Annotated in this window: 51 protein-coding genes and 1 rRNA gene (1 of these 52 running past the window's edge); 25 read left to right on the forward strand and 27 right to left on the reverse strand. The window is 48.4% G+C overall.

The window, feature by feature from the left end; all coding sequences use genetic code 11:
* Positions 1–90: 90 nt before the first annotated feature.
* A 5S ribosomal RNA gene (gene rrf, locus EQP46_RS20495) occupies positions 91–206 on the forward strand.
* 423 nt (positions 207–629) lie between these two features.
* Entirely contained in the window at positions 630–992 is a 363-nt protein-coding gene (locus tag EQP46_RS20500) for a DUF2799 domain-containing protein (RefSeq protein WP_129495404.1), read from the forward strand.
* Between the two features lie 73 nt (positions 993–1,065).
* On the opposite strand, the gene dapD is transcribed toward EQP46_RS20500, so the two are convergent.
* Positions 1,066–2,097, reverse strand: coding sequence for a 2,3,4,5-tetrahydropyridine-2,6-dicarboxylate N-succinyltransferase (dapD, locus tag EQP46_RS20505; protein WP_129495405.1), 1,032 nt, complete (start codon positions 2,095–2,097; stop codon positions 1,066–1,068).
* A 223-nt stretch (positions 2,098–2,320) separates the two neighbouring features.
* On the reverse strand, positions 2,321–2,614 hold the full coding sequence (locus EQP46_RS20510; protein ID WP_129495406.1) for a YebG family protein: 294 nt from the start codon (positions 2,612–2,614) through the stop codon (positions 2,321–2,323).
* Between the two features lie 82 nt (positions 2,615–2,696).
* Here EQP46_RS20510 and EQP46_RS20515 point away from each other — a divergent pair, with 82 nt between their 5' ends.
* The gene (locus EQP46_RS20515) at positions 2,697–3,383 is read left to right on the forward strand and encodes a DNA-3-methyladenine glycosylase I (RefSeq protein WP_129495473.1); all 687 of its coding nucleotides are present in this window, start codon (positions 2,697–2,699) and stop codon (positions 3,381–3,383) included.
* Between the two features lie 2 nt (positions 3,384–3,385).
* On the opposite strand, the gene EQP46_RS20520 is transcribed toward EQP46_RS20515, so the two are convergent.
* A complete protein-coding gene (locus EQP46_RS20520; RefSeq protein WP_129495407.1) occupies positions 3,386–4,294 on the reverse strand; it encodes a LysR substrate-binding domain-containing protein in 909 nt (302 codons plus the stop codon).
* 105 nt (positions 4,295–4,399) lie between these two features.
* On the opposite strand from EQP46_RS20520, the gene EQP46_RS20525 reads away from it, so the two are divergent.
* Both EQP46_RS20525 and recC read left to right on the forward strand, forming a co-directional pair.
* On the forward strand, positions 4,400–5,359 hold the full coding sequence (locus EQP46_RS20525; protein WP_476729643.1) for a TDT family transporter: 960 nt from the start codon (positions 4,400–4,402) through the stop codon (positions 5,357–5,359).
* Positions 5,360–5,517: 158 nt separating this feature from the next.
* Positions 5,518–8,934 carry an exodeoxyribonuclease V subunit gamma gene (gene recC, locus EQP46_RS20530; protein WP_129495408.1) on the forward strand — a complete coding sequence of 1,139 codons (3,417 nt, stop codon included), beginning with the start codon at positions 5,518–5,520 and terminating at the stop codon, positions 8,932–8,934.
* A 95-nt stretch (positions 8,935–9,029) separates the two neighbouring features.
* Here recC and EQP46_RS20535 read toward each other — a convergent pair whose 3' ends face one another.
* Positions 9,030–10,637 carry a methyl-accepting chemotaxis protein gene (locus EQP46_RS20535; protein WP_129495409.1) on the reverse strand — a complete coding sequence of 536 codons (1,608 nt, stop codon included), beginning with the start codon at positions 10,635–10,637 and terminating at the stop codon, positions 9,030–9,032.
* 268 nt (positions 10,638–10,905) lie between these two features.
* Here EQP46_RS20535 and recB point away from each other — a divergent pair, with 268 nt between their 5' ends.
* Together recB and recD are read left to right on the forward strand one after the other, a co-directional pair.
* Positions 10,906–14,460 (forward strand): exodeoxyribonuclease V subunit beta, encoded by a 3,555-nt coding sequence (gene recB, locus EQP46_RS20540; RefSeq protein ID WP_192545535.1) that lies wholly within the window; start codon positions 10,906–10,908, stop codon positions 14,458–14,460.
* A complete protein-coding gene (recD, locus tag EQP46_RS20545) occupies positions 14,447–16,462 on the forward strand; it encodes an exodeoxyribonuclease V subunit alpha (protein WP_129495411.1) in 2,016 nt (671 codons plus the stop codon). The genes recB and recD overlap by 14 nt, the downstream gene beginning before the upstream one ends.
* Here the strand turns inward: recD and argA are convergent.
* Entirely contained in the window at positions 16,428–17,783 is a 1,356-nt protein-coding gene (argA, locus tag EQP46_RS20550) for an amino-acid N-acetyltransferase (RefSeq protein WP_194956886.1), read from the reverse strand. The genes recD and argA overlap by 35 nt on opposite strands.
* A gap of 172 nt (positions 17,784–17,955) precedes the next feature.
* On the opposite strand from argA, the gene EQP46_RS20555 reads away from it, so the two are divergent.
* A complete protein-coding gene (locus tag EQP46_RS20555) occupies positions 17,956–18,303 on the forward strand; it encodes a DUF2850 domain-containing protein (RefSeq protein ID WP_129495413.1) in 348 nt (115 codons plus the stop codon).
* Between the two features lie 14 nt (positions 18,304–18,317).
* Here EQP46_RS20555 and EQP46_RS20560 read toward each other — a convergent pair whose 3' ends face one another.
* The gene (locus EQP46_RS20560; protein ID WP_129495414.1) at positions 18,318–18,539 is read right to left on the reverse strand and encodes a hypothetical protein; all 222 of its coding nucleotides are present in this window, start codon (positions 18,537–18,539) and stop codon (positions 18,318–18,320) included.
* 240 nt (positions 18,540–18,779) lie between these two features.
* Here EQP46_RS20560 and mltA point away from each other — a divergent pair, with 240 nt between their 5' ends.
* Positions 18,780–19,880 (forward strand): murein transglycosylase A, encoded by a 1,101-nt coding sequence (mltA, locus tag EQP46_RS20565; RefSeq protein WP_129495415.1) that lies wholly within the window; start codon positions 18,780–18,782, stop codon positions 19,878–19,880.
* 114 nt (positions 19,881–19,994) lie between these two features.
* Here mltA and EQP46_RS20570 read toward each other — a convergent pair whose 3' ends face one another.
* The 3 genes from EQP46_RS20570 to EQP46_RS20580 all read right to left on the reverse strand — a co-directional run bounded on the left by EQP46_RS20570 (position 19,995) and on the right by EQP46_RS20580 (position 23,256).
* The gene (locus tag EQP46_RS20570; protein WP_129495416.1) at positions 19,995–20,966 is read right to left on the reverse strand and encodes a TAXI family TRAP transporter solute-binding subunit; all 972 of its coding nucleotides are present in this window, start codon (positions 20,964–20,966) and stop codon (positions 19,995–19,997) included.
* Positions 20,967–21,093: 127 nt separating this feature from the next.
* Positions 21,094–21,927, reverse strand: a complete 834-nt coding sequence (locus tag EQP46_RS20575; protein ID WP_129495417.1) for a beta-keto acid cleavage family enzyme — start codon at positions 21,925–21,927, stop codon at positions 21,094–21,096.
* Between the two features lie 9 nt (positions 21,928–21,936).
* A complete protein-coding gene (locus EQP46_RS20580; protein WP_129495418.1) occupies positions 21,937–23,256 on the reverse strand; it encodes an aspartate aminotransferase family protein in 1,320 nt (439 codons plus the stop codon).
* A gap of 134 nt (positions 23,257–23,390) precedes the next feature.
* Between EQP46_RS20580 and EQP46_RS20585 the strand changes: the two genes are divergently transcribed.
* Together EQP46_RS20585 and tcdA are read left to right on the forward strand one after the other, a co-directional pair.
* The gene (locus EQP46_RS20585) at positions 23,391–24,272 is read left to right on the forward strand and encodes a LysR substrate-binding domain-containing protein (protein ID WP_129495419.1); all 882 of its coding nucleotides are present in this window, start codon (positions 23,391–23,393) and stop codon (positions 24,270–24,272) included.
* Between the two features lie 96 nt (positions 24,273–24,368).
* Entirely contained in the window at positions 24,369–25,172 is an 804-nt protein-coding gene (gene tcdA, locus EQP46_RS20590; protein ID WP_129495420.1) for a tRNA cyclic N6-threonylcarbamoyladenosine(37) synthase TcdA, read from the forward strand.
* 93 nt (positions 25,173–25,265) lie between these two features.
* On the opposite strand, the gene phaC is transcribed toward tcdA, so the two are convergent.
* The 6 genes from phaC to EQP46_RS20620 form a co-directional block, all read right to left on the reverse strand.
* Positions 25,266–27,086: a class I poly(R)-hydroxyalkanoic acid synthase gene (phaC, locus tag EQP46_RS20595; RefSeq protein ID WP_129495421.1), complete on the reverse strand. Its 1,821-nt coding sequence runs from the start codon at positions 27,084–27,086 to the stop codon at positions 25,266–25,268.
* A gap of 60 nt (positions 27,087–27,146) precedes the next feature.
* Positions 27,147–27,494, reverse strand: coding sequence for a phasin family protein (locus tag EQP46_RS20600; RefSeq protein ID WP_129495422.1), 348 nt, complete (start codon positions 27,492–27,494; stop codon positions 27,147–27,149).
* A gap of 49 nt (positions 27,495–27,543) precedes the next feature.
* Entirely contained in the window at positions 27,544–28,755 is a 1,212-nt protein-coding gene (locus EQP46_RS20605) for an acetyl-CoA C-acetyltransferase (protein WP_129495423.1), read from the reverse strand.
* A gap of 17 nt (positions 28,756–28,772) precedes the next feature.
* The gene (locus EQP46_RS20610) at positions 28,773–29,513 is read right to left on the reverse strand and encodes an SDR family oxidoreductase (RefSeq protein WP_129495424.1); all 741 of its coding nucleotides are present in this window, start codon (positions 29,511–29,513) and stop codon (positions 28,773–28,775) included.
* Positions 29,514–30,065: 552 nt separating this feature from the next.
* Positions 30,066–30,488, reverse strand: coding sequence for a cysteine desulfurase sulfur acceptor subunit CsdE (gene csdE / locus EQP46_RS20615; protein ID WP_129495425.1), 423 nt, complete (start codon positions 30,486–30,488; stop codon positions 30,066–30,068).
* Positions 30,489–30,504: 16 nt separating this feature from the next.
* Complete coding sequence (locus EQP46_RS20620) at positions 30,505–31,728, reverse strand: aminotransferase class V-fold PLP-dependent enzyme (RefSeq protein ID WP_129495426.1); 1,224 nt, start codon at positions 31,726–31,728, stop codon at positions 30,505–30,507.
* A 408-nt stretch (positions 31,729–32,136) separates the two neighbouring features.
* Here EQP46_RS20620 and EQP46_RS20625 point away from each other — a divergent pair, with 408 nt between their 5' ends.
* From EQP46_RS20625 to rlmM, 4 genes are all read left to right on the forward strand, one after another.
* Positions 32,137–33,042, forward strand: a complete 906-nt coding sequence (locus EQP46_RS20625; protein ID WP_129495427.1) for a transcriptional regulator GcvA — start codon at positions 32,137–32,139, stop codon at positions 33,040–33,042.
* Entirely contained in the window at positions 33,039–33,659 is a 621-nt protein-coding gene (locus tag EQP46_RS20630) for an alpha/beta family hydrolase (RefSeq protein WP_129495428.1), read from the forward strand. The genes EQP46_RS20625 and EQP46_RS20630 overlap by 4 nt, the downstream gene beginning before the upstream one ends.
* Complete coding sequence (locus EQP46_RS20635; protein ID WP_129495429.1) at positions 33,656–34,030, forward strand: DUF423 domain-containing protein; 375 nt, start codon at positions 33,656–33,658, stop codon at positions 34,028–34,030. The genes EQP46_RS20630 and EQP46_RS20635 overlap by 4 nt, the downstream gene beginning before the upstream one ends.
* A gap of 91 nt (positions 34,031–34,121) precedes the next feature.
* Complete coding sequence (gene rlmM, locus EQP46_RS20640; protein ID WP_129495430.1) at positions 34,122–35,189, forward strand: 23S rRNA (cytidine(2498)-2'-O)-methyltransferase RlmM; 1,068 nt, start codon at positions 34,122–34,124, stop codon at positions 35,187–35,189.
* A gap of 75 nt (positions 35,190–35,264) precedes the next feature.
* Here rlmM and xni read toward each other — a convergent pair whose 3' ends face one another.
* The 5 genes from xni to queF form a co-directional block, all read right to left on the reverse strand.
* Positions 35,265–36,035, reverse strand: coding sequence for a flap endonuclease Xni (xni, locus tag EQP46_RS20645; protein ID WP_129495431.1), 771 nt, complete (start codon positions 36,033–36,035; stop codon positions 35,265–35,267).
* A gap of 81 nt (positions 36,036–36,116) precedes the next feature.
* A complete protein-coding gene (ppnN, locus tag EQP46_RS20650; protein ID WP_129495432.1) occupies positions 36,117–37,484 on the reverse strand; it encodes a nucleotide 5'-monophosphate nucleosidase PpnN in 1,368 nt (455 codons plus the stop codon).
* Between the two features lie 231 nt (positions 37,485–37,715).
* Complete coding sequence (locus tag EQP46_RS20655) at positions 37,716–39,272, reverse strand: GGDEF domain-containing protein (RefSeq protein WP_129495433.1); 1,557 nt, start codon at positions 39,270–39,272, stop codon at positions 37,716–37,718.
* 130 nt (positions 39,273–39,402) lie between these two features.
* Complete coding sequence (locus EQP46_RS20660) at positions 39,403–41,673, reverse strand: tetratricopeptide repeat protein (protein ID WP_129495434.1); 2,271 nt, start codon at positions 41,671–41,673, stop codon at positions 39,403–39,405.
* Between the two features lie 104 nt (positions 41,674–41,777).
* The gene (queF, locus tag EQP46_RS20665; RefSeq protein WP_129495435.1) at positions 41,778–42,623 is read right to left on the reverse strand and encodes an NADPH-dependent 7-cyano-7-deazaguanine reductase QueF; all 846 of its coding nucleotides are present in this window, start codon (positions 42,621–42,623) and stop codon (positions 41,778–41,780) included.
* 62 nt (positions 42,624–42,685) lie between these two features.
* Between queF and syd the strand changes: the two genes are divergently transcribed.
* Positions 42,686–43,231 carry a SecY-interacting protein gene (syd, locus tag EQP46_RS20670; protein ID WP_129495436.1) on the forward strand — a complete coding sequence of 182 codons (546 nt, stop codon included), beginning with the start codon at positions 42,686–42,688 and terminating at the stop codon, positions 43,229–43,231.
* Between the two features lie 4 nt (positions 43,232–43,235).
* The gene (locus EQP46_RS20675; RefSeq protein ID WP_129495437.1) at positions 43,236–44,009 is read left to right on the forward strand and encodes a Zn-ribbon-containing protein; all 774 of its coding nucleotides are present in this window, start codon (positions 43,236–43,238) and stop codon (positions 44,007–44,009) included.
* A gap of 11 nt (positions 44,010–44,020) precedes the next feature.
* Here the strand turns inward: EQP46_RS20675 and EQP46_RS20680 are convergent, their stop codons facing one another.
* The 4 genes from EQP46_RS20680 to EQP46_RS20695 form a co-directional block, all read right to left on the reverse strand.
* Complete coding sequence (locus tag EQP46_RS20680) at positions 44,021–44,299, reverse strand: hypothetical protein (RefSeq protein ID WP_129495438.1); 279 nt, start codon at positions 44,297–44,299, stop codon at positions 44,021–44,023.
* Between the two features lie 96 nt (positions 44,300–44,395).
* A complete protein-coding gene (locus tag EQP46_RS20685; protein WP_129495439.1) occupies positions 44,396–44,629 on the reverse strand; it encodes a DUF2789 family protein in 234 nt (77 codons plus the stop codon).
* A gap of 1,668 nt (positions 44,630–46,297) precedes the next feature.
* On the reverse strand, positions 46,298–46,603 hold the full coding sequence (locus EQP46_RS20690) for a DUF3301 domain-containing protein (RefSeq protein WP_129495440.1): 306 nt from the start codon (positions 46,601–46,603) through the stop codon (positions 46,298–46,300).
* Entirely contained in the window at positions 46,600–47,640 is a 1,041-nt protein-coding gene (locus EQP46_RS20695) for a DUF3549 family protein (protein WP_129495441.1), read from the reverse strand. The genes EQP46_RS20690 and EQP46_RS20695 overlap by 4 nt, the downstream gene beginning before the upstream one ends.
* A gap of 180 nt (positions 47,641–47,820) precedes the next feature.
* On the opposite strand from EQP46_RS20695, the gene EQP46_RS20700 reads away from it, so the two are divergent.
* Positions 47,821–48,147 carry a YqcC family protein gene (locus EQP46_RS20700; protein ID WP_129495442.1) on the forward strand — a complete coding sequence of 109 codons (327 nt, stop codon included), beginning with the start codon at positions 47,821–47,823 and terminating at the stop codon, positions 48,145–48,147.
* Between the two features lie 12 nt (positions 48,148–48,159).
* Positions 48,160–48,891, forward strand: a complete 732-nt coding sequence (truC, locus tag EQP46_RS20705) for a tRNA pseudouridine(65) synthase TruC (RefSeq protein ID WP_129495443.1) — start codon at positions 48,160–48,162, stop codon at positions 48,889–48,891.
* Positions 48,892–48,964: 73 nt separating this feature from the next.
* Here truC and EQP46_RS20710 read toward each other — a convergent pair whose 3' ends face one another.
* The 3 genes from EQP46_RS20710 to map form a co-directional block, all read right to left on the reverse strand.
* The gene (locus EQP46_RS20710; protein ID WP_129495444.1) at positions 48,965–49,342 is read right to left on the reverse strand and encodes a DUF3461 family protein; all 378 of its coding nucleotides are present in this window, start codon (positions 49,340–49,342) and stop codon (positions 48,965–48,967) included.
* A 151-nt stretch (positions 49,343–49,493) separates the two neighbouring features.
* Complete coding sequence (gene glnD, locus EQP46_RS20715; protein WP_129495445.1) at positions 49,494–52,115, reverse strand: bifunctional uridylyltransferase/uridylyl-removing protein GlnD; 2,622 nt, start codon at positions 52,113–52,115, stop codon at positions 49,494–49,496.
* Between the two features lie 144 nt (positions 52,116–52,259).
* Positions 52,260–53,057: a type I methionyl aminopeptidase gene (map, locus tag EQP46_RS20720; protein ID WP_129495446.1), complete on the reverse strand. Its 798-nt coding sequence runs from the start codon at positions 53,055–53,057 to the stop codon at positions 52,260–52,262.
* A gap of 317 nt (positions 53,058–53,374) precedes the next feature.
* On the opposite strand from map, the gene rpsB reads away from it, so the two are divergent.
* The 6 genes from rpsB to EQP46_RS20750 all read left to right on the forward strand — a co-directional run.
* Positions 53,375–54,103: a 30S ribosomal protein S2 gene (gene rpsB / locus EQP46_RS20725; RefSeq protein WP_017009877.1), complete on the forward strand. Its 729-nt coding sequence runs from the start codon at positions 53,375–53,377 to the stop codon at positions 54,101–54,103.
* A 128-nt stretch (positions 54,104–54,231) separates the two neighbouring features.
* Positions 54,232–55,074 carry a translation elongation factor Ts gene (gene tsf, locus EQP46_RS20730; protein WP_129495447.1) on the forward strand — a complete coding sequence of 281 codons (843 nt, stop codon included), beginning with the start codon at positions 54,232–54,234 and terminating at the stop codon, positions 55,072–55,074.
* 89 nt (positions 55,075–55,163) lie between these two features.
* Positions 55,164–55,892 carry a UMP kinase gene (gene pyrH, locus EQP46_RS20735; protein ID WP_129495448.1) on the forward strand — a complete coding sequence of 243 codons (729 nt, stop codon included), beginning with the start codon at positions 55,164–55,166 and terminating at the stop codon, positions 55,890–55,892.
* Between the two features lie 56 nt (positions 55,893–55,948).
* Positions 55,949–56,506: a ribosome recycling factor gene (gene frr / locus EQP46_RS20740; RefSeq protein WP_129495449.1), complete on the forward strand. Its 558-nt coding sequence runs from the start codon at positions 55,949–55,951 to the stop codon at positions 56,504–56,506.
* A gap of 75 nt (positions 56,507–56,581) precedes the next feature.
* On the forward strand, positions 56,582–57,352 hold the full coding sequence (locus tag EQP46_RS20745) for an isoprenyl transferase (RefSeq protein WP_129495450.1): 771 nt from the start codon (positions 56,582–56,584) through the stop codon (positions 57,350–57,352).
* Between the two features lie 12 nt (positions 57,353–57,364).
* A protein-coding gene (locus EQP46_RS20750; protein ID WP_129495451.1) for a phosphatidate cytidylyltransferase crosses the window boundary here: on the forward strand, positions 57,365–57,671 show its 5' portion. It continues 542 nt past the right edge of the window; only the first 307 of its 849 coding nucleotides appear in the window; its start codon is at positions 57,365–57,367; the stop codon falls past the right edge of the window.

The following is a 57,671-nucleotide window of genomic DNA, read 5'->3' on the forward strand; positions in this document are numbered from 1 at the left end:
CCCAAGGGGTTTTAGCGGACTCAAGAAGAACATTGAATGTGTGTTGAGACACAAAGCTAGTCAGAATTTTCCCAGATTTTAACAAATTTGCTTGGCGACCATAGCGTTATGGACCCACCTGACTCCATGCCGAACTCAGTAGTGAAACGTAACAGCGCCGATGGTAGTGTGGGGTTTCCCCATGTGAGAGTAGGACATCGCCAGGCTTGAATTTAAGAAAGCCCTGACCTTATGGTCAGGGCTTTTTTGCGTCTGCGGGAAAAGCAGAAACGAGACTTGAGAAGGCGAGGGACGAGAAAGAGCAGGAAGAGCAGAAAGAGCAGAAAGAGCAGAAAGAGCAGAAAGAGCAGAAAGAGCAGAAAGAGCAGAAGGAGCAGAAGGAGCGGGTCCTGTAACCTGGGAAAAGCGAAGAAAAACGTGCACATATATCTTGATCTGAATGCGCCCAAAGACACACTGGATCGCACTCTCGCACTCTCGCACTCTCGCACTCTCGCACTCTCGCACTCTCGCACTCTCGCACTCTCGCACTCTCGCACTCTCGCACTCATTTTATGAAAGATGAAATTGTACGGCGTTTGTTCAGGTTTACTCTATATACTGCATATTAGAAGAAGTAGGAGATCGATATGAGATATCTATTGGTAAGTCTATTGCTAATCATAGGGTTAACCGGGTGTGCGAGTCACCGTATCGCAGAATTATCAGCTGCTCAGGATTGGACTGGGCTAGCGAATTACGATGTGGAAGCGGGAATAAAAGCGCGCTCAGAGCAAGATTTAATGTCGTTAGGTGCTTCAGAAAAAGCGCAGCTAAGTGAATACCAGTCAGCATATGATGCACATGTGAAAGAGTACTGTAAGCCAGACAATGGTTATCATGCTGGCATCTCTGGTAAGCCGAGAAACAGCGTTTGTATCGATGACACACCAAAAGGTTGGCTGTACGAAGATAACTGGGAAACAGGTTTAGAAGCGGGAAAGATTTTCTAGTTGTTGTTAAAAATACATAAAAAAAGACCAGCTTAGGCTGGTCTTTCTCTTATCACTATTAGTTCACGAAAACTTAGTTGTTTGCGTGAAGCTCTGCGTTTAGTTCAACGGCAGATTTGTTCGTCAGACACTCGATCTTGCCGGTCACTGAATTGCGACGGAACAGTAGGTCTGGTTTACCAGCCAGATCACGCGCTTTAACGGTTTCTACTTCAGCGCCGCTTGAATCCAGCATCGTTACTTTGGTGCCCGCTGTAACGTATAGGCCTGACTCGATGGTGCAGCGATCACCCAGAGGGAAACCAAGGCCTGCGTTTGCGCCCAATAAGCTGTTCTCACCAATAGAGATAACAAGCTGACCACCGCCGCTAAGTGTACCCATGATAGACGCACCGCCACCAATGTCGCTGCCATTACCGACCATGACACCTGCAGAAATGCGGCCTTCAACCATGCTAACGCCTTCAGTGCCTGCGTTGAAGTTAATGAAACCTTCGTGCATAACCGTAGTGCCTTCGCCTACATGTGCACCCAAACGAACACGTGATGTATCGGCGATGCGGACACCTGCAGGCACTACGTAATCAACCATTTTAGGGAACTTGTCGACACAATCTACCGTCAGTGTTTCGCCAGCCAAACGCGCTTCGATTTGACGATCAGCAAGCTCAGGAAGATCGATTGGGCCTTTGTTGGTCCATGCGATGTTGTGCAGCAGACCAAAAATGCCATCAAGTACAATGCTGTGCGGCTTAGCAAGACGCTGAGAAATCAGCTGAAGCTTCAAGAAGCCTTCTGATACGCTGCTTGGTTTCTGGTCTGATGCCAAAATCACGAGTACTAAAGGTTGGCTTGAAGACGCAGCTTTTGCTGCGAAAGCGGCAGCAGCTTGTTCGTCAGCGGATGCGAATGCAGAAGCAATGGCTTCGCATTGATTAGCTTGAACGTCGAAAGCGCCATTGCCTTCTTGGTAAGAAACGATATCAGCCAGCGCGGCAACTAAAGATTCTGATGGATTTAGTACTGGAGTCGGAAAGAATGCTTCGATGATTTTTCCGTCTTTGTTCTTAGTGGCGGTGCCAAACGCTAGTGCAAAACTGGCCATGATGAGGAGGTCTCCTTGTCTCTTTTCCGTGTCTACTGGTCGTAGATGTTGGCGTATAAAATGATTGCTTACGGGTATCTTAAAGTGAAGGGCGACAAGATTGAAGTGCGAAGGAAGAGAATCGCTCAGATAAGCGGTGGAAAGATTGAATTAGGAAACTTTATTCGACGAGATGTCATTGCGTGGTAGAAAAAACGCCCCGAACTTGGGGCGTTTTAACATCTTATGCAGCTTCAGCGTCGTCTTGACTCGCTTCAGCCTTTTTCTTGGCTGGCTTTGGTGCTGGCTTGCGTTTAGCACCCAGTGCACAAAGTACATCTTCACGGTTTTGCGCTAAGAACATGGAAAGCTCTTCGCGTTGTGCTTCATCAGCAACAACGTCGCTTTTACCCAGTAGTTCAAACAGTTCATCTGCCATGTCGAGCATTTTGTCGTAGGCATCAGCTTCCGCTTTAGAGGTAAAAGTCATTTTCTCTTCTCCGTTGCGCTCCACCACATATTTGACGATAACGGCCATGGTTAGTCTCTCTTTAATTTGTTCACTGTCTGTTTATACAGTAGAGTGTTAATTAGTGTCTAGTTTAACCTCGATTAGTGTGATGGCATTAGAAAAGTTCTCAGATATCTATTACAGAGCAGCAAACCGTAAAGGGTCGAACAGCGATCTTGAGCAATTGTTGGCTCACCCTCTCTCTTCGCAAGATCTGCAAGCGATCCCTGATGATCGCTGGTTAGCCATGTTTACGATGAAGATCTTTCAATCTGGCATGAACTGGCAAGTCGTCAGAAACAAGTGGCCGGGCTTTGAGGAGGTGTTCTGGGAGTTTGATATTGAGAAGATGTGTTTAACGCCGCCAGAAATGTGGGAAAAGAAAGCCACAAACCCCGCGATTATTCGCCACCTCGGCAAGGTCATGACCATCCCAGCAAATGCACAAATGATTCAGCGCGCCGCGCGAGAACATGGCAGTTTTTCTAATTTCGTGGCTCAGTGGCCAGCAGACGACATTACGGGTCTTTGGGCGTACTTAAAGAAGCATGGAGCACGACTCGGTGGCAATACGGGCGCTTATACGTTGCGTTTAATGGGGAAAGACACCTTTATCCTTTCAGGTGATGTAGAAGGTTACCTACGTGCACAAAAAGTCATTGAAGGTGGTCGTGATACACGAAAATCGTTCAATGCTACGCAAGCGGCGTTTAATCAATGGCAGCAAGAAAGTGGAAGACCGCTTTGCCAGATTAGCCAGATCATTGCCTTTAGCGTTGGAGATAACCGCATCTAGGTTTAGTCGGATACTTGCCAGCGCTGACTAAAAGAGACGAAGCGCGTCAGCAGTGGCGAGAAGTGTTTGTCTTTGTGGTGAACGAGCCAGTATTGTCTGCGCAAATCCAGTGGTAATTCCAATAAACTGAGTCGGTTGTCAGCAACGGCGTGTCGTGCTGCGTGCCTTGATAGGTACGCGAGCCCTAACCCGGCAGATGCACAGTTAATGATGGCTTCTGTGTTTCGCAGTTCAAACGCCATTGTCCATTCTTCAAGCCGAGGGGCAATCCTAGAAAGAAAATGCTCCCTCGTTCCTGAACCTGGTTCGCGCAGCACCCATGTGTGATTTTCTAACGCAAACAGCGTCAGTTGTTCGTGCTTAGTGAGCGGATCATCGACCGCACAGGCAATGCACATTTCATCTGATAGCCAAGGTGTCATGACCAAATCGGTTTTATTGAGCAGGTGCTTGCTTTCACCTTGTCCCTCAATCAATCCTACATCGAGCTCAAACGCTGCCAATTGGTCGATGATAGCTTGGCTGTTCGAAATCACTAATTCCTGATCGGTGTGATGTGTTTCCGCTCTGAAATCTCGCAACAAAAAAGGCACCATTTGATTGCCTATGGTGTCACTCGCCCCAATGCGTAAGTGCCCCGTCAACGTGTCATCGTGATCAAGAACCGTTGAAATCTCATGGCTACGCGTCAGTAACTCATCCGCCAAAGGCAGCAAGCGGCGGCCATGTTCATTGATAATTAATCGATTGTTCACTCGTTCAAAAAGCTTGTGACCTAAGTGTTTCTCGAGCTCCGTCAGCGCCATGCTCACGGCTGGCTTTGAAAGGTACAAAAGCGCAGACGCCGCCGTGATGGTTTTTTCTTGGGCAACGGTAACAAATACGTGTAGCTGGCGGAGTGATACAGACATGCGTTAAGTCAAACTTAAAGTGGGTTTAAAAAGATTCAGATATCCTAAATTATAGTGTCGGCCTATCATATTTATGTGTACCACTTCTCAATACGTGAAAATACGATGCGTAGACGACTGACTCTTCTTCCAACCCCAATGGCAGGTTTAGCACTTGCCATCGCAAGCCTTGGCTGGTGCTGGGAAAATGCTGCGAATTTTAATGGCTCTGCTCAAGCGGCAGGTGCTCTTATTGGTGGTGTTATGCTGCTATTGATTGCGGCTAAATTTACCTTATCGCCTAAAGGCCTTTGGCAAGACCTTCAACACCCTGTCGTGGGCAGTGTGGTGCCAACCTTTGCAATGGGCTTGATGATCGTATCAAACTCATTGGGCGATTTTTCTTCTGTGATGGGGGATGCGTTGTGGCTTGCTGCAGTGGCTGCACATGTTCTGTTCCTTGTGTCTTTCGTCTTTCATCGGGCAAAGTCATTTTCTCTAGATCACATGGTGCCGAGTTGGTTTGTGCCACCTGTTGGCCTCGTGGTGGCAGACGTCGCTTTTTCGGGCAACCCTGCACTTCGCCCGATTGCTGATGCGATTTTGTTTTTTGGCTTGATTGCCTATGCCGTGTTACTTCCCTTGATGGTTTATCGCCTCATTTTTTGTGGTGAAGTGCCCGACGGTGCGAAACCGACCATTGCGATCATGGCTGCGCCTGCGAGCCTCTCGCTGGCGGGTTACCTCACGGTGAGCCAGTCACCATCCCCGCTCATCGTTTCAGTATTGCTAGGCATTGCATTGTTGATGACCGCGGTGATTTACGTGTCTTTCCTACGCTTAATGCGTCTGCCTTTTTCACCAGGCTATGCTGCCTTTACTTTCCCAATGGTTATCGGTGCGACCGCGCTATATAAAACAGCGGCGTGGATGCAATCCATTGGTGTGGCGGCTGAATACGTCAATCAAGTCTCTGTTTTGGCATTCATTGAGTTGATCGTGGCGACAGTGGTGGTGGGCTATGTGGCGATGCACTATCGCCGTTTTATTTCTCTTCAATGGAAAGCGCCATTGCCGAACGCTTAATCGATTGTTTAACGACCACTGTTTCGGGAAAAGGCCTGCATCACGCAGGCTTTTTTGTTTCTGTTATCACGGCAATGACACTTGCTTGAACGCATCAAATTGCACTCTTAAGACCATTCCGCCACAATCTCATCATTATCGCCTTTGAGAGTTTCCCTGTGTTTACTGTTTATCACTCAAATCAGTTGGATCTGCTGAAAAGCCTGTTGGTTGCTTTAGTGCAGCAAAAGCCCCTAGAGAATCCATTACAGAAAGAACTGATCTTGGTTCAAAGCCCTGGTATGGCGCAGTGGCTAAAGCTTGAGATGGCGAAGGAGCAAGGCATTGTTGCGAATGTTGAATTCCCACTTCCCGCTACCTTTATTTGGCAGATGTTTACGCAAGTATTGGCGGATGTACCACAACGAAGCTTCTTCAACAAAGAAGCCATGACGTGGAAATTGATGAAGGTGTTGCCTGAGCAGCTGAATGATCCTGATTTTGCTGAATTGAAACGCTACCTTGAAGGTGATGACGACAAACAAAAGAGCTATCAGCTTGCAGGGAAAATCGCGGATATCTATGACCAATACTTGGTGTATCGCCCTGAGTGGATCAAAGCGTGGGAAAACGAACAAGCGGTACCTGAGCTTGAGGAAGAAAAGCGCTGGCAACCGAAATTGTGGCGCGCACTTTATGACTACACCTTGGAACAGGGACAATCGCCTTTTCACCGCGCCAATCTGTATGAAGAATTTATTGATGCATTGACCGCTCAAGCGAGCAAACCTGAAGGGTTCTCCGGGGTCGAGCGAGTGTTTGTGTTTGGCATTTCAGCCTTGCCGCCGCGCTATCTTGATGCGTTGAAAGCCATTGGTGAGCATGTCGATGTTCATTACATGTTCACCAACCCATGCCGTTATTATTGGGGCGATATTCGCGATAAGCGCTATTTGGCAAGGCGCGCAGCAATGCTGGAAAACCGCATCAGTCGAGCAACCAATGACGACGCTGAGCCGGCGCAGTTTGCATTACCGCTTGCAGGGGAAGATGACAGTGCTGAGGTTGGCAACAGCTTACTGGCGTCAATGGGCAAGCTTGGGCGTGACAACTTGCTGCTGATTTCAGAGCTTCAATGTCAGGAAGTGGATCAGGGCTTTGTGGATGTTGCTCGTGATTCGCTGCTTCATCACATCCAAGCGGATATTCTCGATCTGCTGGAGCCGGGCAACATACTAGAAACGGCGACCAGTGAGAGTAAACGCGAGATCTCTCCAGAAGACAGTTCCCTCATGATTGAGGTTTGCCATAGCCCGATGCGTGAAGTGGAAGTGCTGCATGATCGACTGCTCGAAATGTTGGAGAGCAATCCATCACTGACGCCACGAGATATCATTGTCATGGTGGCAGACATCAATGCATACAGTCCTGCGATTCAAGCTGTTTTCGGTAATGCACCTGGCGAGCGTTATATTCCCTTTTCGATTTCGGACAGAACGGCGGATCAAGAAAGCCCAATCCTGACGACCTTCTTGCGTCTCTTAAGCTTACCTGACAGCCGATGCAGTGCAGCAGAGCTCTTAGAGTTGCTCGAAGTGCCCGCCGTATTGCGTCGATTTGGTTTCGATAATCGTCAATTTGAAAAAGTGAAATTCTGGGTTGAAGAAGCGGGGATTCGATGGGGGTTGGATGACACCACCGCGGCGCAGTTCTCCCTGCCTGATCAGCACCAAAACACCTGGTTGTTTGGCTTGAATCGCATGCTTCTCGGCTATGCAATGCCAAGCCAAAGTGGTTTGTTCAATGACGTTTTGGCCTACGATGAGGTTCAAGGTCTTGAAGCGGATGTCGCCGGTAAGCTGGGCGAGTTTTTCCAAATGCTGCTCAATGCCCAAGCACTCTTGACCAAAGACAAAACCGGGGACGAGTGGGTCAGTGCGCTAACCGCGTTGTTTGACGATATTTTCGCCCTTGATGTCGACGAAGAGCTTGCAGGGAAACTCATTCGAGACCAGCTCGATAGCTGGCTGACTCAACTAACAGATGCAGGTTTTACTGACACGCTTTCTCTCGCCATTGTTCGTGATTACTTGAAAGAAAAGTTGGGTGGTGAGCGCATCAGTCAGCGCTTCCTTGCTGGGCAAGTTAACTTTTGTACCTTGATGCCAATGCGTTCCATTCCTTTTGGCGTGGTGTGTTTACTCGGCATGAACGACGGCGATTACCCAAGAACAATTGCCCCCGTCGGATTTGATCTGATGGCGGGGCGTGCTCGCGCGGGCGACCGCTCACGACGCGATGACGACCGCTACCTGTTCCTAGAAGCACTTCAGTCAGCGCAGCAGCAACTCTATATCAGCTATGTTGGCCGCTCCGTGCAAGACAATTCTCTCAAAGTGCCTTCTGTGTTAGTTACGGAACTGCTTGATTATTGCCGACAAGGGTATTGTGTTGAAGGCGATCAGGGTTTGCCTGAAGTCTCGTCTGGCGAGCAATTGTTGGCGCACCTGATTCATCACAATCCTTTGGTGCCATTCAGTAAAGGCTCATTCCATTCTTCGCGAGCGAGTTATGCGAGTGAATGGTTGCCTGCAGCAAAGGGAGATGGCGAGCAAGCCTCTCCATTCTTTGACGCCCAAACCGCAGTGGATGGCCTGCAAGAGAGGGAAGGGGAGCTGAATACGTCCGTGATTGAATTGGCAGAACTGCAGCGCTTTTGGCGTTTGCCGATACAGTATTTCTTTAATCGTCGATTGAAAGTGTTCTTTGAAGCGCCAGAAGGGGCGATGGAAGATGTCGAGCCTTTCGCGCTTGATAACCTGAACCGTTACCAACTTCGTGATGCCTTGCTCTCACATGTGATTGAGCACGGGCGGGATGAAGACGCATTAGCGCGCTTTTATCAATACCAAAAAGCATCAGGCACCTTGCCACTGAGTCACTTTGGCGAACTCGCGTTAGAAAGCGAACAAGCGGCAACATTGGCGCAATTCGATACATTGAAACCTTTCCTTGCTGATCGCCGACAAGCCCTTGAGGTGAATGTCAGTATTCCTACCTCGCGGGGTACCGTTCAGCTTCAAGGTTGGCTGGATGAGCGATATCGTGCAGGGCGTATTTTGTACCGAAGTGGCAAAGTCAGAGCGACGGACCGATTAGCCACGTGGATTGATCACTTGTGCCAATGTGCCTCGGGTGAGCAAGTCGATACGCGCTTTTTCGGTGTTGATGACGAAGTTGTCTTTGCGCCCATGTCAGCGGATGAGGCGATCAATCACTTGACGTTTTACGTCGAACGTTACTTTGAAGGTGCAGATAGGCCTTACCCGTACTTACCGAAAACTGCGATGGCCGGTTTGCAGGCATGCATCGATAAGAAGGGACAATGGGTAGATGACGAGGCGGCTCGCGAAAAAGCAACGCAGAAAATGCGCAATGCTTTTCAAAGTGGGTATCTGACCATTGGAGAAGGGGAAAATACCTACATCGCCCGAGTATGGCCTGAAGCCTCTGATGCATTGCTAGATGATGTCTTTGCGCTGGGAATGCAGGTTTTGTTGCCGGTGTTAATGGCTGAGAAAAAAGACGAAGAATAATTCGCAAGAACGGCCTTCGTTGAATGGAACAGGGGCGCTTTGCACCCCTGTTTTTCGGTTCAAATACGGGTTAAAAGAACATTATAGGCCAAATGCTAAATACTGAACTTAGCCAGTTGATGCCTTCCTGTATCACTCAGCGTTTTCACTTTGTCGCTCAAGTTCAATGTATCCTCACTGGCATCACGGTTGTGGTGAGAAATGTCACTGACGTTGACCACACTGCGCGCAACCTCTTGCGACGCAGAAGCTTGCTGCGATGTAGATGCTGCGACTGCCGTGTTCATTTGCTCGAGTTCTGTAATCAAGGCAGACAGCGCAACCAATTGAGTTTGCGTCTGTTTGGCTTGATCGAGGCTTTCTGCGGTTTTATCCGTGCCTCTGCTCATGATTCTTGCCGCGACTTGAGCGCGTTCTTGCAGGGTTTCGATAATCGCGTTGATTTGCGTCGTGGACTCTTTTGTCGAATGCGCAAGCTTGCGCACTTCATCGGCAACAACTGCAAACCCCCGACCCGCACTGCCTGCACGCGCCGCTTCGATGGCAGCGTTCAACGCAAGCAAGTTAGTTTGCTCGGAAATGTCATTAATCACGGTCACAACATCGCTGATTTGATCGCTAGACGCCGCAAGCTCCCGAATGTTTTTCTCCGCATCAATCACATCAAGGTTCACTTGCTCAAACTTGTTCAGCGAGGCCGATAAGGCAACTTCCGCCTCTCTTACCAAGCCCTTTGAATGGCGTGTGCCATCTTGCGCTTGTAGCGTGCTGGCTTCTACGTCCTTGATCGCTGAAGACATCTCTTCCATGGCACTGGCGACGGAATCGAGTTCTTGGCTTTGGTTGCGAATACCATCGGTTGAACGGTTGGCAAGATCGGCCATGGTACGACTATCAGCATCAAGCTGGTGGAGTGTCTGATCCACGTTCGTCAGCAGTGATTGAAGTTGGGAACAGGCTTCGTTGAGGTGCTGTGCCATTTGACCCAATTCATCGTTGCTGTTTACGTTAGCGCGCGCCGTCAACTTACCCTGTGCAACATCATTGAGTGCACTCTGAATATCTTTGACGGATTTTACCAACATACGAGACAGCAACGTTGATACCAGAATCAGCAATGCTGTGATGCACAGGGCAAGCAGGGCTGACTTGCTGGCTTCTTGCCAAACCAGAGCTTCCAAGTCGTCAATGTATATCCCTGTGCCGATTAAAAGTTGCCAAGGTGCATGCCGTTTAACCGCACTGACTTTTTCGAGCGCTTCTTTACCGCCGGGTTTTGCAAACCAATAGCTGCTGAAACCACCATTCATTGAGGTGGCAGCGTTGCGCATATCATTCAACACCGCGGAGCCGTGGCTATCACGAAACGTCGAGAAATCTCGGCCAATCCAGCTCTTCGCGCCCGCAAGCATCGTGCCGCTGTCATCGACGACAAAGAAATAGCCATCTTTGCCAAACACCAAGGGTTGTATGGCTGCCATTGCCTTTTTTCGGCCTGTATCAGAGGCATCAGATTGATAGTGCGTGTCGATGACTTTCCACGCAATATCGACGGTTTGTTTGAGGTTGGCTTTTCTTTCTTGGAGTAAGTCTTTGTGAAGACTAGAAATTTGAAAGGCGGTTAACCCAACGATGCTAATCACCGAGACTGCTGCAATGAGCAGTAATTTATATCGAACCGAGAGATCTGCAATAAATTTCATTCTGTGTATTCGCTATCTGGCCGTGGGAAGTAAAAAACGTGACATGCCAGTTTGCGGTTTTTGTGTGTTCTATCAATATAGGAACTGTAGGGGTATAGCTGTTTTTGAGTGATATGAATCGCAGTGCTTTTTGACAGTGTCCATATCGCCAATCACGCGCCTAGGTTTCATAACGTGCGCTGTAGAACTTTTCAGTCTGCCGATTTTCATTACAAACCGTCGCAGCATTGATAAAATAATGCTTATCAACTCTAAAGAGCTCGCGTGCATGCCAACTCAAACTCTTCACCCCATGTCTTTTCCTCTTCACGGACAGCGCTTAATCGAAGCGTCTGCGGGTACAGGGAAAACCTTTACCATTGCTGGCCTCTATTTGCGGTTATTGCTCGGACATGGGTCGAATGAGACCGCGCATCAGACGCCACTCAGCGTCGAAAAAATACTGGTCGTTACTTTTACCGAGGCCGCAACGCAGGAATTGCGAGACCGTATTCGCGCGCGAATTCATGATGCGCGTTTAGCATTTAGTCGCGGCACGAGTGATGCTCCTGTGATCGCCCCTTTGCTTGAAGAAGTGTCAGATCATCACTATGCCGAGCGGGTATTGTTACAGGCTGAGCGACAAATGGATGAAGCCGCCATTTATACCATTCATGGTTTTTGCCAGCGTATGTTGACGCAAAATGCGTTTGAATCGGGCAGCTTGTTTACCAATGAATTCATCACGGATGAAACGGCATTGCGAGAGCGCGCTGTGGCGGACTTCTGGCGTCGTCAGTTTTATCCGCTCGCGAAGTCTTTGGCGGGTGTGGTGAAAAGCTATTGGGCCGCACCTGCTGTGCTTCTCAAAGACATCGGCACGTACCTCTCAGGGCCTTTGGTCAACATTATGGCGCCGCCGATGCCTCAAGATTTGGCAGATTTACATAACGAAAATATCCAACGCATAGATGAGGTCAAAGCGTGTTGGCGTGAGGCTGCGCCGGATTTAGAAGCGCTAATCTCAGGTTCTGGCGTTGATAAGCGCAGCTACAGCAAACGTTCGTTGCCGAATTGGTTAGCGGAAGTGGGGGAGTGGGCAGCTCAGACCACGTCGAATTACGATTTACCGACGAACCTAGAGCGATTTTCCGCAAACACACTGGCAGAGAAAACCAAGAAAGGCGAGGTGCCACAACACGCCGTTTTTGATCATATTGATCGTTTAATCGCTTCCCCGCCAACATTGAAAGATGCACTCACGGCGCATGCTATTCGTGAAGTGAGATTACTGCTGGCGCAAGAAAAGCGTCGATTTGGCTGGTTATCGTTTGATGATTTGCTATCACAACTCGCAGAAGCGTTACGCCAAGACAGCGACGGCATACTCGCCGCGCGGATCCGCAGTTTGTACCCCGTTGCGATGATTGATGAGTTTCAAGATACCGACCCGCAGCAATACCAAATCTTTAACGATATTTATGATGCATCGCCGGATTGCGGCCTGTTTATGATCGGGGATCCGAAGCAGGCAATTTATGCGTTTCGTGGTGCCGATATTTTTACCTACATTCATGCTCGCCGTCAGGTGTCGGAACATTACAACCTTTCCACTAACTGGCGTTCAACGGCGGACATGGTGGCAGCGGTCAACCGGGTCTTTGAGCATGCCAATGCCCCGTTTATTTATGAGAACGACATTCCCTTCCTTGAAGTCAGCCATGCACCAAAGGCAGATACCAAACAATGGGTAATGAATGGCGACAAACAAGCGGCGATGACGTTTTGGTTAGGCGAAGAGACTGAGCTTCAAACTAAAAGTGATTATGAAGCGTCAATGGCGCAAGCGACTGCGGTGAGTATTCACGCCGTTCTTCATGCCGCCATGGACGACCGCGCGCACTTCCAACGTGGTGAGCACAAAACGCCGATTCAAGCCGGTGACATTGCTGTGCTTGTGAGAACAGGAACAGAGGCCGCAAGAGTCAAGCATGCGCTGGCAAGGTTAGGCATCGCATCCGTTTATCTTTCTAATCGCGACAGCGTATTCGTGAGCCCGTTAGCGACAGACTTACAACGACTTCTTGCTGCCGTGCTGACGCCGGACAATGAACGTGCGCTGCGCGCTGCGCTGGCCAGTGGGCTATTTGCCTTAACGGCGACAGACATTGATGCGCTCAATCACGATGAAAAGGCATGGGAACGTGCCGTGATTGAATTCTCGACGTACCAAGATGTTTGGTTCAGTCGCGGTGTGTTGCCTATGCTGCGTCAGGTAATGCAACGCCGTGGGATTGCTGAACGTCTTTTAAAAGAAGATGGCGGTGAGCGATTACTTACCGACTTGTTGCACCTTGGCGAATTGCTGCAGCAAGCGAGCCAAACGTTAGACAGTCACCATGCGTTGCTTCGTTGGTTGGCTGATCATATTGATAACCCCAATGGCAATGCTGAAACACAGCAGGTGCGCTTGGAGTCAGAGCGCGATTTGGTGCAGATAGTCACGATCCACAAATCGAAAGGTTTGGAATATGATCTGGTTTATCTGCCGTTTGCCTGCAACTTCCGTCCGTCTGATCGTCCTTTCTTTCATGGTGATGACCATGAACCTGTGTTAGCACTTACTAACCCCGAACCCGCCATTGAATTGTCAGATAAAGAGCGTCTCGCGGAAGACTTACGACTGATTTACGTGGCGCTGACCCGCGCGGTATACGGGTGTTTTATCGGTCTTTCTCCGCTGAAAGATGGCCGTAAATCGACAGGTGACACCGGATTACACAAATCGGCCTTGGGCTATTTATTACAACGCGGTGAGCCTACAGATATTGATGGGTTGCACGCATCGGTGGATGCACTCATTAAGAATCAGCCATTCATGGACGTGGTGTTACCGCCGAGTGAAGACGTTGAGAAGCTGGTCTTTGACGATGGAGATACGCAGGCGCTAGCCGCCCGCACCTTCACTGGCAATATTCGTCGAAACTGGCGACTCACTAGTTACTCGGGATTGGTAAAACAAGGACACACCTCTTCATTGCCAGAACTACCCGCTTTCGACCTTGATGCCGTGGATGAGAACGTTGAGGATAGCGAAGAGGTGCTCGAATCGTTCGCGTCTATTTTCCAATTTCCGCGAGGCGCGAGACCCGGTACTTTCCTTCATACCTTGTTTGAAAACGTCGAGTTTGGACAAGACATGTATGGCGATGATGTCGCCGGCATGATCCGCCATGCCTTGGCGCTGGAAAACTACGATGAAGCTTGGATCCCAGTGTTGCAAAAACTGCTCACTGATGTGGTGTCACAACCGCTTGATGATGGCTTAACCTTATCTCAAGTGGGCGAGCCTGCAAGGCTGACGGAAATGGAATTTGTGATGCCAGTCGATAGCTTGCAGTGTTACGCGGTGAACCGACATATTCAGCAACATGACCCATTGTCTGCGCGTGCAGGTGAACTGGGTTTCGAGACCGCCAGCGGCATGCTCAAAGGTTTCATCGATTTGGTGTTTTGCTGGAACGGGCGCTATTACGTGCTCGACTGGAAATCGAATTATCTTGGCGATACGCCCGCGGATTACACCGAAGAAGCGCTATCGGAAGCGATGGCGGATCACCGTTATGATTTCCAATATCAAATCTATTCGTTGGCTCTGCACCGTTTCTTGCGTCAGCGGTTGCCTGACTACGATATGGAAAAGCACTTTGGTGGGGTTTACTACTTGTTTGTTCGTGGTATCGAGGCGGGCACGCGGCATGGCATTTTCTATACCCAGCCTTCAAAAGCACTGATTGAAGGGTTGGATGCATTGTTTATGGGAGAAAGCCATGTTGACGAATAATGCGCTGCTTCAATCGCTGTATCAGCGTGGAACACTTCGCGCCATTGATCGCCAGTTCGCGCAGTTTATCGCTCAGCAAATGGGGGATGAAGGTTCTCCCGTGGTCGGTTGGGCGGCTTTGGTGAGCTTCGAGCTTGGAAAGGGTAACGTGTGTGTTGACTTGTCGGCACTTGATCCCAGTAAATTGTTCGATTTACCTGCTGCCGAATCGGCGAAAGCCGCCGCGTTACTGGAACCAGAAAATGCCTTGTCACTGCTTAAAGGCACGCCTGTGGTTGGCGACGGTACGTCACCAACGCCTCTGGTGCTTGAAGGAGCAAGGTTGTATCTACACCGATATTGGCAAGCAGAGCGACGCGTGGCGGATGAGATAAAAAAACGCGCAGTGAGCATCGACTTATCTGGGAACACCAAGGCGTTTCTCGATGAACTCTTCGCACCTGACATGTCAGATTTGACGGCACGGTATGCCGATTGGGTTGGTGCGTCACTCACGCCGGATGTGTTGCAACAAAAGCTCGTGGACACGCTAGATATCGTCTCTCCTGATGCCATTGACTTTGCAGAGCTGCAGCAGCAACTCGCGACAAAAGCAAAAGCCAATACGCTGTTTTCTCTCGTGCCAGAAAGTGCACGATTGAACTGGCAAAAGGTTGCGGCTGCTGCGGCGCTAAGTTATCGCTTCTCGGTGATCTCCGGTGGACCTGGCACGGGGAAAACAACCACGGTTGCCAAACTGCTCGCCGCATTGATTTTTAGCAGCGACAAACCCAATGGCCCTGACATTAAGTTGGTGGCACCCACAGGAAAAGCGGCTAACCGCCTGACGGAATCGATCGGTAAAGCCGTGGCGGCTTTGCCTGTCGACAAATCAGTGCGAGAAAAAATTCCTGTTCAAGCGTCAACGATTCACCGCTTACTCGGGGCGATCCCAAGCCGCGTTGAGTTTCGTCATCATGAAGGAAACCGCCTTCACCTTGATATTTTGGTGGTGGATGAAGCCTCAATGGTGGATTTACCGCTGATGGCGCGTTTGCTATCGGCGCTGCCCGATCATGCGCGTGTGATTTTACTGGGCGATCGCGATCAGCTTTCCTCGGTGGAAGCCGGCGCGGTGCTGGGGGATATCTGCGCGCAAGCAGATAACCATTACAGCAAAGAGCGAGCGGCATTTTTGTCGGCGCTGACGGGGTTTGAGCTATTAACGGCCGATGCCAATCAGTCGGTGGCAGACGGCGTGTGTTTGCTGCGTAAGAGCTACCGTTTTCATGCTAAATCCGGTGTCGGTCAGTTGGCCTTTGCGATTAATGACGGCGATGCAAAGCGACTGCATCACGTGTTGGCGCAAGGCTATGGCGATATTGCACTGCACGATTTGGACGGTGATGTGTATGCCTCGGCCATTCAATTGGCTGTGGATGGCTATCGAGGGTATCTCACGGCATTGTCAGCAGGTGAGTCGCACCTTGCGGTGATCCAACTGTTTACTCAGGTACGTTTGCTGTGTGCGTTGGCGGAAGGGCCTTTTGGTGTAGCGGGGTTGAACCGTGCCATCGAAAAAGCGCTGGTGGCACATCGCTTAATTGCGCCAGGTGAGGAGCTTTTCTATTCGGGAAGACCAATCATGGTAACGCAAAATGATCACGGCTTAGGGCTGTATAACGGTGACATCGGGATTGTGGTTAAACAAGAAGATGGTCTGCGTGTGGTGTTTGAAATGTCAGATGGCAGCTTGAAAGCGTTTTTGCCGAGTCGGCTGCCTGAGCACCAAACCGCGTATGCCATGACAATCCATAAATCCCAAGGATCGGAGTTTTTACATACCATTTTGGTGTTGCCGCCGACACCAACCCCTGTGATGACGCGTGAGCTGGTATACACAGGTGTGACACGAGCGAAAGACAGATTGGACATCTATGCCACCCGCGCCAGTTTGGAGCGGGCGGTAAGACGTAAAACACAACGATTTAGCGGGCTGGCAAACGCGCTGCTTGACCATTAAGGTCGAGTGTCAGCACCTTTGAACGGCGTTGCAGGTTGTAAAGCTGCTGTTTTGCATCCGGCAATGCCGATACATCCGCTTCTTCAAAGCCATGCTCGCGGAACCAGTGAATGCTTCGTGTCGTCAGGACAAAGATGGTTTTTAACCCTCGCTGAGAAGCGCGTTGCTGAATGTGGTGGAGTAAACGTGTACCACGTTCACTGTCACGATATTCAGGGTCGACGGCCACGCAGGCCATTTCTGCACTCAAAGATTCAGGGTAAGGGTAGAGCGCGGCGCACCCAATAATGCGATCGTCCCGTTCGATGACAGTAAACAACGGAATTTCTTGTTCCAACTGTTCCCGAGAACGACGCACTAGGATGCCTTGTTGTTCCAACGGGCGAATTAAATCAAGGATACCGCCAATATCATCAATCGTCGCTTGGCGCACTTTCTCTGCGCTTTCTGTGACGATTTGCGTGCCGATCCCTTCAATTGAGAACAGCTCTTGAATCAAGGAGCCATCAACTTTGTAGCTGAGCAAGTGACTTCGAGTTACGCCTGAACGACATGCAGCCACAGCACCACGCAGAAAACGTACAGTGCCAGAATTAATGTCACCCGCTTGTTCGCGCTGCTGCAAGATAGATTCTGCTTGGTGAGGGAAAAGCTCAGAGATGACATTTCCGTTCGGGCCAATAACCCCTTGCAACGAACAAAAGCCGATCAGCTTGTCGGCTTTTAATCGAATGGCCAGCTGTGTAGCCAGCTCTTCTGACGTTAAATTGAAGCAATCGCCTGTTACTGAACTGGCAACAGGGCCGAGTAACACAATCGCGTGTTGATCTAATTGGCGATGAATACCGTCAATGTCGATACGACGTACTCTTCCACTGTGGCAGTAATCCACACCTTCATCGACGCCAAGGGGCTGCGCAATCACAAAGTTACCGCTTACCACGTTGATTTGCGCACCCGCCATGGGCGTGTTGTTCAAACTCATGGACAGGCGCGCTGTGATATCAAGCTGAAGTTGCCCTGCCGCTTGCTTGACGGCCTCGAGTGCAGCTGAGTCAGTGACACGAATACCGTTGTGGTATGGCGTTTCCATACCCATGCGTTCGAGCTGGTGGCTAATCTGAGGGCGAGCGCCATACACCAGCACCAATCGAATCCCCAAACTATTAAGAAGGGCAATGTCATTGACGATGTTGGCGAAGTTTTCATCCGCGATAGCTTCGCCGCCTAGCATGATCACAATGGTTTTGTTGTGATGCGCATTCACATAAGGGGCTGATTGCCTAAATCCTTTTACAAGTGCTGTACTGCGAAGTTTCAACACCTTACTCCATTTTTATGACTGTTTATGTCCTCATATTGACTAACTATTCCCTGTTTGGCAATAGGCGTGATTCGGGTTCAAACTCTGGATATATGACTTTGAAGGCAATACCAGACTTTTTATAATAGTATTGTTAATAACGCATTTTCTTCTTTTTGAGAGTTGAGCCGTGGGCATCGTTGGACAATCTATCGCGCTATTTGTTGCCCTCGTCGTAAGCGCAATCATTTTTCTTACTTCAAACGGCGTGCATATTTTTACCGAAGTGGACGAATCCGCAATCTATGGAGAGTGGGTGGAACAGGGGGTTGCCCCTTATGCTGCAGATCGTTTCGAAGTGCGAAAAGATGGTATTTATATGAAGGGAGCCCGCACCACGAGTTATTTCGAGTTTACGGGCAGCAAGCTGATTTATACCGTGGGTAACAATACTTACCTTTACACGGTTGAGAACGAAAAAACACTACAAAGAGAAAAGCCATATCATTACAGTACGCCCTTCGAAAAAGTGCGCTGATACTGAAAAAGAGGTTAGTAGTGTGTCGGTAACGAACGGAGAAGCTCAGTCATCGGTGCTATCCCTAGCGCAACACGTCTAATTTTATCTGCAGTGTCTTCATTTCCCCCTAAGCAACGACGAATGCTGTGGTTGATCATTTCATCGGTACTGCCATCGCTGGCCAGTGTTCGTATCCATTGGTATTCAACAGCATCTGGGTCTAATAAGGTTTTCCTACCCACTTTCAAATCCATTTGAAACTCCCTTCTTGTTTTACTTTTGTTTAGTTTTTAAGACATTTTTATGTCGCTCATTTAAACGGAAGAAGGTTACGTTTTTGTGACAACTTGTTTCAGTGCTGAGTCATTCAGCTTTATGGTCGTGTTTGATCGCATTTTTTATCCTCGATATAAGAGGGTGAAACTCGGTTTCCATTGCAGAAGACTCGGGCATCTGTCACCCTTTTATTTCAGTTTTTACGATCAGGATTTAACGTGAATCGCACTCTTTGTGTTGTCGGCTTTTCTCTACTTCTCGCCGCTTGTGCTCGCCCAACAGACCGTGGGCAACAGTATATCGATGGTAATTTTGACGATGTGCTTAACCCTGTTGCTTCGGTAGCCTCAGATAAACCCAAGGATTATTCGCTTTTCCCCGCGCAGTTGGAAAAAGTAGAAACTTTGTCGCCTTCTTTGTCTAAACCGAATCAGCCTCTTTACGAGAGTGTTAAGGCGTGGCTGGCGGAGAGCGGTGAGCCGACGGCATTGACCGATTACGGCATTCAACTGGAGCAAATGGGTGGCGGTGATGGGAATGGCAATGTGTTGTTCACAGGCTACTTCTCTCCTGTGATTGAAATGCGCCATCAACCCGATGCGCTGTTTCGTTATCCGGTATATGGCAAGCCAACGTGCGGCGAGCGATGTCCGACACGCGAAGAAATCTACAACGGTGCGTTGGATAGTTTAGGGCTCGAGTTGGGTTACAGCGCTTCTTTGATTGATAACTTCATCATGGAAGTGCAAGGCAGCGGCTTCATCCATTTTGGTGACGATGACCAACTTGAGTATTTCGCCTACGGTGGGAAAAATGGCCACCCTTATGTCAGTATTGGCAAAGTACTGATTGAGCGTGACGAAGTGCCTCGCGCGAAGATGTCGTTAAAAGCCATCAAAGATTGGGTTGCGGCGCAACAAGACGAAGCCACCGTGGTTGAACTGCTAAACCAAAACCCGTCTTATGTATTCTTCGCGCCGAGAGCTGCTGCACCAGTGACGGGAACAGCCGGCATACCGCTGCTGTCAGGTGCATCTGTGGCAGCAGATCGTGCTTACTTACCCATGGGTACTGTTTTGCTGGCAGAGATTCCCCAGCTTGATGAACAAGGTAACTGGAATGGGCAGCATATCCTCAAGTTGCTGATGGCATTAGACACGGGTGGGGCTGTGAAGAAGAACCATCTCGATTTGTACCATGGCATGGGCGAAAAGGCTGGGATCAAGGCGGGTCATCACAAACACTTTGGTCGTGTGTGGAAGCTAACGAAGCCTGCTGAAGTTGCAGAACCTGAAACGTCAGGCGTAGTGACCAAATAGGCACGGCTGTAAACCAAACAGCGACGCCGCCGTGAGCGATGTTTCAATAGACAAGAAAAAGGCGGGGTTTCGACCCCGCCTTTTTGCGTTTAGCGTTTAAAGCTAGAAAATCAATTACTTGATTAGGCCAGCTTCTTTGTAGTACTTAGCTGCGCCTGGGTGAAGTGGAGCAGACAGGCCGTCAGCAACCATTTCTTCTTTCTTCAGGTTTGCGAAAGCTGGGTGTAGGCGACGGAAATCGTCGAAGTTTTCGAACACAGCTTTAACCACGTTGTAGATCACTTCGTCTGGTACTTCCGTTGAAGAGACGAACGTTGCGCCCACACCGAAGGTGTTTACATCGCCGTCGTTACCACGGTACATGCCACCAGGGATAGTTGCTGAACGGTAGTAATCGTTGTCAGCAACCAGTTTTTGAGCTGCTGCATTGTTTACTTCTACAACGACGCTGTCACACGCAGTGGTCGCTTCTTGAATCGCACCACTTGGGTGACCAACGGTGTATACCATTGCGTCGATTTTGTTATCACACAGTGCTTTAGACTGTTCTGCTGCTTTAAGCTCAGACACTTGCTTAAAGTCATCCATTGTCCAGCCCATGCCGTCCATCAGTACTTCAATCGTACCGCGCTGGCCTGAACCTGGGTTACCAATGTTTACACGCTTGCCTTTTAGATCATCAAACGTTTTGATGCCCGCGTCTGCACGTGCAACAACGGTGAACGGTTCTGGGTGAACAGAGAATACAGCGCGAAGGTTTTTGTATGGGCCTTGTTCAGTGAACTTGCTGCTACCGTTGTATGCATGGAATTGCCAGTCAGACTGAGCAATACCCATGTCTAGCTCGCCTGCACGAATGGTGTTGATGTTGTAGATAGAGCCGCCCGTACTTTCTACAGAACAACGGATACCGTGGTCTTTCTTAGATTTGTTAACCAGACGGCAGATTGCACCACCCGTTGGGTAGTACACACCAGTGACACCGCCAGTACCGATAGTGACAAACTGGTTAGCTTGTGCTGGCACGGCAGTACCTAAAGCAGCTGCAAAGCTCATTGCGACGATCGTAGGTTTTAACGCTTTCATGCTTTATGTTCCTTGTCGATGATGTGATTGCTTTCGCGGTGCGAGTCCGCTATTTGTAAATAAAATGTGAATCCAAGTTGCAACAGGATTATCTAATAGTTGTTTTTCCGATCGCAAGAGATAGGCTTCACGCTTCAAAGCTACGAGAGATATTTTTTCTTAAATCTTCCGCAGTATTGATATTTAAACCCATCTTTTGAGACAAGTTTGTGATTTGATGAACGAGCTCTGCGTTATTTTCCGCATGCTGTCCCTTTAAATTTATTAGGTTATTTTCAAATCCTACTCGGACATCACCACCTAGCGACATCGCTGCGCTTAGACATTGATGTTCATATTGCCCAAAAGCACATGTTGCCCAAGAAATTCCCTCATTCGTTAACCGTTTAATATCGAATTCGAGTAAATCTGTTGGGGTCGACAACATGTCTTTTTTGTATTTCCCCAGTACCAATAGTAGGTGATGACCGTTATAAGGCAATGTCTTGTCATTAACCATCTGAAAATAAAGCGACAAATCTGCTGCATCATACAAAATGTATTGTACATAGATGCGACGCTCAGACAGTTCGTAGAAAAAACGGCTCGCGGCTTTTTCGTAACTGGCGTTGGGGCGAAGTTCTCGCAAAGCGAGGGATACGGCTTCAGGCTCGGTACCTTGAACAAGCGCAATTTGTTCTTCGGGTTGATACATACCAACGGCTTCGGTCGTTAATTGAATCACCAAGTCATTATCGAAGCGAGCACGCATCTCCGTCAGCCACTCTCGGTTAAGCCCAACATCCAATGTGTGCTTTCCTTGAGCGTTTCTTACGTGCATATGCGCCATGGCGGCGCCTGCGTTGGCGACGTCCCGCAAACAGGCACTCATGTCATCCAGCGTCATGGGTAATTGAGCGTGGTCTTCCTTGGTTCGTCGCGCCCCATTGGGCGCGACGATGATGTTTCTTCCTTTTTGCACGGTCAATCCTTAAGCAAATACGTTGTCCATGGTGCGAGAAAGTCGGCGAACCAGTTCATCCATTTCGTTTTCAGAAATGATGAAAGGTGGAGCAAGCAAGATATGATGTCCTTGTTGACCATCAATCGTGCCACCCATTGGGTAGCACATTAGCCCTTGTGACATCGCTGTTTTCTTAATTTCAGTGTGCAACGGGCGTGATGACGCGAACGGGGTTTTCGTGGCTTTGTCTTGCACCATTTCAATTCCAATGAAGAGTCCGCGTCCGCGAATATCACCGACATAGTCATGCGTGTTGAATGTCTCGTTTAAACGTTTGACGAGGTATTGGCCTTTTTCTGTCACTTCGCTCAATGGCCCTGCATCAATAGCATTCAACGTGGCACAAGCTGCCGCGCACGCCAAGGGGTGAGCCATAAAAGTGTGACCGTGCTGAAAGTAGCCCGTACCACCAGAGATCGCGTTGTAGATTTTCTCATGCACCATGACTGCGCCAATAGGCTGATAGCCGGCGGCTAAGCCTTTGGCGAGTGTGACAAGATCAGGCACGATGTCTTCTTGCTCATAAGCAAAATAGGTGCCTGTTCTTCCTGCACCACACATCACCTCATCAAGAATAAGGAGCACCCCATATTTGTCGCAGATTTCGCGGATGCGTTTGAAATAACCTTTCTCGGCAACCAGCGCACCAGCGGTCGCACCCACGACGGGTTCAGCAACAAAGGCAATGACGGTTTCCGGCCCAACGTTCAGTAGGCGCTCTTCAAGTTCATTCGCCACGCGCTGACCGTAATCAAAGTCCGTCTCATCAGCACGTTTATCTCGGTAGGCATAACAAGGGGCAATGAGCTCCCCATTTTGAAGCAAAGGGGCGAACGGTTCTTTGCGCCACATGTTTCCACCGACGCCTAATGCGCCCAGCGTATTGCCGTGGTAGCTCTGTCGTCTGGCGATAAAGCGGGTACGTGACGTTTCGCCTTTTTCTAGGAAATACTGGCGTGCCATTTTTAGCGCAGATTCCACCGCTTCCGAGCCGCCGCTAACGAGGTAAACATGATTCAGAGGGCCTGGCGCTCTGTCGCAAAGGCGCTCTGCCAACTCTTCGGCAGCGGGGGAGGTGAAAAATCCAGTATGAGCATACGGAATAGTATTCAGCTGTGTCTGAATGGCGCTTAACACACCTTGGTGGCTATGGCCTAAACAAGAAACGGCTGCACCACCGCAACCGTCTAAGTATTGACGCCCTTCAGTGTCGAGAAGAAAAACGCCTTCACCGCCTGTCACTGTTGGAAGTTTAGAATGACAATGTCTTTGTAAAATGTGGGTCATGATTTCCCTACGCCGCCCTAAAAATTGAAGTAATCAACAGTTAGTATTAGCGGGTTGGAAAATGAACAGCAAACGATATAAATTCGGAGGGTATGCCAAAAATTCATAGTGTAGTGAGGCTGTAAAGAATGGCGATGCCTATCCCCCCAATGAAAACATTGCGCACCTTTACGATCGTGGCGCAAACGCTCAGTTTTTCGAAGGCGGCAAAGATTCTGAATTTGACCCAAAGTGCTATCAGCAAACAAATTCTCCATTTGGAGGAATTGATGGGGTGCTCATTGTTCGAAAGAAATGGTGGGAAAGTCGAATTGACGGACGCAGGTCGACGTTATTTGCCATCGGTGGTGGAGGCGCTCGAAAACTTACAGCACGCCACATCCACGGTAATGCAAACCTCTGAGACACAAAGTCGAATAGACATTTCCGTGCCGCCATCGTTAGCAAGTATGTGGCTTATTCCTAAATTGAATAGGTTTAAGCAATTGCACCCGAATATCGATCTCGCGATCCGTGCCAGTGTGACGTCAGATACGCAAAACCACTATCAAGGTGACATCGCGATTCATTGCCTGCCGCTTTCCACCCACGAAGAAGATGCGGAGCTGCTTATTCGTGAGCGCTTGATGCTGGTGGCAAGCCCTGAGCAATTTTCACAGCCTGTGCGTGATATCTCCGAGTTGGTCTCTTTGACGTCGATAAGTCACATTACTCGGCCTCAAATCTGGAATCAGTTTTGGCATGAGCAAGGTGTGTCGCCGGATAGCCCAACCTATGGTGGTGGCTTTGAACATTTCTACATGGCGTTCGAAGCACTTCGACGTCGTCAGGGCATTGCCCTTATCCCACAATTTATGATTCAGGAATCCATCACGCAAGGTGTGGTCATAAACCCTTTGTCATTGCGCTTTGATAGTGCGTATGGGTATTTCTTGTTTTGTCATGGCCATAAGCGACGGTTGGCAGCGGTAAAGCAAGTGATCGATTGGCTGAAATGTGAAATCATCAAGCCCTAACAGCGTCGAGAGTGCACTTTATGAGCATGGACATTTTCACGGCAAACGCGTATAAACCGCAGTCCATCAATGCAAACTGAAACAGAGCCATTAACTATGTCTACATCACCTTCACCAGCATCAGAAAGCTACCAACAACGCTTTGGCGGAACACGCCGTTTGTACGGTATGTCTGAGCTGGAGATCCTTCGTCAATCACATGTATGTGTTATCGGCATTGGCGGTGTAGGGTCATGGGCGGCGGAAGCATTAGCGCGAAGCGGTGTGGGTACGTTGACCTTGATTGATATGGACGACATCTGTGTCACCAACATCAATCGTCAGATTCATGCCATGTCGGGCACCATTGGTCAGAGCAAAATTGAAGTGATGGCCGATCGTGTTCGAGCCATTAACCCGGACTGCCAAATCAATTTGATTGATGATTTTATCTCAGAAGACAATATTCCTGAGTACATCACGAAAGAGTTTGATTACGTGTTGGATGCCATTGATAGCATCAAACCGAAAACGGCGTTACTTGCTTACTGTAAGCGCAATAAGATCAAAATCATCACAGTGGGCGGTGCGGGTGGTCAAATCGACCCTACGCAAATTCAAGTCGCTGATCTCACGAAAACCATTCAAGACCCTTTGGCGGCGAAATTGCGTAATAACCTGCGTCGTTTCCATGACTTCACCAAAACTCAAGGGCGTAAGTTTGGTATTGATTGTGTGTTCTCAACGGAGCAATTGAAGTACCCGCAACCTGATGGCAGCGTGTGCGAAACCAAAGCGAGTGCAGAAGGGCCTAAACGCATGGATTGTGCCAGCGGGTTTGGCGCAGCGACCATGGTGACAGCGACGTTTGGTTTTGTCGCAGTATCACGCATTATTGCCAAATTGACGGCGAAAAAATAAAAAGCAAAACGCTGTAAAAGCTGAACATAAAAAAGGCCGCTTCACGATGAAGCGGCCTTTTGCGTTTTGCGTTAAAGCACACCTAATTCAACATTATGCGTCAGCTTTCGCTGGTGCTTTTTTTGGTGCAGGCTTTTCTGTTTTTGGTTCGATAGGCAGTACCTGTTTCACGTAGTTGCCAGGCGCAACGGCGAGTACAGGGAAGTTCTCTGAGCCTTGTGCATATGGTTCGATTTTCTCTTTCGGGCTATATGCTTCAAGCCATTTGTCCCAGTGAAGCCACCATGACCCTGTGTTGTGATCTGCGGATTCAAACCATTCGTCTGCTGATTCACTCAACTCAGAGTTCACCCAGTAACCGTACTTGTTACGGCTTGGGTGGTTAACGATACCGGCGATGTGTCCTGATTCACCCAACACAAAGGTTTTGTTACCACCCACATTTAGCGCGCCACGGTATGTGCCTTGCCAAAGTGCGATATGGTCTTCTTTGGTTGAAATAAAGTAGGTTGGGATTTTGATTTTGTTCAAATCAATCCATACACCACCAATCTTCACGCCTTTATCTTTCACTAGGTTGTTGTTCAGGTAAAGCTCACGCAACATGAAGTTATGGGTTGCACCCGCAACGTTAGTACTGTCACTGTTCCAGTAAAGGAGGTCGAAATCGACAGGGCTGTTCCCCTTGAGGTAGTTGTCGACATAGTAGTTCCAGTACAAGCTGTTTTCACGAAGCAAGCTGAACGTTACGCTCAGTGAGCGGCCATCCATATAACCTTTTGCGGTGTTTTGCGCTTCAATGGCACTGACAACGCTGTCGTTAATGTATGCACCCACTTCGCCTGGCTGAGCAAAATCGAGAATCGTTGTGAAGAACGATGCTGATTTGATACGCGCTTTCATGCGTTTTGCTGCATAGTAAGCAATGGTGCTTGCTAAGACAGTACCACCGATGCAGTAACCTGCAGCATTGATTTGCGATTGACCGGTAATGTCTTCAATCGCAGAAACTGCTTTAACAACGCCCTCGGTGACGTAATCACCAAACTCAACGTTTCGTTGTTGCTCACCAGGGTTGCGCCACGACATCATGAATACGGTGTGGCCTTGCTCGACCAGCCAGCGCATCATCGAGTTCTTCTCGCGAAGATCAAGAATGTAGTATTTGTTGACGAAAGGTGGCACGACCAATAGTGGTGTTGCATTAACCTTTTCTGTCATTGGGCGGTATTGGATCAGTTCAAACAACTCATTTTGATACACCACATCACCAGGGGTGTTCGCAATGTCTTCACCAATGCGGAAAGCATTGTTGTTTGTCATTCTGACCTTCAGGATATCTGAGCTAGATTCAAGGTCTTCTTGAAGTTGCTCTAATCCTTTCACCAAGTTCTCACCATTTTGCTCAAGCGTTAAGCGAAACAACTCAGGGTTTGTCCCAATGAAGTTGCTAGGAGACATCGCATTGATGGCTTGGCGTGAGAAGAAAGTGAGGCGTTCTTTCGCTTTTTCATCTAAGCCTTCGACGGCATTGATGGTGTCAAGGAAAGTACGTCCAAATAGTAGGTAAGATTGCTTGATGAAGCTGTAAAACGCTTCGTCTTGCCAACTCTTATCTTGGAATCGTTTGTCGTCTTTTTCTGGGCTAACAATGTCTTCGCGGTTTGAAGCGAGCGCCACGTTTTGCCAGATTTCGAGTTGCTTTTCCCACCACTGCATCTGAACTTGCAACATTGCAGCAGGTTGATTTGCGGCATTTTCAAGAAGTTGAGTCGTATCGTTGAGACTCATTTCTTGCATTGCTTTGTTCAGGGGGGTGTTTACGGCTGCCTTGCCTTGCTCAAGATCCTTAAACCATTGCTGGTTACTCTCTTGGAGTTTTTCAAGGTAGTCCGAGAAGAAGCTCTGAAACATGTGTAAACCCTCTTGATCGGATACAACACCGCCCTCTAAGGAAGAGGGCGGTGACCTTGATTAAGCTGGAGTTGCCGCTTTAAGGTTTTCTGAAGTCAGTTGATCCAAATCTTCTTTGAATTCTTTCGCAACTGATTGAAGCTTCGCGCTGTCATCCATCATTTGTTGAGAAAGCTTAGTCATTGCAGCAAGCTGTTGGCTGCTGAATGACGTCAAAGAAGTCACGTCAGTTACGCTGCTTGCCGCTTTAACTTGTGCTAGACCCATTTCGCTGTAAGTGCGAACTGCGTTTAGTTGAAGTTCAGTCAACGTTTCAACGTTTTTAGCAACAAGCTTGTTGAATTTAACGTAAGGGGCAAGCGTTTTTTCAGTTTGCTCTGAGAATGCTTTAAACATATCTGTGTACATGGTGTATCTCCTAAGTGTATGAATTAGTTCCAAAGGGGTTTTACGTTCGTTAGTTGCTAGCACGTTTTACGACAACAGCCGTACCCATGCCGCCACCGATACATAGTGAAGCCACACCATAAGTGCCTTCACGCTTTTCCAACTCGTGGATCAGGGAAACCAAAACGCGGTTACCTGATGCACCTAGAGGGTGGCCCAACGCAATTGCGCCACCGTTCACATTCGCCTTTTCTAAGATGGCTTCAGGGCTGACGCTATGTGTGTCAGCAAGCTGGTGAACAACACCAAGCGCCTGTGCCGCAAAGGCTTCATTGAGCTCAAACAGATCCACGTCGGAAATCGAAAGCTCTGCTTTTTTCAGCGCTTCGGTTACTGCACCCACAGGGCCTAAGCCCATAATTTTTGGATCTAACCCAACTTGTGCGTAGCTGGTGATTTCAGCTAACGGCTTCAAGCCAAGGCGTTGCACTGCTGCTTCAGACGCAACGATGATTGCGCTTGCACCATCGTTCAAACCAGAAGCATTACCTGCTGTCACGGTACCTTCACGGTCAAATGCCGGACGTAGTTTGCTCAGGCCTTCTTGTGTGGTGTCCGCTTTCGGGTATTCATCGGTGTCGAATGAAACGGTTTGGCGACGTTGCTTCACTTCCACTGGGACGATTTCATCTTTGAATCGACCAGCTTCAACGGCTGCAACGGCTTTTTGTTGGCTTTGAGCTGCATAGGTGTCTTGCTGCTCGCGGCTTAGGCCAACGAGTTCAGCGACATTTTCTGCAGTAACGCCCATGTGATATTGGTTGTAGACATCAGTGAGACCATCTGTGATCAGAAGGTCTTTCATGCTGATATCCCCCATTTTTTGGCCGCCACGCAGTGAACCTGACGCGGCGAATGGGATTTGAGACATGTTTTCTACACCGGCTGCGACGACAACGTCAGCATCACCACAGCGGATGTGTGTAACTGCATCCATGACAGCTTTCATGCCGCTTCCGCAAACCATGTTGATTGCGTAAGCTGGAACGGTTTGTGGCAAGCCTGCAAAAATCGCAGCCTGACGACCGATCCCCATGCCTTGTCCTGCACTAACGACGTTACCAAGGATAACTTCGTTAACCGCTTCTGGAGCAACATTACCGGCTTCAAGTGCGCCTTTGATGGCAACAGCAGCAAGTTGACCTGCTGGTGTGTCTTTTAGTGAGCCTGTGAATGCGCCAATTGCAGTACGTTTAGCTGCAACGATATACACTTTTTCCATGTGAACTTCTTCCCTACTTAATTCATGTATAGGCCGCCGTTGACCGACAGCGTTTCCCCAGTGATATAAGCACCTGCATCACTTGCAAGATACGCGACTGCTTCTGCGATTTCCTCAGGACGCGCAAGGCGCTTCATTGGAATCTCATTTTTGATAGATTCAAGCACTTCTTCGCGCATCGCTTCTACCATTGGCGTACCTGTGTAACCAGGGGCAACCACATTTGCTGTCACGCCTGAGCGAGCACCTTCAAAAGCCAGTGCTTTAGTGAAACCAATCATGCCCGCTTTCGCTGCTGCATAGTTGGTTTGACCAAATTGACCTTTCAAGCCATTGACTGAAGAAATGTTGATCACTCGGCAGTTGCCTTTTTCACACATGGCGGCAAACAGAGGTTGGGTAACATTGAATAAGCTATTGAGGTTGGTATCGATAACGGCATGCCAGTTATCAGCCACCATTTTCTTGAATTGACCATCACGGGTAATACCGGCGTTGTTAACTAAAACGTCGATAGTGCCTTCTTCGGCAAGAAGTTGAGGTAGACGTTCTGCACACTCTTGTGTGTTGGTTACGTCTAATTCGAAAAGGCGTACTTGATCAGCGTTGAATCCTTTCTCCTCGAACCATTCCTCGGCACAACTTAGGTTCCCGGTGAAATACGTTGCAATCACGCGATAGCCTTGGCTGACCAGCTTTTCTGTGATCGCCGAGCCGATACCACCTTTCGATCCGGTGATGAGCGCGAGTTTTTTCATTGATGACTCCATTCTTTTAACAACAAGCAATTAAAATTGACCCCTGTAACTGCATTTGGTTATCCAAAAATACAGGCACCGATAATTATTTAGTTTTTAGCGCGATAAGGGTTAAGGCTTAGAAACTTGATTAGCCTTCAAATAAATTAAATTATTATTGTGATGGTTTTATGACCACCGCAATCAAAGATATACAATCTGGTGAATAAGGCAAAAAGATAGAGGCGAGAATTGTGGAAACAAGATCTGGCTCGACAAAAAATAACCCAAAGTTAACAGGGTGTTAAAGTAAGGTTTAATTGGTGTTTTTACGGGGTTTGTTTTGTGTTTTCCGTATTTGCTTTTTATGGAAACATGTCTTTTTACGCTGTTTAAGGAAGAAACGAGCCTGCATAAAAATAAAGCAATACTATTTAAGGATTAGGCAGTCATTACTGCAAAAAAAAGAGTGAAATAATTGACTGGCGTCGCATCATAAAAATGAGGGTTGTACGGTAAAATGGTGTCTATATGCGGTGAAATGCGTGTCAAATCACCGCAACAGTCGCAAGATTATATTTTCTTTATTTGGTCGATGATCGCGCGAATCCCATTGCTGCGAGATTGGCTTAAATGGTTAAGCAGATCCATGGCATCAAAGTAAGCATCAAAGTCTAGCTTTCGAAGATCTTCGTGTGTTTTTCCTTCAATTTTCGCCATGATTAACGCAAGTAGCCCTTTCACAATGCGGGCGTCTGAGTCTGCTGAAAAATGATAAATCCCATCAATTTCTTGCCAGACTAACCAAACGTCACTTTCACAACCTGGTATGTCGACACTTTGATTTTTAACTGACTGTTCTAGCGCGGGAAGCTTTTTACCTAGCTGAATAACGAGCCGATATTTATCTTCCCAGCTTCGGCACTTTGCCATATCACTGAGGATGGAGGTGTCGGTGATGTCAGTACCGAATGGATGTGTGGGAAAGTTATTCATGTGTGCTCAATAATGGTTAAAGAATGTCACAGGCTTTTTGTATTGCCGCGATGCAGCGTTCAATGTCTTCTTGGGTATTATACAAAGCGATGGATACGCGCACACAGCCTTTGATACGTAATGCATCCATAAGGGGATGAGCGCAATGATGCCCAGAGCGCACCGCGATGCCCTGCTGATCCAGTAAGGTTGCAATATCAGAATGATGAACGCCCTCAAGCGTAAACGCGACCACGCTTGCTCCAGCTTGTAAACCGACAAGAGAAAGATCATCAATGTCCTTGATGCCTTCAACCAATTGTTTCTGTAAGGCTGCAATATGTGCTTCAGCGGCTTTTTTATCGAGCGTGTTGAGCCAATCAATGGCTGTTGCTAATGCTAGCGCCCCTGCGACATTGGGTGTGCCTGCTTCAAACTTGGCAGGAGACTCTGCAAAATGCGTCCTTTCAAACGTCACTTTTTCGACCATTTTCCCGCCGCCATGCCAAGGTGGCATGGATGCTAACAATTCTGCTTTTCCATAAAGTGCGCCGATTCCCGCAGGCGCAAATAGCTTGTGGCCGGAGAACACATAGAAATCAGCATCAAGTGCTGTGACGTTGACGTCCTCGTGCACCACGGCTTGTGCGCCATCGGCCACCACAATTGCGCCATTTTCATGGGCTTTTTGGATAATGGTTTCGATAGGATTACGCGTGCCTGTCACGTTGCTTATGTGGCCGATGGCGACAATACGTGTTTTTTCATTAAGCAGTGAATCAAAGGCGCTCATGTCGAGTGTGCAAGTCTCTGTGTTAATTGGGGACTTCACGACTTTGGCGCCTGTTTGTTCGGCGACCAATTGCCATGGAACAATGTTCGCATGGTGTTCCATCTCACTCACTAGGATTTCGTCGCCCGGTTTTAACGTTTGTCGCCCGTAACTTTGCGCGATGAGGTTTAACGCTTCAGTCGCGCCACGCGTCCAAACAATGCATTCTTCGCTTGCACCTATAAACGTCGCGACGGTTTTTCTGGCCGCTTCGAAGCGATTGGTGGCATTTGCCGTTAGTGAGTGGCTGCCTCTATGCACATTTGCTGTCGCTCCTGAGTAGTAATCACTGATGCAGTCGATGACTGGCAACGGCTTTTGTGCCGTGGCTGCGCTGTCGAGATACACCAATGGCTGTCCATTGATGGAATGATTCAACGACGGAAAGACGCTTCGAATGCTATCGAGATGAAAGGTACGGCTGCTCATAGTTGGGTTAGTCGCTCGACATGGGCTATTGATGAAGCGAATGATCGCTTTTCTCTGAGGTTAACTCAAGTGTTGGCGCATCGCGTTAGGAAAACACGGTCTAAACGGCGGGTTTGAGGAAGGTAGATGGGAAAAAAAAGCAAAAAAAAGCACCGAGCCATAAGCTCAGTGCGCGATAAATCTTTGTGTAGATAGTATGAAATATACGCAGCGTATATAAAAATGTAGCTAATGCTACCGAGGCTCGGTAAAGCCGAAAAAATGCAAACACAACATCGCAACCAAGAAAAACCGTGCGTAGGGTACGCTTGTTCATTGGTGCCCGCGAACTATAGGTTTTCTCTGGTGACAGAACAATGGACATTTTATAATGTCCTATATTAGAAAATCTTATGAATAGGAAGCAGGATGGCTCGTCGATTACCTCCATTAAATGCGTTGCGTGTGTTTGAAGCGGCTGCACGGCATTTAAGTTTCACTCGCGCGGCGGAAGAGTTGTTCGTGACGCAGGCTGCGGTGAGTCATCAAATTAAAGCCCTCGAAGAGTTTCTTGGCTTGAAGCTGTTTCGTCGTCGCAATCGCTCGTTACTTCTAACTGAAGAAGGGCAGAGCTATTTTCTTGATATTAAAGACATATTCACGTCAGTCGCGGATGCGACAGATCGCGTATTAGAGCGTGGCGCGAAGGGGGCTCTCACCATTAGCTTGCCGCCAAGTTTTGCCATTCAGTGGCTTGTCCCTCGTCTGTCAGATTTTAATCAACAGCATCCCGAAGTGGATGTGCGAATCAAAGCGGTTGATCTAGAAGATGGCTCATTGACCGATGACGTTGATGTCGCCATCTACTATGGGCGTGGCAACTGGCCTGGTCTGAGGTGTGATGAACTTTACCCGGAATTTTTATTGCCTGTGTGCAGCCCTTCTATTTTGAGTGCAGATAAGCCACTGACATCGTTTGACGATTTGAAGCACCACACCTTATTACATGACCGTTCTCGTCGAGACTGGACGGCATATGCAAAGCACTATCAGATTAGTAACATTAATCTAAACTATGGTCCTATTTTTAGTCACTCGGCCATGGTGTTGCAGGCTGCAGCGCTTGGACAAGGGATTGCGCTGAGCAATAACGTGTTGGCACAACCCGAACTTGAGTCGGGACGCTTGGTGTGCCCGTTTGACCATTTCTTGATGAGTAAGAATGCATTTTATTTAGTAAGCCAACAAAAGGACGCAGATTCGGGGCGTATTGCAGCGTTTCGGGATTGGGTGTTGGCGAAAGCCGCCGCAGAACAGGAGAGTATTTCTGCATGAATCAGGTTCTAATCGATGGCCCTTCTGAGGCCGAAACAACGTTTATTTTTGCCCACGGCGCGGGGGCGGGTATGGAGCACGAGTTCATGGAAGTGGTTGCAAAGAAAATCGCTGCCCATGGTATTCGCGTGGTTCGCTTCAATTTTCCCTATATGGTGAAACGATCGGAAGATGGGAAAAAACGGCCACCTGATCGTGCGCCAAAATTGCTAGAACACTACCAAGAGATTATCGCGAACTATGGCAGTAAACACACTGTGATTGGCGGAAAGTCGATGGGGGGAAGGATGGCGAGCCATTTGAGCGAAGAGAAGAGTGTTGCGGGCATCGCGTGTTTGGGTTTTCCCTTCCATCCACCGGGTAAGCCTGAAAAAGACAAAGGGGAGCACCTCGCCCACATCGAAAAGCCGACACTGATTTTGCAAGGTGAGCGCGATACATTCGGAAACCGTGCAGAACTGGCGCAATACCCGTTTTCATCGTCTGTTTCTTTGGTGTTTGTGCCAGATGGCGACCATAGCCTAAAACCGCGCAAAGCATCGGGCCACACTGAAGAAGAAAACCGCCAATTTGCCGCTGATAACATTGCCGCTTTTATCGCTGAGGTATGCCAATGAAAAGTAATCGACTGGCGGCACTAGGGTGTGTGTTTGCAGGTGTTGCGGTGGCTATTGGTGCTTTTGCCGCTCATGGGTTAAAGGCGCATCTTTCGGAATATGAATTGTCGATCATCGAGAAAGGCGTCCACTATCAATTCTGGCATGCACTGGCCCTTATTGCCTTAGCCATGTGGCAGAAACAAACTGATAGCAGATGTATTGCGCTGTCTGGCGTGTTTCTTTCTCTCGGGATTGTGTGCTTTAGCGGCAGTCTTTATGGCCTCGCACTGACGGATTGGACATGGTTGTGGCCAATCACGCCACTCGGGGGATTAAGCTTCCTTGTGGGCTGGTCATTGGCGGCGTGGGGGCTATGGCGCAGCGCTTGATTGTGCTGCATCGGTCACGTAAACCTGCAACTTTGGGCAATTTGGGTATAATGGCGCGTTATTTTTACCACGGCATAGTTAAAGGCATCGTGTGAATCAGATTTTATTGTATTGCCGCCAAGGCTTTGAGAAAGAGTGTGCGGGTGAAATTCAGGACAAAGCGACACAGGTAGAAGTGTATGGCTTCCCACGAGTGATCAAAAACTCTGGGTTTGTAGTGTTTGAGTGTTACCAGCAAGGCGATGCAGAAAAGTTGATTCAGAAGCTTCCATTTAGTTCGCTGATCTTTGCGCGTCAAATGATTGCTGTGGTGGGTCAACTGAGCGATTTGGACCCTGGTGACCGTATTTCTCCTATCCTTGCGATGGGTGGTGAATTGCCAAAGTGTGGTGACGTTCGCGTAGAAACGCCAGACACAAACCAAGCGAAAGAACTGCTGAAGTTCTGCCGGAAGTTTACCGTGCCATTGCGTCAGTCTCTGCGTAAACGCGGTGTATTGCTAGCCAAAGAAAACGCGAAAAAGCCAGTGCTGCATGTGTGCTTTACAGAGCCTGGGTGCTGTTTCGTGGGGTACTCTGCGTCTAACAACAACTCGCCACACTACATGGGTATTCATCGCCTTAAATTCCCTTCAGAGGCGCCAAGCCGCTCAACACTGAAGCTGGAAGAAGCGTTCCACGCCTTTATTCCAAAGGAAGAGTGGGATGAACGTTTGGCACCCGGCATGAAAGCGGTGGATCTAGGTGCTTGTCCGGGCGGTTGGACGTACCAATTGGTGAAACGTTCTATGTTTATCCACGCGGTGGATAACGGCCAGATGGCGGAAAGCTTGATGGAAACGGGGCAGGTTAAATACCACGCTGCGGACGGTTTTAAGTTTGAACCACCAAGAAAGAACATCACTTGGTTGGTGTGTGACATGATTGAAAAGCCTTACCGTGTCGCGCCTTTGATGGGCAAGTGGTTAGTAGAGCGTTGGGCTGTAGAAACCATTTTCAACTTGAAGCTGCCAATGAGCCGCCGTTATGAGCAAGTGACGGAAGACATCGGTAATTTGAAAAAACTACTGATAGAAAACGGCGTGAAATTCGATATTCAGGTTAAGCATCTCTTCCACGATCGTGATGAAGTGACCGTGCATATTCGTCGCACAAATTGATTCCGTTCTGTCGAACAAATAGCAAAAGGGCAAGTATGATACTTGCCCTTTTTCGTGCGGGTTTGATAAGAAAAACTATTTTGCGGTAAAGCGAATATCTTGCAGGTTAAACCCGAGCGTGATGTCTGTTTTCAAGGTGGCGACTTGCTTACAACGGATCGCCAGTTCTTGATTGCCGTCGAGTTTCTTTTGCCATTTCGGCTCTATGTCGTCTGCCGCAAACAGATTATCAAGGGTGCCGAATTGGTTGAGCAAGCTGGAGGCTGATTTAGGGCCGATGCCCGGTACGCCCGTGACACCGCTAGAGCTGATGCCGACCAAGCCCCAGTAATCAGTTAACTGTTGGGGCGCAACTGAAAATTCTTTCTCGATAAACGGGCTGTCTAGCCAACGCTGCTGAAAGTAATCACGAATGCGCAGTGTTGGCTGCAGAAGCTGACAGTAACCTTTGTCAGTCGAGACAATCGTGACTTGGCCGTTATGATTGGCGACTTTTAGCGCGAGCGTTGCAATCATGTCGTCAGCTTCATCGCCCGACGACAACAATGAATCAATGCCCATCTCCCAAAACGCATCTTGGATCTTATCTAACCCTTGTTGCAATGCTTCAGGCATCGGTTTACGGCCTTGTTTGTATTCTGGGACGAGCTCGGCACGCCAACCACGATCTTGTTCTGCATGATCGAACACTGCGACCATATGTGTGGGTTCGGATGAACGAATGATCTTGGTTAATGCACGGCAACAGACTTGAGCGGTAGAGGCAATATCATCAGGGTTGGGCTGAGCGGCGTGAACGCGGCGGATAAGGTTCATTGCATCAATGATGACAAGGTGGATAGACATGATGTGTCCGCTAAATGAAAAAATGGCCCGATAGGGCCATTCTAATTGCTTGAGAGATAAATGAAAGGTCAACAACTGCGATTAGTTGCCATTCCCTTGGACAATCTCATAGCAAGGAACATACGCCGTCCCCGGAAGTTTCATGCGTTGTTGTTCAACGAAACCACGCAGTAGCTTGTCCATCTTTTTCATGAGCACCGCATCGCCATTAATCTTGAATGGGCCGTGGCGCTCTATTTCTCGAATGCCTTCTTCTTTCACATTACCGGCAACAATGCCAGAAAACGCTTGGCGTAGCGCCGATGCGAGAAGCTCAGGACGCTGGTCCATGTGCAAATCGAGGTTCGCCATGTTTTCGTGTGTTGGGGCAAAAGGTAGCTGGAATTCAGGTGCGATTTTTAGCGACCAGTTAAACGAGTAAGCATCGCCGGTTGATTGGCGGTGCGCCTTCACTGCAGGCATCGCTTGCTTGATGATACGCGCAGCTTTCGCTGGGTCACCAATGACGATCTCATAGTACTTGGTGGCATGCTCACCAATCACATCACGAATGAAATCATCAATCACGCGGAAGTAATCAGCGCTTTCTTTCGGCCCTGTGAGTACTACAGGCATCGGCTGATCGGCATTGTCTGGGTGCATCAAAATACCCAGCAGATACAGCAACTCTTCTGCCGTCCCTGCGCCGCCTGGGAAGATGATGATCCCATGGCCACAACGGACAAAAGCTTCCAAACGTTTCTCGATGTCCGGCATGATCACCAGCTCATTGACGATAGGGTTGGGTGGCTCTGCCGCAATAATTGATGGCTCGGTCATACCGAGGAAGCGACTGTTAGGCACACGCTGTTTTGCGTGACCAATGGCCGCCCCTTTCATCGGGCCTTCCATCGCGCCAGGCCCACAGCCCGTACAGACATTCAGCTCACGCAGCCCCAGTTCGTTGCCCACTTCTCGCGTGTATTGGTACTCGATGGCATTGATTGAGTGGCCACCCCAACAAACGACCAAATTCGGATCGCGCCCCGGCACCAGGGCTTTCGCATTACGCAGAATGTCGAAAATCAAATTGGTGATGTGGCTGGAATTGGTCAGGTTGAACACTTTGGCGTGCTCTAACTGCATGTTTAAGTGAATGATGTCTCGAAGCACCGAGAACATGTGTTCTTGAATACCACGAATGATTTTGCCATCAACAAACGCATGTTCTGGTGGGTTGATGAGTTCGAGTTTTACACCGCGTTCGCGGCGCATGACACGAATATCAAAGCTTTTGTATTGTTCCAGTAGCTCTTTGGAGCTGTCGGTGTGGCTGCCAGAGTTGAGCACCGCTAACGAACAGTTACGGTACAGACGGTATAAATCGCTTTTCGCGGTGTCCTTGAGTCTATCGACTTCAAGTTGGGAGAGTAGATCCATTGCCCCGACTGGGCTGATATGCGTGATCATAGTCACCTCCTGTGCAGAGAAAACACACTTTGTATTAGAGGGGGACCCTAAGAACTTTATTTCAATGAAGATTACAGGTGGTTAATAAATCAACACTTTCATTGTTATAAAAATCAGTGTGTTAATTAACCATACACACAGACTTTTAGTTTATCCAGTTATCAATAGAAAAAAGCGAGAATAGGAAGTGGGCTTGAGGGGAAGTGATGAGCGCCGTGATGAGTGGCGCGATCATGCCCAAATCAGCTTGTTGCGGCCGTTATTCTTTGCATTGTAGAGCGCGGCATCTGCGCGTTCCAGCACCGTTACTGTGCTGTCACCGTCTTGGAACATGCTTGCGCCAATGGAGACGGTGACGGTGAGGCGACTGTCCTTAAACTTGAAGGGCAGTTTGGACACCGTTTCTCTCACGCTATTGAGCATGTCTTCACGTTCGTCGGGCTTTGCATCGGGCAGCAATACCACGAATTCTTCGCCACCAAATCGCGCAATAAAGTCGGTATCGCGAAGGCATTGGTGAATGGTGCGAGCAACAACCTTGAGTACTTTATCGCCCACCAAATGCCCGTACGTATCATTCACGCTCTTAAAGTGGTCGATATCAATCATGGCCAAGCAAAACGGCGTTTGATATCGCAACCAGCATCGGTATTCGTGCTCTAAGCGATCATCGAGGGCGGCGCGGTTATAGACCTTAGTCAGCGGATCGAGCAGCAATTTCCGCTCTTGGTCACCCAAGCGGCGGCGGTAGTCCATGGTTTGCTGGTAAAGCGCATCAAGTTTTTGGTCGTTGTGTTTGAGCTGTTCAAGCAATTGTTGTTCACGCTCTTCCAGTTCTTTGTTTCTTGCCACGAGTGACGATAGATTTACGGCAACTTGAGAAAGGTGAGGACGAACTTGCTCTAAAGATTCAGCTTCTTGGAGGTGTGTTTCAATGGCATTCACAGAAGACGCGAGCTCTTCGTTAAAGGTGCTGCGCTGTGTGGAAATCGTTTGAGAGCTATCTATTGAGCGGCCATTGTGACGCTGAAGAATCGACAGGTCTTCATTCAGTTGCGACAAAAATGCTTGCGAGGCTTTTCGCTCGTTACGTGTGCCATCCAGAATGAGCTGAACGGATTCTAGTGTTAGCTCAAGCAAGGTTTGCGCATCAGGTGACAGCAAAAGCCGGTTGCGGATGTCGAGCAGGCGATCACCCACTTCGTCATCGAAATCTAGCTCTGTGATCAGGTGTTGAAGTTCACTTGAAAGCTGCGAGATGCGGTCAATGTTCAGGAGCTCTTTGGCGGATAACCCGTTCGATGGCAGCGAGAGTAATTTGAGTGCCCGTTCATAGAGCTGAAGCAGTGCCACAATTTTTTCTGTGCTGCCTTTGCTTTCTGAACCGGAACTTTGCAGTAAGTTTCGAAGGTCACGCTTTAGCTGTGCAGGTAGGCCTGTTAAGCATTTGAGGGTCTCACCGCTTTGCTGAAATTGACACTCTAGGGCATCGTTGGCTTTTTGCTGAGTATGGGTATGTCGGTTGACCATTCGCTCCACCAATGCGAGCTGAGGAATTAATCGACTGACATCATCTTGCCCTTCGAGATCTTGGCGAATCTGAGACAGTCGTTCATGGAGCAATGGGTCGTCTTGGGCCTGTGAAGCAGCAATCAGTCGAGAGATTAACCTTTTCAGGATCGTCGCCTCACGCCGAGATTTAAGGGCTAAATCTCGGAACACCAGCTGAGAATGCTGCAACTTTTCTTTAAGTGTGATGACTTCTTCATCTGATGAGAAGTTGGACATAAAACTCGACGACAGCTCCAAACGACGCACAGTGAAAAGCTCACTGAATACAGGGTGCTATGCCTGACAAAGTTGCAGGCACAGTCTCTAGCTATAACGGTTTATTACTATGATTATCAATAAGCTGGCGTTAGTTTTTGTCAGATTCGTGAAGCGTCTGCCAGTTAATGCCTTCGCTTGCTGAAGTTTTAACCTTAATTAACCCAGAGCTAATGGCATCGAAACAGGCCTGTCGTACATTGGTGTTGGCGAAACAGGCAGCGGGTGTAGATTCAATTGCGCTTAAATGCACCCATTGGCTAGTGTGTTCTGCTTTACTGGCTTGGCGCGCGGCGCTGGTGGCCATCAAGAGGATATCGATGAGCTCTTTGTCATTGATCGACGTAAATGCGCGTGGCAAAAACGGATAATCCGCCATGCCGATGCGAAGGCGATCATCCACGTCATCCAACTTCGCATGAGAGACAAAGTCATCCACCATGGATTGAATTCGGTTTGCCATTTTATCTGGGTCATTGAGTGTGACGGAATCTGGCTCGATGTAGATAAACATGGCATCGGAGAAGTGATAAACACGGGCAGGATCTGAGATCTGAGAGGCGAGGTAATCCCCGAGCTCGCGTTCAAGCTCCAAGCCCTGATGATAACCGTGCTGGAGGTACACCACTTTGAGGAAAGGCACTTCAAACATGGCAAAGCTTAATTTGTCGCTGAGAGGCTCATGGATCATTTCTCCCAAATACCACTGTTCGAAGTTGGCACTGGTTTTTGCCAGTGAGTTCGACAATCTGTCATTGAGCATACGCAGATTTCTAAGCCCGCTCCGTGGATGGGTGTAAAGCGCTTTGCGTAAGTCTTGCAGTTCGCCAAGCCGCTGGTTTGCCGCGCGGTGGCGTAGAATCAGAACCAGTAAGATGACACTTAAACTCCCCAGCAAGAAGAGGTTAATCTTCTTCTGTTCAACCAAGGAACTCACGTTTTCACCTTGTCGGCGTTCAATGTCATCAATTTGCAGTTGGCGTTCGATCACGCGTTGGCGTTCTTTGAACGATTCGGCTTCAAGGATTTGTCGGCGATTTTCACTTCGACGACTGATTTGGTCATAGCGACGCTGAATTTCCAGCGCTTTCTGGTATTCCCCTTTTTGCTCGTAAGCGCGGGAAAGGCGAGAGAGGCATTCAAGCATGAGGTTACGGTCACGCAAGATTTCCGCACCGCCGAACGCTTTTTTCAATGCATCAATGGCCACATCTGGCATTTGGGTAACAACAGCCAGTTCACCTTGAAGAATGTAGGCTTTAGTTAGCGGACGAGTCAGTGCTGCCTGTTCCGCGATTTCAATGGCATTCGCAACATACTCTTCTGCTTGTTTGTATCTGAGCAATTTGAGGTAAGTACTGGCAATAGACACATTGATGTTGGCAATGTTTTTGGTGCGTGCTAGCAGCTGTTCTATGTCGAGGGCATTGAAGTAATGCACCAGTGCGAAGTTATATCGGCCCTGTTGGCTGTAAATATCGGCAAGTAGGGTTTGTGCTTCTGATAAACCTCTGACCAAATCAAAGCTTTCGTAGAATTCCGCAGCTTGGTTGGCGTGTTGCAATGCTTTGTCGAGCACACCTTGTTGTTGGTAAAGCTTAGTCAGAGAAACGTTGGCGCTGGCAATTTGAATCGCGAAGTCATTTTCGCTGGCGAGCCAGTAGGCGCTGAGTAACTCTGACAGGGCGCGTTCGTAGGATTTTTCTTTTAGAAAGTAGTTACCAAGCGCGATTTGGTAACGTGTTTTTTGCTTTAGTTCGGGCAAATCGCCCAACTCATTTTTCACCGCATCAAACTGCATGACCGTCTCAGCACTGTTGCTGATTTCAGACGTGATGATGGCGTTGAGTAGCAAGGCTTCAAATTTCAGGTTCGCAATGGTGTTTACGCGTTTTGGGTCGCGTTTTCCAATTTCGCTGATAACGGTTTCAAGCGCCTTCTTTGCCGCTGGTTTGTCTTCATCGAGGTAATACAATACCGAGGCTTCGGTGAAGAGAAGCTCAAGCTCAGCAAGCTTCAAATTGTTTTTTTCTACCATGCTTCTCGCAGTGGCGAGGGCGTCCCAAGCTGCATCATGATTACCCAGTGCACTTTGTGCCTTACCAATAATCAGGTAGGCATGAACGGTGTTTAATGGTGTGCGAATAGAACGGTCTGTTTCGTTATTGCTGTGCGGGCGATTCGTGGATTTCGCTAAACGTCGCTGCTCGAGATATCGCTCGGTGATTTCTAACGCTTGTTCAGGCGCTGTCACCACCATCTCTTCTGCTTCAGAAAGAATAGGGGTGGAATACATCCTTGCCTGTCCATTAAGGCTGAACAGCATTGAAAAAAAGAGCAGTGCGGTTGGCAATAATCGCATGTTGGTTTCTTGTCGTTAAAAGTGAATCTGACCTGTCTTTCCCGCAATCTCAAGATACGCATTCGCGAACATTGGATTGCGGAGCAAACAGGCCAGTTGTTCAGTTACTGTCGAGCGAGTCGGTTATTTTCGCTTGGCGTTTTACCCATGTTAGTACGGTATGGGTTAATGTCTAAGCCGCCGCGACGGGTGTAGCGGGCGTAAACCGTGAGTAACTCTGGTTGGCAGTATTTCATGATGTCCGTGAAAATACGCTCGACGCATTGCTCGTGAAATTCGTTGTGACGACGGAAAGACACGATATAGCGAAGCAACTTCTCGCGGTTAATACGTTTGCCTTTATAGGCAATGCGCACAGAGCCCCAATCAGGCTGGCTGGTGATAAGGCAGTTAGATTTTAACAGGTTGCTGTTCAAGGTTTCGCTCACCATTGGGCCATCAGCGGCTCCGTCTAGCAGGCGAGCGTCGAACTCGTAGTCATCGATTGTGATGTCTTGCTCATCAATGTTTTCACCGCCAAATGCAACCACTGGTGTGTTGGTGAATTCTTCTAGCGGAAGAATGGTCACATCAACATCTTGGCCAGCACATGCCGACAGATCTTTCGCTAAGGTGTCGACAACTTCTTGCCAGTTTTCAAATTTTGTCTGGTTAAAGCTGTTGAGGTAAAGCTTGAATGACTTGGATTCAATTAAGTTTGGGCTGGTTGCAGGCAGGCGCACTTCGCCGATTGCCACTTGAGGCAAGCCTTTTGCGTTAAGCCAAGACAGTTCGTAAAGTGTCCAAACATCGTAACCGGTAAAAGGCAGCGTCTCTCCCATATCGAGATCGTCGCGGTTAAGGCTTCGTGGAACAGGTTGTAAAAGCTCAGGGGCATAATGCTCCTGATAGTCCGTTTTCTGACCTAGCGTCAGGCCAGCAAGTTCTTTTGCATCTTGATATTTGCTCATACGGTTTTGCCACGGATCGATTAGAATGCGCAAAGTTTACTGAATCTTGAGGAATCTTGCTAATGAATCACTCTGTCACTCACGCGCTTTGGTCATTCAGCGAGCGCTTTGTCTCTGCGTGGAACGATCAACATGGCTCAAAGCCACAAAGCGATGCGTATCTCGGCCTTGAATCGCCGTGCATTGTGCAAGAGACGGATGATGTAGTGATTTGGCAGCCCATTCAGCGTGTTGAGTTCGCCGATTTTAGCAATGTTGAAGCTGGCATTGGGATTTCGCTTCATGAAGACGTGACTTCTTTTTACGCAGGCCTGTACTGCGGCGACATGACGGCACAATTTGAAGGTTTGAGCCTTGAGCTGATTCAGGTGTGGAGTGATGAAGACTTACCGCGCTTGCAAGAAAACATGTTGGGGCATTTGCTCATGCAAAAGCGCTTGAAGCAAAATCCAACCGTGTTTATTGCTGCGACGAATGATGAGTTGGATGTGATTTCCATTTGTAATATCACGGGCGAAGTCATCAAAGAGCGCATTGGCACCAAGATCCGTGATGTGCTTGCGCCAAACGTAGAAACCTTCCTTCAACGCCTCTCTCCAGAGGTGTAATGCCATGTACGTTGTAGAACTGACATTCGAATGTTTTGATGACACGACGGTTTCAGCTATCGACTTGGCTGTAAATGGCCTGATGGACGCGTTGAGATATAACGGCCAGGTGTTGGGGCGCGAGTTCCCCATGGTCATGGGGGAAGGCCAATTTCATGTACGCGCCGTGTGCCCCGAAAAAGACAGTCTGAATCCGAAATTTCATAGCCCACAAGTTGCGTTAAAAATTCGCCAATTGTCGGAAGCATCTTTGCTTTCACCTAAATTGAAGGTACTTGGTCGCGACATCAATTCAGAGGCCAGCGCAGACGATGCGCCGCGCAGTTGGCAGGTGCTTTATACCACATATGTGCATACTTGTTCGCCGCTTCGTTGTGGTGAAACCCTGTTACCCATTCCTTTGCACAGACTTCCTGCAACCTTTAATGGTGATCATAAAGCGGTAGTGAAATGGCAAACGGAATGGCAGGCCTGTGATGAAATTCAAATGGCTGGTTCGTTCAACGCTGAGTATGCTGCTTTGGCTGAAATCCAAGATGTAGAGAGCCGACTGTTCCGAAAAGGGTGGGACATTCGAGGCCGTATTGAGTACCTCACGAAAGTACCGACCTATTACTACCAATATCGCGTTGGGGGTGAAAGTACAGAATCTGAGTTGGAACGAAAATGCCCCAAATGCGGTGGTGATTGGCGACTCGACGCACCGCTTCATGATGTTTTCCACTTCAAATGCGACGATTGCCGTATCGTGTCAAACCTGTCTTGGGACTTCCAGTAACGAGGGGCTGTTTACCTTTGGCGATTTTCTAGCGCCTCAATGCGCTCTGTGAGTGTGCGAACTTGCAGCTCTAATTCCGCAATGCGCTCCTCTGCGCTTTTACTGACTGACACTATTTCAATTTTTGGCACCACGCCATTTTTCTTCCAGCGTTGCAGTGCACTGATGATCAATGGCATGGGAACAGAGCCAGAAAGACGAGATTTTATCAATGCAACGCTAGGCTCTTTGCCATCGGCCACTAAAGATTGAATGGCTTGCTCGAGCATCGCGGTATAGTCCGTTTGCATCTTTGGTTTCCTACGTGAGCGATTTTTTGCTCACGTTACCTTAAGCGATAAACATTGAAAAGGTTGCCTATGATGAAGCCGACAGGGTTCGCTCAGTCAGGACTTTCTGAGCAGGGTATCAAGTGTGTCTATTTGTTCGGTCCAATCCGCATCTTGGAGTTGTGCTTCTTCGAGAAACTGACGTTGACTGACTGACCAAAACTCTGCAGAAGTTAGCGCTTGTCCTTCGGTGAGAGGGTGGTTTGCTATAAAGGAAGAAATAGCCTCTCCGTCAGAAGGTAAACCGAGTTGTTGAAAAAGACTCTCGAGATTATGTGTAAACACTTCCATGGTTATCTCCCCGCAACAATATTTCCAAATAACATCCTTATCTACATTAGTTCAGCATGCGCAGTTGTGGCGGAAAAAGCGTGGTTCGATTCTGCGAGCGACAACAATTCGTTCAAAAGATAAACGAGATGAATGAGCCTCAGAGGAGTGATTGGGATAAATGGCAGGTGGCGTGTGAGATATCTCTTACAAGATCGTGCGCATTTCATGCTTTTGATTGTGGTTATTACACGTGACTCGCAATTAAATCTTTTAAATACATAAGCTTAAAAATATCTCTTCAGAGTTAAATTGAAAGTGTGACTTTGATCGCTAATCAGTGTCTTGTTTAGAATTCGCGTTAGCGTAATCTTCTCGGTGTCGGAAGGATACTGACACACGGAACAGGAACTAACACCACGGACTTGGTCGCTCAGGATGAGCAAGTAATGCAAGGATTGTGTTACTAGCAAGGAAAGCGGAATTAGGGACACGGATGGAACCGTAGCAGCGAATAGGATATTTGCTGGTCAGGAAGACACTTAGGACAACCCAGGATGGGGGCTTAAGGAATCACTTCAGGACGAAGTTAAGGACACCCTCAGGATGAGGACGAGAATCGAGACAGGAAAGCTCGATGGGTCATGGTAAGACCGAAGGACACCTCCAGGACGGAGAGATAAGGAAAACGCTGAAGGATTCAGCCACTGATCAAGGATTGATGCAGGGAGCACTTTCGTAGCAGGACAGCTGCAAGTAAGACCTCTAGGGCGCGACTATATGTCGCGCCCGTTCTTTTTCTGGGGTTGGAAAACTCATTCTTCCCCTCTGTCTGATTAACGCTGCTTACTTTCTTTTTCTCTTTTTCTTTCTTTTGAATCGAAATGCCCATCTTTCGTTTATTTGTCGTTGGCGTTTAATCGGAAAACACTCTATTAATCCCTCGTTCTTGATGGAAAATTGGCTTTTTTAACTGCCCAAAGTTTTTACGCGCTATAAAAAATGGCTCGCGTTGAATGAAATGGCTGATGAGCGTGTGAGATATCTCTTACAAGTGTGTGGGATAATCGGTTTGTTATCTTTAGCTATCTTTGTTTTATGGTCTTTTAAGTGTCATAAAAACAAGGGGTTATGATTTCCTGGTGTTTTATGGTGTGATTGTGTGATGAAAATCACTCTGAGGTGAGTTGTTTCGTCACGAAGTTAGCGTAATCTTCTCGGTGTCGGAAGGATACTGACACACGGAACAGGAACTAACACCACGGACTTGGTCGCTCAGGATGAGCAAGTAACGCACGGATTGTGTTACTAGCAAGGAAAGCGGAATTAGGGACACGGACGGAACCGTAGCAGCGAATAGGATATTTGCTGGTCAGGAAGACACTTAGGACAACCCAGGATGGGGGCTTAAGGAATCACTTCAGGACGAAGTTAAGGACACCCTCAGGATGAGGACGAGAATCGAGACAGGAAAGCTCGATGGGTCATGGTAAGACCGAAGGACACCTCCAGGACGGAGAGAATAAGGAAAACGCTGAAGGATTCAGCCACTGATCAAGGATTGATGCAGGGAGCACTTTCGTAGCAGGACAGCTGCAAGTAAGACCTCAGGGCGCGACTATATGTCGCGCCCGTTCTTTTTCTGGCATTCCCAAACGGTGCAAATCGCCTTGTTTGCAATGCGCTGGTTTACTCTTCAGGCATCGGATAAGCGGGCATAAACACTTCTTGTAGCCTCATGCCTTTCATCACGGCATACCCTTGATAACAATCCAATCCATTCACTGAAAATTCGAAAAAATACCGCGTTTGGATATTCAATGGGCCTTTTGGCCAACCAAACGTGTGGTTTCCTCGTGCAATAGAAACCAGCTGAACCCCCACTTGCTGACAGCGGCGATTAATGTATTGCTTTGCGAGCTCACTTTGACGGCGCTGTTGCCAAAAGAGGCTCGCAACAACGGCGATTGCGATGATCCAAAATAAATCACTCATGACGATTTCACCGATGCTTGCAGCTGCTGAACGGCATCCATCAATGCTTCAGAGGCGTGGCCATTGAGCAGGGATAGCATTTGAGGGCGCAATGTCGGGATCATGACGAGATCCGCCACCATCTGTTGGAAGAAGGTAGGATCTTTTTGATCCGCAACCGCAATCAAGAAGGTGTCGAGCAGTGCGTGATCACTCAAGGCATGCCAGCATCGGCCGGCAATCGCGATCAGCATTTCTCTGTGTTGCAGCGCCGGGTAACTCAGTACCAGCGAGATGGTTTGCTGTAACTGTGTAGACTCAGCCCCCGACAAGGCACGAACATAGGCAGAAAGTAAGAACAGGTCTGCGTCGTTCTGAGCCAGAATAGCCTTGATTTGCTCATCTATCCTGTCGGACAAAGAGGCGGGCAACACACAGTGTTCCAAGCACCCTAGCAGGGCGTAGCGCGGCGTGTCGGGAAGATTGGAAAGCGCCTTGCGAATGCGGGTTACATTATTGTGGCGGTCCATACGGGCGCACAAATCGGCTAACCCTTGCAGTCCGACACCTTGCCAGTCCTCCCAGCCGAGTTCGCCCGAGGTGTAGTGTTGAGCGTGATCGTAATATTGGCTGGCGGGCTGATTAAGTCGCGCGGTTAAAAAGGCATGGAACATCGCCTTCTTGTCATCTTGCGGCGTAAAGGTATATGGGTTTGCCGCGAGCTTTTCTTGCTCTTCTTCGGTGGGGGTTTTGTTGAGCGTAGACCCCATAGCCTGGGCAACGAACTGAATAAAATCGCCCAAGGCTGCTTGTTGGAGCAAGCCTCGTTCGTCCAACGGCATTTTCAAAAACCAAATCCAAGGCGATTGATTGGGTTGCCAAAAGGCGATGCCCATTTGCGCGTGTTGTTGCGCAGGAAAAGAGTAGGCGACACGGTTTTCTTCAATGGCGATAAAATCTTTGTTGCTGATTTCCGTGACGCGACGGCTCAGATCAAAAACCACAAAGTCGCAGTTGGCTTGGCTAAAAATGGCGTTAAGAGAAAGAGTATTTTCCATGATCACTTCTAATTGGTCGTGCCGTCGTTGGCGTAATGCGAAGAATGGCCAGTGTATCAATCCCGCATGTTGAAAGCGGGGGAGAACGGTAACAAGGCTTTTCGCTGAGCGTTATGAATAGTGATATGCTTGCGCCAAGTAAGAAATTCAACCCATACGACCAGATAAGAGACAAAATCTATGAGCCAACACCAAGATGTAAAGGTGCTGCTGGTCAGTCTGCAGCAAGTACTCGAGCAACATGGGCACTGGCAATCAATCCCTCCTTCTGATGAAGCCTTGTCGAGTGTTGAACCTTTTTCTGTTGATACCTTAACGTGTACCGAATGGCTGCAGTGGGTATTCATTTCGAAAATGCGCCAGTTGGTCGATCATGAATTGCCGCTTCCTTCGGCTTTCTCAATTTCGCCGTATGTTGAAGAAGCGCTTAATGGCGCGCATGGACGCGATGCGATTGCCCGCGTAACTCAAGATATTGACGCACTTTTCCAAACCTCCTCTCAGTGATAACGACGTAAGATGCAAATCGAATTAGAAATACTCTATCGCGATGAATGGCTCATCGCTGTAAATAAACCTTCCGGCATGCTGGTGCATCGCTCTTGGCTCGATAAAGGTGAAACGCGCTTTGTTATGCAAACACTTCGTGACCAAATCGGCCAGCATGTTTTCCCTTTGCATCGATTAGACCGCCCTACGTCCGGGGTGCTGCTTTTTGCGTTGTCCTCTGAAATGGCCGCGGAAATGATGCCAAAGTTTGCGGGTCGCGATATTCATAAAACCTATCATGCGATTGTTCGCGGCTGGATTCAGAAAGGGGCGACGCTTGATTACGCATTAAAAGAAGAGCTGGATAAGATTGCAGATAAGAAAGCGACCAAAGAGCCAGAAGCTAAAGAAGCGATCACCGAGTACCGTCCAATTGCTCATGCTGAGTTACCGATCCCAATGGGGCGCTATCAAAGCTGTCGATACACGCTGGTGGAAATGAAACCGCACACGGGGCGTAAACACCAATTACGTCGCCATATGCACCATTTAAGCCATCACATCGTTGGTGATGTGAACCATGGTGACGGTAGGCACAATCGATTGTTTCGCGATGAATTCGACTGCCATCAACTCTTGCTGCATGCATCAAGCACGCAGTTTATTCACCCAGTGACGGGGGAAGATGTACACATTGAAGCGAAGGTTGATTCTGTGTGGCGTCGCGTGCTGGATGGATTAGCGCTGCACGATGAGCTGTAGAAAGACGCGCTTGATGCTGTAAAACAAAAAAACCGCCGATATCAGGCGGTTTTTTCATTCTCGCTATGTGTGATTATAGCTTTTCGAGATCGGCTTCGATCTCGGCGATCTTGCTGGCGACCACTTTTTCTAAGTGGCGGAGATCGTGAAGAATCTTCTTCTTGGTATCCTGTTCGCCTTGCTCTTTTCTCACGATCTTATCGAGCTCATCGACCACCAAAGACAGACTACGGTTGATCTCAGTCACTTCGCGGAAAAGGCCACTGCCACTGTCTACGACGACATTCTTACGTTGGCGTGGGTATTTAAACTTCACACTCTTCGCGAATAGCTCGCCCTTAGACTTATGAAAATAAATTTTCAGTGTGTCGGAGTTTGCTTCTTGGCGCAGGGTGTAACGTTCGATGTTTTCAGGATTTTCGATGCCGATGTTCACAAGATTCTGATACATAACTACCTCTATACGAGCACACTGAATGAATTGTGAAAATAGATTGCTTCACTGTAGCAGTTGCGTGCATCGACCCCCAATAGCCGAAATGATCAAAGACTGAGACTTGTGGTCAAGATCGCCTCACGCCGTTCGTTGGGGATCTTTCCCGTTAAGATGCATCATTTATTGCATCGAACAGCGCTTCTTTCAGTGATGTCTGTTGTTCTTCTGAAAGGCTTTGGCGCTCGTTATCCGTCACGATGAAAAAGTCTTCTGCACGTTCACCAATGGTAGTGATTTTCGCCGCTTGCAATGACACTTTTTCTCTCGCCAATATCGCGCCCACGCGAGCCAGCAACCCTGGTGTATCTAAGGCTACAAGCTCAATAAGTGTTCGTCGACCTGTGCGGGTAGGGATGAAATTGACCTGAGTTTTTACGTTAAACGCCATCAATTTACGTGATGCACGGCGGCAAGGTAGCGTGATGGCACCCTCTTGCATCAGTGCATGGGTCACCCCTTCTTTAATTTTGGTGTGACGGTCTGATGAGATGGCTTCGTTGTTTGCATCCAGCACCATAAAGGTATCCAGTGCGAAGCCATCTTTACTGGTCATGATCTGTGCATCATGCACGCTGAGGTTTTTCTTATCGAGCGAAGCAACAACGCGTGCGAAAAGACTTGGCCTGTCTTGGCTATAAACAAAAAGCTCTGTACCGCCACGGGTGGCATTTTTGCTGACGAGCACGAGTGGTTCATCACTGTCGTGTGCGAGGATATTTTCGCTATGCCAGGCAATTTGCTTGTGTGTATGACGTAAGAAATAATCGGCCTTGAATCGCTGCCACAACAGCTCTATTTCTCTTGGCGGGTGGCCATTCATTCTCAACAGCGCGGAAGCGAGTTGCTGGTTGTGCCTGATGCGCTCTCGGATATCAGGCGGGTTCTCAAGGCCTCGACGCAGCGCTTTCTGCGTGGAGTAATACAATTCAGCCAGTAGGGTGCGCTTCCAACTGTTCCAAAGTTCAGGGTTGGTGGCATTGATATCGGCAACGGTCAGACAAATGAGGTAATCGAGTCGTTCCTCATCACGGACGGATTTCGCGAACTCAGTAATTACATCAGGATCATAGATATCGCGGCGCTGTGCCGTGACGGACATCAGCAAGTGATTTTTAACTAACCAACTGACTAGGTTGGCTTCTGGACGTGAAAATCCGTGCTCAATACAGAAAGTATGTGCTTCTTCTGCCCCTATTTCTGAGTGGTCACCGCCACGGCCTTTTCCTATGTCGTGGAAAATGGCTGCGAGTAACAGCAATTCGGGTTTTGCTAAACGCGGGTAGATATCACAGCAAATCGGGTGTTTTTCGCGATTTTCATCATTGTTGTAGCCGTTGATGTGCTTGAGCAGACGAATGGTATGTTCATCGACGGTGTACGCGTGGAATAGGTCAAACTGCATTTGCCCTACAATTTGGCTCCATTGCGGCAAATACGCGGATAACACGCCGTGCTTGTGCATCAATAAAAACGCTTTATGCAGGGCATTTGGGTGGCGAGTGAGCGCGATAAATTTCTCTTTTGCTTCAGGAATGTCGCAAAGAAATCGGTTTAAACGGCGTCTGGCTGTGCGCAGCTGACGCAGTGTCGGCGCAGAGATGGATTCGATCGACTTGTCATTCGCGATATGCAGAAACATATCAATGATGGTATCGGGACGCGCTTGGAATAGGGCGGGTTTTCTCGCTTCAATTTGACGTCCACGACGCTGGAAGTCATCGCTAAGCACTTCAATTTTCTTATGATCTGGCTCGTCCTCAATGGCTTGTGCAAACAAGCGGATCAACATTTTGTTCAGTTCCGACACGCGGCCTAATGTGCGATAGAAATCCTTCATCATCAGTTCAATGCCACGGTTGCCTTCCCCTTTGTATTCGAGGGTCTCGGCCACGGATGGTTGGTGAGAGAAGGTGAGGCGGTTGTCGTAGCGTCGCAATTCGAGGTGAAGGGCGAAACGAATGCGCCACAGCATGGTTTGGCATTCATCCAGTTCACGGAATTCGGCGTCTGTCAGGAAACCGTATTTGCTCATTTCACGCAGGCTTGTCGCGCCAAAGTGACGTCGAGCAATCCAACTTAGTGTATGAATATCGCGAAGACCACCTGGGCTGGATTTGATATCCGGCTCGAGGTTGTAAGCGGTGTCATGGTACCGCGCGTGACGATCCCGCTGTTCTTGTACTTTGGCTTGGAAGAATTTGTCGCTCGGCCAGAATTGTTCAGAATGAATGCGGTTTTTTAATTGATGGAAAATACGTTCGCTGCCGCAGAGCAATCTTGCTTCTTGCAAGTTGGTCGCGACGGTAAGGTCATCTAACCCGACATCCAAGCACTCAGAAAGGGTTCTGACGCTATGACCGACCTCGAGCTTTAAATCCCAAAGCAAGGTAACAAATTCACTCAGACGCGCTTCATACTGCTTTTCAATGCCGCTCTCGCTGAGGATCAGAAGGTCGATGTCTGACAATGGGTGAAGTTCGCTGCGGCCATAACCACCCACCGCAATCAATGCGAGGTTGGGGTTGTGGTTAAACGCGTAATGTTGCCAGAGCCGTTGAAGAAGTGCGTCGATGAACTCTGCACGCTGGTAAACCAAGTCGTTCACAGGTGCATGAGCAAGAAATGCCGCTTTTTGAGCGTCACCAAACAAGGTTAATTGGTGTTTTAGCTCGGGCACATTGAGTTGTTCTTCTGTTAGATCTTGAGGCTGGAGCAGAACGTCGTTCATTGTCTTCCTTGATATTTCTTTTGAGTAAAACCCAAATCAATCAGCGCAAAAAAGATTGCCTACTCACCCTATGTTTTTTATTGCGTTCTGTCGGTGAGGTAGAAACAAAAAAGCCGGCACTAAGGCCGACTTCACTGTAGATGATTAAGCGTTGTTCAGAATACGTGGAAGCGATTCATCACTGCGCAGGGTGAGAATTTCACACCCATTATCGGTAACCAAAATGGTGTGTTCCCACTGCGCTGATTTTTTACCATCAACGGTGTAAACCGTCCAACCGTCGTCTTCGTCCAATACGGTGCCGAATTTGCCTGCATTGATCATCGGCTCGATGGTGAAACACATGCCTTTTTGGATCAGGGTGCGGTCACTGTTCTTGTAGTGAACAACTTGCGGTTCTTCATGGAACTGCGCGCCGATACCGTGGCCGCAGTAGTCTTTCACGATAGAGTAACGCTTAGGGCGGTTCTTGATGAATTTTTGAATTTCAGTGCCTAAATCGCCAATGCGCGCACCTGGCTTAACCTTTTTCAGTGCTTGATAAAGGCTTTCCTGCGCAACGTGGCACAAGGCTTTATCTTCAGCAGAAACGTCACCGATCAAGAACATCTTAGAGGTGTCGCCGTGGTAGCCATCTTTTATAACGGTGATATCAATATTGAGAATGTCACCATCTTTTAGCACATCGCTTTGATTAGGAATGCCGTGGCAAACAATGTGGTTGATAGAGGTACAAATCGATTTTGGGAACCCGTGATAATTGAGCGGTGCCGGAATCGCGTTTTGCGTCTCAGTGATGAACGTGTGGCAAATGTCGTCCAACTCTTGGGTGGTGACACCCACTTTGACGTGCTCTTCGATCATCTCTAGTACTTGTGCCGCAAGGCGACCTGCCTCGCGCATTTTTTCGATTTCTTCAGCCGATTTAATAGTCGCGCTCATTGCTATCTCTCAGTTGGTTCCCTTATTTGGTAAGGGATGAATTGATTGCTATGGGCACATATTATCAATCGCATCGCCATGTGGGAACCTCAAGCCGACAAGCAATGACTTTTTTATGCTGGATTTACGGTCGCTTTTTATGGTATAAAGCGCGCCGAAATACGCCTTCTTAGTAAATCTGCAAAACAGGTTCTAAGCAGGGGTGTTTCATTATTGATTAATATAACTCACACACATATCGACACATGCTCCGGGGTGCCCGTTTAGGGTCGGATGTATGGGATATGTGGAGGCCTAACCCCCTAGAGGAATTTAAAATGGCTACTGTTTCAATGCGCGACATGCTTAAAGCTGGTGTTCACTTCGGTCACCAAACTCGTTACTGGAACCCTAAGATGAAGCCATTCATCTTTGGTGCACGTAACAAGGTTCATATCATTAACCTAGAAAAAACTGTACCAATGTTCAACGAAGTACTTGGCGAACTGACTAAAGTTGGTGAGCGTAAAGGTAAAGTACTTTTCGTTGGTACTAAGCGTGCCGCGAGCGATTCTGTAAAAGCAGCTGCAGAAAGCTGTGACCAGTTCTACGTGAACAACCGCTGGTTGGGCGGTATGTTGACTAACTGGAAAACAGTTCGCATGTCAATCAAGCGTCTTAAAGAGCTAGAAGTTCAAGCAACTGACGGTACTTTCGAGAAGCTGACTAAGAAAGAAGCCCTAATGCGTACTCGCGAAATGGAGAAACTAGAAAAATCTCTTGGCGGTATCAAAAACATGGGTGGTCTTCCTGACGCACTATTCGTTATCGATGCAGATCACGAGCACATCGCGATTAAAGAAGCGAACAACCTGGGTATCCCAGTATACGCAGTAGTTGATACCAACTCTGATCCAGATGGCGTTGATTTCGTTATCCCAGGTAACGACGACGCAATCCGCGCTGTTCAACTGTACCTGAACGCTGCAGCACAGTCTTACAAAGAAGGCCGTAGCCAGGACATCGTAGCTCAAGCTGAAGACGAGCTAGTTGAAGTCGCTGAGTAATATTTGCTCTTTGTGAGCATTCTTAGCAATCACGCTGTCATGAACGGCGCTGTAAGCTAAGTAGGTTAGCAGGGGCCCATTTATGGCCCCTGATTTTTACCCAAAAGTTTCGAATCGAGGAATGAACAATGGCTGTTACCGCTGCCCTGGTAAAAGAACTGCGCGACCGCACTGGCGCAGGCATGATGGAATGTAAGAAAGCGCTTGTTGAAACTAACGGCGACATCGAACTAGCAATCGAAAACATGCGCAAGAGTGGCGCTGCGAAAGCTGCTAAGAAAGCAGGCAACATCGCTGCTGAAGGCGCGATCATCATCAAAGATGCTGATGGTGTAGCTGCTCTAGTAGAAGTTAACTGCCAAACTGACTTCGTAGCAAAAGATGGTAACTTCACTGCATTTGCAAACGAAGTTGCTGACGCTGCTCTAGCGTCTAAAGCGACTGTTGAAGAACTGCAAGCGCAATTCGAAGAAGCACGTATCGCTCTAGTTACTAAGATCGGTGAGAACATCTCAATCCGTCGCGTTCAGTACGTAGAAGGCGCTTCAATTGCTTCTTACCGTCACGGTGAGCGCATTGGTGTTGTTGTTGCTGGTGAAGGCGACGCAGAAGTTCTTAAGCACGTTGCAATGCACGTTGCAGCTTCTAAGCCAGAATACGTTAACCCAGAAGACGTACCTGCTGACGTAGTAGCAAAAGAACAACAAATCCAAGTTGAAATCGCGATGAACGAAGGCAAGCCTCAAGACATCGCTGAGAAAATGGTTATCGGTCGTATGAAGAAATTCACCGGTGAAGTTTCTCTGACTGGCCAACCTTTCATCATGGAGCCTAAGAAAACTGTAGGCGAAATCCTGAAAGAAAAAGGCGCTACTGTTTCTAACTTCGTTCGCCTAGAAGTAGGTGAAGGTATCGAGAAAGCTCAAGAAATGAGCTTCGCAGAAGAAGTTGCTGCAGCTCAGAAAGGTTAATCCCTTTTTTGAGAACCCAAAAGACCGCAGAATCCTGCGGTCTTTTTACAATCCCATCCGTATAAGTTAAGTGCCTAAAGGTCGTGAGCATGACTACAAACCCAAAACCAGCTTATCAACGAATTTTGCTTAAATTGAGCGGCGAAGCGCTGCAAGGAAAAGAAGGGTTCGGTATCGACCCAGCAATTCTTGACCGTATGGCTCAAGAAATTAAAGAACTTGTTGAACTTGGTGTACAAGTTGGCTTGGTTATCGGCGGTGGTAACCTATTCCGTGGCGCAGGTCTTGCCGAAGCGGGTATGAACAGGGTTGTGGGCGACCACATGGGTATGCTGGCTACCGTGATGAACGGCCTGGCGATGCGCGATGCGCTACACCGTGCCTATGTGAACGCGCGGGTTATGTCTGCAATTCCTCTTAATGGTGTGTGTGACAGCTACAACTGGGCAGAAGCAATCAGTCAGCTTCGTAATGGCCGTGTAGTGATTTTCTCTGCGGGTACAGGTAACCCATTCTTCACCACTGACTCAGCTGCATGTTTGCGCGGTATTGAAATCGAGTCAGACATCGTGATTAAAGCCACTAAAGTTGATGGTGTGTTCACTGACGACCCAGCGAAGAACCCTGACGCGGTGCTCTACAGCCACCTGACTTACCAAGACGTGCTAGAAAAAGAATTGAAAGTGATGGACTTAGCTGCATTCACTTTGGCACGTGATCACAAGATGCCTATGCGTGTATTTAACATGAATAAGCCGGGCGCGTTGCGCCGAGTTGTGATGGGTGAGCAAGAAGGCACACTAATTAATAACGGTTAATCAAAATTAGTGGCATAATCCGCTAATTAGAAAAAAGAATCTTCAAGGATACTCTCGTGATCAATGAAATTAACGCAGATGCGAAAGAACGCATGCAGAAAAGCGTTGAAGCGCTGAAGAATAATCTGTCTAAAATCCGTACTGGCCGTGCGCATCCTGCACTGCTTGATGGTCTAACTGTCGAATATTACGGTGCGCCAACGCCACTTAAGCAATTGGCATCTATTGTTGCTGAAGACTCTCGTACACTTGCGATCACTGTATTCGATCGTTCAGTGACACAAGCTGTTGAAAAAGCAATCATGAGCTCTAGCTTGGGTCTCAACCCAATGTCTGCGGGTACGGTTATCCGTGTTCCATTGCCTCCGCTAACAGAAGAGCGTCGTCGTGACCTCGTTAAAATTGTTCGCGCTGAAGCTGAGCAAGGCCGTGTTGCTGTGCGTAACATCCGTCGTGATGCAAACGGTGACCTGAAAGGTCTTCTGAAAGAAAAAGAAATTTCTGAAGATGATGACCGTCGTGGTCAAGACGACATCCAAAAGCTGACTGACGCGGCAGTAAAAGAGATTGACGCGATTCTTGAAGCGAAAGAAAAAGAGTTGATGGAAGTCTAATTCCGGCTACACTCTGATTCCGTTGCCGAAGCGCTGTGCTAGCAGTACAGCGCTTTTTATTTGCGAAGGATAATCATGAGCTCCCTATCATCCAATCTAGAGATGGATTCAAGCCTGCTCCCTAAACACATTGCCGTTATCATGGATGGCAATGGCCGTTGGGCTAAAGCGCGTGGCAAAGCCCGAATGTTTGGGCATAAAGCCGGCGTTGATGCCGTCAGAAAAACCGTCTCAACTGCTAATCGTCTCGGGATTAAAGTACTCACGCTTTTTGCTTTTAGCAGTGAAAATTGGCGTCGCCCTGAAGACGAAGTTAGCTTGCTGATGGAGTTGTTTGTCACTGTTTTAGGACGCGAGGCAAAGCGCCTACACAAGAATGGTGTCAAATTAAGAGTAATCGGCGATACCTCCCGATTTAGCAAGTCACTTCAAGATAAGATTGCATCGGCAGAAGCGCTGACGGCGAATAATCCAGGTCTAGTACTAAACATTGCTGCTAACTACGGCGGTCAGTGGGATATCCTGCAGGCAGTGCAAAAGCTAGCAAGTCAGGTTGCAGATGGCGGTATTCCAGCCGACCAATTGACCGAAGCGGATATTTCTGTGCATTTGACGACAGCACAGCTTCCTGATGTAGACTTGATGATTCGCACCAGTGGCGAATGCCGCATAAGTAATTTTATGCTGTGGCAGGCTGCCTATGCTGAACTGTATTTCACCGAGCAATTTTGGCCAGATTTTGACGAAGTCAGCCTTACCGATGCCATCGCTTGGTACATTAACCGTGAACGCCGATTCGGCTGCACGGGCGAGCAAATTCAGGCGATGTTAAAAGTAGAAAAATAAAGAGGGTTTCGTTTGCTGAAACAACGTGTTTTAACGGCCGCTGTGCTAGCCCCTATGGTTATTGCAGGCATTTTTTTATTGCCGTTTCATATTTTTGTTATTGCTGTTGCTGGCGTAACACTGCTAGGTCATTGGGAGTGGACAAAGTTTGTTGATGTGTCTTCTCGTCCTCGCGGTTTCATTGTGCCAGCGTTACTTCTCATCGGGTCTCTCTTTACTTTTCCTGTCAACGAAACAGGTTTAGAACTCTCCGGCTTGCACGGTGGTGTTATTGCATTGAGTGGTGCTATTTGGTGGCTATTGGCGACCGTAATGGTGC

This window comes from Enterovibrio baiacu (assembly GCF_004120195.1).
GTDB classification, from domain to species: Bacteria; Pseudomonadota; Gammaproteobacteria; order Enterobacterales; family Vibrionaceae; genus Enterovibrio; species Enterovibrio baiacui.

Bases quoted from the DNA above. Each gene is read 5' to 3' on its own strand.
- queF (WP_129495435.1), bottom strand. From the start codon at position 42,623: ATGAGCAAATATCAAGATGCAAAAGAACTTGCTGGCCTGACGCTAGGT.
- EQP46_RS20660 (WP_129495434.1), bottom strand. From the start codon at position 41,673: ATGCGATTATTGCCAACCGCACTGCTCTTTTTTTCAATGCTGTTCAGC.
- EQP46_RS20510 (WP_129495406.1), bottom strand. From the start codon at position 2,614: ATGGCCGTTATCGTCAAATATGTGGTGGAGCGCAACGGAGAAGAGAAA.
- EQP46_RS20605 (WP_129495423.1), bottom strand. From the start codon at position 28,755: ATGGAAAAAGTGTATATCGTTGCAGCTAAACGTACTGCAATTGGCGCA.
- recD (WP_129495411.1), top strand. From the start codon at position 14,447: ATGTTGACGAATAATGCGCTGCTTCAATCGCTGTATCAGCGTGGAACA.
- EQP46_RS20580 (WP_129495418.1), bottom strand. From the start codon at position 23,256: ATGACCCACATTTTACAAAGACATTGTCATTCTAAACTTCCAACAGTG.
- EQP46_RS20675 (WP_129495437.1), top strand. From the start codon at position 43,236: ATGTACGTTGTAGAACTGACATTCGAATGTTTTGATGACACGACGGTT.
- dapD (WP_129495405.1), bottom strand. From the start codon at position 2,097: ATGGCCAGTTTTGCACTAGCGTTTGGCACCGCCACTAAGAACAAAGAC.
- EQP46_RS20690 (WP_129495440.1), bottom strand. From the start codon at position 46,603: ATGAGTGATTTATTTTGGATCATCGCAATCGCCGTTGTTGCGAGCCTC.
- EQP46_RS20620 (WP_129495426.1), bottom strand. From the start codon at position 31,728: ATGAGCAGCCGTACCTTTCATCTCGATAGCATTCGAAGCGTCTTTCCG.
- EQP46_RS20625 (WP_129495427.1), top strand. From the start codon at position 32,137: ATGGCTCGTCGATTACCTCCATTAAATGCGTTGCGTGTGTTTGAAGCG.
- ppnN (WP_129495432.1), bottom strand. From the start codon at position 37,484: ATGATCACGCATATCAGCCCAGTCGGGGCAATGGATCTACTCTCCCAA.
- recB (WP_192545535.1), top strand. From the start codon at position 10,906: ATGCCAACTCAAACTCTTCACCCCATGTCTTTTCCTCTTCACGGACAG.
- EQP46_RS20525 (WP_476729643.1), top strand. From the start codon at position 4,400: ATGCGTAGACGACTGACTCTTCTTCCAACCCCAATGGCAGGTTTAGCA.
- EQP46_RS20500 (WP_129495404.1), top strand. From the start codon at position 630: ATGAGATATCTATTGGTAAGTCTATTGCTAATCATAGGGTTAACCGGG.
- rpsB (WP_017009877.1), top strand. From the start codon at position 53,375: ATGGCTACTGTTTCAATGCGCGACATGCTTAAAGCTGGTGTTCACTTC.
- csdE (WP_129495425.1), bottom strand. From the start codon at position 30,488: ATGAATAACTTTCCCACACATCCATTCGGTACTGACATCACCGACACC.
- EQP46_RS20655 (WP_129495433.1), bottom strand. From the start codon at position 39,272: ATGTCCAACTTCTCATCAGATGAAGAAGTCATCACACTTAAAGAAAAG.
- EQP46_RS20610 (WP_129495424.1), bottom strand. From the start codon at position 29,513: ATGAAAAAACTCGCGCTCATCACCGGATCGAAAGGTGGTATCGGCTCG.
- glnD (WP_129495445.1), bottom strand. From the start codon at position 52,115: ATGAACGACGTTCTGCTCCAGCCTCAAGATCTAACAGAAGAACAACTC.
- EQP46_RS20570 (WP_129495416.1), bottom strand. From the start codon at position 20,966: ATGAAAGCGTTAAAACCTACGATCGTCGCAATGAGCTTTGCAGCTGCT.
- phaC (WP_129495421.1), bottom strand. From the start codon at position 27,086: ATGTTTCAGAGCTTCTTCTCGGACTACCTTGAAAAACTCCAAGAGAGT.
- EQP46_RS20630 (WP_129495428.1), top strand. From the start codon at position 33,039: ATGAATCAGGTTCTAATCGATGGCCCTTCTGAGGCCGAAACAACGTTT.
- EQP46_RS20585 (WP_129495419.1), top strand. From the start codon at position 23,391: ATGCCTATCCCCCCAATGAAAACATTGCGCACCTTTACGATCGTGGCG.
- EQP46_RS20745 (WP_129495450.1), top strand. From the start codon at position 56,582: ATGAGCTCCCTATCATCCAATCTAGAGATGGATTCAAGCCTGCTCCCT.
- EQP46_RS20680 (WP_129495438.1), bottom strand. From the start codon at position 44,299: ATGCAAACGGACTATACCGCGATGCTCGAGCAAGCCATTCAATCTTTA.
- tsf (WP_129495447.1), top strand. From the start codon at position 54,232: ATGGCTGTTACCGCTGCCCTGGTAAAAGAACTGCGCGACCGCACTGGC.
- EQP46_RS20710 (WP_129495444.1), bottom strand. From the start codon at position 49,342: ATGTATCAGAATCTTGTGAACATCGGCATCGAAAATCCTGAAAACATC.
- xni (WP_129495431.1), bottom strand. From the start codon at position 36,035: ATGTCTATCCACCTTGTCATCATTGATGCAATGAACCTTATCCGCCGC.
- EQP46_RS20520 (WP_129495407.1), bottom strand. From the start codon at position 4,294: ATGTCTGTATCACTCCGCCAGCTACACGTATTTGTTACCGTTGCCCAA.
- EQP46_RS20635 (WP_129495429.1), top strand. From the start codon at position 33,656: ATGAAAAGTAATCGACTGGCGGCACTAGGGTGTGTGTTTGCAGGTGTT.
- syd (WP_129495436.1), top strand. From the start codon at position 42,686: ATGAATCACTCTGTCACTCACGCGCTTTGGTCATTCAGCGAGCGCTTT.
- EQP46_RS20600 (WP_129495422.1), bottom strand. From the start codon at position 27,494: ATGTACACAGATATGTTTAAAGCATTCTCAGAGCAAACTGAAAAAACG.
- EQP46_RS20535 (WP_129495409.1), bottom strand. From the start codon at position 10,637: ATGAAATTTATTGCAGATCTCTCGGTTCGATATAAATTACTGCTCATT.
- tcdA (WP_129495420.1), top strand. From the start codon at position 24,369: ATGTCTACATCACCTTCACCAGCATCAGAAAGCTACCAACAACGCTTT.
- EQP46_RS20695 (WP_129495441.1), bottom strand. From the start codon at position 47,640: ATGGAAAATACTCTTTCTCTTAACGCCATTTTTAGCCAAGCCAACTGC.
- EQP46_RS20685 (WP_129495439.1), bottom strand. From the start codon at position 44,629: ATGGAAGTGTTTACACATAATCTCGAGAGTCTTTTTCAACAACTCGGT.
- pyrH (WP_129495448.1), top strand. From the start codon at position 55,164: ATGACTACAAACCCAAAACCAGCTTATCAACGAATTTTGCTTAAATTG.
- EQP46_RS20700 (WP_129495442.1), top strand. From the start codon at position 47,821: ATGAGCCAACACCAAGATGTAAAGGTGCTGCTGGTCAGTCTGCAGCAA.
- truC (WP_129495443.1), top strand. From the start codon at position 48,160: ATGCAAATCGAATTAGAAATACTCTATCGCGATGAATGGCTCATCGCT.
- EQP46_RS20515 (WP_129495473.1), top strand. From the start codon at position 2,697: ATGGCATTAGAAAAGTTCTCAGATATCTATTACAGAGCAGCAAACCGT.
- map (WP_129495446.1), bottom strand. From the start codon at position 53,057: ATGAGCGCGACTATTAAATCGGCTGAAGAAATCGAAAAAATGCGCGAG.
- EQP46_RS20560 (WP_129495414.1), bottom strand. From the start codon at position 18,539: ATGGATTTGAAAGTGGGTAGGAAAACCTTATTAGACCCAGATGCTGTT.